Source organism: Streptomyces sp. NPDC040622 (genome assembly GCF_055593965.1).
In genome coordinates, this window is the sequence record NZ_JBVIXD010000004.1 from 463,037 (window position 1) to 520,707 (window position 57,671).

The 57,671-nt window shown below is 72.2% G+C and carries 42 protein-coding genes and 2 pseudogenes (1 of these 44 cut by a window edge); 19 read left to right on the forward strand and 25 right to left on the reverse strand.

Features of this window, described 5'->3' with window-relative positions:
• Positions 1-145: 145 nt before the first annotated feature.
• The 3 genes from ACZ592_RS13755 to ACZ592_RS13765 form a co-directional block, all read right to left on the reverse strand.
• Positions 146-1,177 carry an LURP-one-related family protein gene (locus ACZ592_RS13755; protein ID WP_471581718.1) on the reverse strand — a complete coding sequence of 344 codons (1,032 nt, stop codon included), beginning with the start codon at positions 1,175-1,177 and terminating at the stop codon, positions 146-148.
• Positions 1,178-1,241: 64 nt separating this feature from the next.
• Positions 1,242-3,827: a valine--tRNA ligase gene (gene valS / locus ACZ592_RS13760; protein ID WP_471581719.1), complete on the reverse strand. Its 2,586-nt coding sequence runs from the start codon at positions 3,825-3,827 to the stop codon at positions 1,242-1,244.
• 119 nt (positions 3,828-3,946) lie between these two features.
• Positions 3,947-6,004 (reverse strand): phosphocholine-specific phospholipase C, encoded by a 2,058-nt coding sequence (locus ACZ592_RS13765; protein WP_471581720.1) that lies wholly within the window; start codon positions 6,002-6,004, stop codon positions 3,947-3,949.
• Between the two features lie 538 nt (positions 6,005-6,542).
• Here ACZ592_RS13765 and mgtA point away from each other — a divergent pair.
• From mgtA to ACZ592_RS13780, 3 genes are all read left to right on the forward strand, one after another.
• On the forward strand, positions 6,543-9,302 hold the full coding sequence (mgtA, locus tag ACZ592_RS13770) for a magnesium-translocating P-type ATPase (RefSeq protein ID WP_471581721.1): 2,760 nt from the start codon (positions 6,543-6,545) through the stop codon (positions 9,300-9,302).
• A 111-nt stretch (positions 9,303-9,413) separates the two neighbouring features.
• Positions 9,414-10,622, forward strand: coding sequence for a serine hydrolase domain-containing protein (locus ACZ592_RS13775; protein WP_471581722.1), 1,209 nt, complete (start codon positions 9,414-9,416; stop codon positions 10,620-10,622).
• Between the two features lie 7 nt (positions 10,623-10,629).
• Positions 10,630-11,175 (forward strand): DinB family protein, encoded by a 546-nt coding sequence (locus ACZ592_RS13780; protein ID WP_471581723.1) that lies wholly within the window; start codon positions 10,630-10,632, stop codon positions 11,173-11,175.
• A gap of 1 nt (position 11,176) precedes the next feature.
• On the opposite strand, the gene ppk2 is transcribed toward ACZ592_RS13780, so the two are convergent.
• Positions 11,177-12,139 (reverse strand): polyphosphate kinase 2, encoded by a 963-nt coding sequence (ppk2, locus tag ACZ592_RS13785; protein ID WP_471581724.1) that lies wholly within the window; start codon positions 12,137-12,139, stop codon positions 11,177-11,179.
• Between the two features lie 239 nt (positions 12,140-12,378).
• On the opposite strand from ppk2, the gene ACZ592_RS13790 reads away from it, so the two are divergent.
• Genes ACZ592_RS13790 through ACZ592_RS13800 form a run of 3 tightly spaced genes read left to right on the forward strand, consistent with a single transcriptional unit; the run spans position 12,379 to position 14,638 of the window.
• On the forward strand, positions 12,379-13,293 hold the full coding sequence (locus tag ACZ592_RS13790) for an NADP-dependent oxidoreductase (RefSeq protein WP_471581725.1): 915 nt from the start codon (positions 12,379-12,381) through the stop codon (positions 13,291-13,293).
• Positions 13,290-14,090, forward strand: coding sequence for a GNAT family N-acetyltransferase (locus ACZ592_RS13795; protein ID WP_471581726.1), 801 nt, complete (start codon positions 13,290-13,292; stop codon positions 14,088-14,090). Before ACZ592_RS13790 ends, ACZ592_RS13795 begins: the two co-directional genes overlap by 4 nt.
• A gap of 38 nt (positions 14,091-14,128) precedes the next feature.
• Positions 14,129-14,638 (forward strand): FBP domain-containing protein, encoded by a 510-nt coding sequence (locus ACZ592_RS13800; RefSeq protein WP_471581727.1) that lies wholly within the window; start codon positions 14,129-14,131, stop codon positions 14,636-14,638.
• A gap of 28 nt (positions 14,639-14,666) precedes the next feature.
• On the opposite strand, the gene ACZ592_RS13805 is transcribed toward ACZ592_RS13800, so the two are convergent.
• Both ACZ592_RS13805 and ACZ592_RS13810 read right to left on the reverse strand, forming a co-directional pair.
• The gene (locus ACZ592_RS13805) at positions 14,667-15,056 is read right to left on the reverse strand and encodes a (2Fe-2S) ferredoxin domain-containing protein (RefSeq protein ID WP_471581728.1); all 390 of its coding nucleotides are present in this window, start codon (positions 15,054-15,056) and stop codon (positions 14,667-14,669) included.
• Positions 15,057-15,063: 7 nt separating this feature from the next.
• Positions 15,064-16,404 (reverse strand): 6-phospho-beta-glucosidase, encoded by a 1,341-nt coding sequence (locus tag ACZ592_RS13810; protein ID WP_471581729.1) that lies wholly within the window; start codon positions 16,402-16,404, stop codon positions 15,064-15,066.
• A 142-nt stretch (positions 16,405-16,546) separates the two neighbouring features.
• On the opposite strand from ACZ592_RS13810, the gene ACZ592_RS13815 reads away from it, so the two are divergent.
• Both ACZ592_RS13815 and ACZ592_RS13820 read left to right on the forward strand, forming a co-directional pair.
• Entirely contained in the window at positions 16,547-17,407 is an 861-nt protein-coding gene (locus ACZ592_RS13815; protein WP_471581730.1) for a hypothetical protein, read from the forward strand.
• 67 nt (positions 17,408-17,474) lie between these two features.
• Positions 17,475-18,773 carry an MFS transporter gene (locus ACZ592_RS13820; RefSeq protein ID WP_471581731.1) on the forward strand — a complete coding sequence of 433 codons (1,299 nt, stop codon included), beginning with the start codon at positions 17,475-17,477 and terminating at the stop codon, positions 18,771-18,773.
• Here ACZ592_RS13820 and ACZ592_RS13825 read toward each other — a convergent pair.
• The 6 genes from ACZ592_RS13825 to ACZ592_RS13850 form a co-directional block, all read right to left on the reverse strand.
• Positions 18,770-19,252 carry a thioesterase family protein gene (locus ACZ592_RS13825; protein WP_471581732.1) on the reverse strand — a complete coding sequence of 161 codons (483 nt, stop codon included), beginning with the start codon at positions 19,250-19,252 and terminating at the stop codon, positions 18,770-18,772. The genes ACZ592_RS13820 and ACZ592_RS13825 overlap by 4 nt on opposite strands.
• Complete coding sequence (locus ACZ592_RS13830) at positions 19,249-20,226, reverse strand: 3-hydroxyacyl-CoA dehydrogenase NAD-binding domain-containing protein (RefSeq protein WP_471581733.1); 978 nt, start codon at positions 20,224-20,226, stop codon at positions 19,249-19,251. Before ACZ592_RS13830 ends, ACZ592_RS13825 begins: the two co-directional genes overlap by 4 nt.
• A gap of 47 nt (positions 20,227-20,273) precedes the next feature.
• Entirely contained in the window at positions 20,274-21,170 is an 897-nt protein-coding gene (locus ACZ592_RS13835; protein WP_471581734.1) for a beta-keto acid cleavage family enzyme, read from the reverse strand.
• Positions 21,171-21,235: 65 nt separating this feature from the next.
• Positions 21,236-22,072: a TetR/AcrR family transcriptional regulator gene (locus ACZ592_RS13840; protein ID WP_471581735.1), complete on the reverse strand. Its 837-nt coding sequence runs from the start codon at positions 22,070-22,072 to the stop codon at positions 21,236-21,238.
• Positions 22,073-22,273: 201 nt separating this feature from the next.
• Positions 22,274-22,582: a beta-N-acetylhexosaminidase family protein gene (locus ACZ592_RS13845; RefSeq protein WP_471581736.1), complete on the reverse strand. Its 309-nt coding sequence runs from the start codon at positions 22,580-22,582 to the stop codon at positions 22,274-22,276.
• Between the two features lie 85 nt (positions 22,583-22,667).
• Entirely contained in the window at positions 22,668-23,927 is a 1,260-nt protein-coding gene (locus ACZ592_RS13850; RefSeq protein ID WP_471581929.1) for an alpha-L-fucosidase, read from the reverse strand.
• A 276-nt stretch (positions 23,928-24,203) separates the two neighbouring features.
• Between ACZ592_RS13850 and ACZ592_RS13855 the strand changes: the two genes are divergently transcribed.
• A complete protein-coding gene (locus tag ACZ592_RS13855; protein WP_471581930.1) occupies positions 24,204-26,087 on the forward strand; it encodes a potassium channel family protein in 1,884 nt (627 codons plus the stop codon).
• Positions 26,088-26,099: 12 nt separating this feature from the next.
• Here the strand turns inward: ACZ592_RS13855 and ACZ592_RS13860 are convergent, their stop codons facing one another.
• The 3 genes and pseudogenes from ACZ592_RS13860 to ACZ592_RS13870 all read right to left on the reverse strand — a co-directional run.
• The gene (locus ACZ592_RS13860) at positions 26,100-26,954 is read right to left on the reverse strand and encodes a metallophosphoesterase family protein (RefSeq protein ID WP_471581931.1); all 855 of its coding nucleotides are present in this window, start codon (positions 26,952-26,954) and stop codon (positions 26,100-26,102) included.
• A 21-nt stretch (positions 26,955-26,975) separates the two neighbouring features.
• The gene (qcrB, locus tag ACZ592_RS13865) at positions 26,976-28,622 is read right to left on the reverse strand and encodes a cytochrome bc1 complex cytochrome b subunit (protein WP_471581737.1); all 1,647 of its coding nucleotides are present in this window, start codon (positions 28,620-28,622) and stop codon (positions 26,976-26,978) included.
• A 140-nt stretch (positions 28,623-28,762) separates the two neighbouring features.
• Positions 28,763-29,173, reverse strand: a pseudogene (locus tag ACZ592_RS13870) (MFS transporter); the annotation flags it as partial.
• A 285-nt stretch (positions 29,174-29,458) separates the two neighbouring features.
• Between ACZ592_RS13870 and ACZ592_RS13875 the strand changes: the two are divergent.
• Together ACZ592_RS13875 and ACZ592_RS13880 are read left to right on the forward strand one after the other, a co-directional pair.
• Positions 29,459-32,275, forward strand: a complete 2,817-nt coding sequence (locus ACZ592_RS13875) for a M4 family metallopeptidase (RefSeq protein WP_471581738.1) — start codon at positions 29,459-29,461, stop codon at positions 32,273-32,275.
• 171 nt (positions 32,276-32,446) lie between these two features.
• The gene (locus tag ACZ592_RS13880) at positions 32,447-34,084 is read left to right on the forward strand and encodes a GMC oxidoreductase (RefSeq protein WP_471581739.1); all 1,638 of its coding nucleotides are present in this window, start codon (positions 32,447-32,449) and stop codon (positions 34,082-34,084) included.
• A gap of 55 nt (positions 34,085-34,139) precedes the next feature.
• On the opposite strand, the gene ACZ592_RS13885 is transcribed toward ACZ592_RS13880, so the two are convergent.
• Together ACZ592_RS13885 and ACZ592_RS13890 are read right to left on the reverse strand one after the other, a co-directional pair.
• Positions 34,140-34,631 carry a carboxymuconolactone decarboxylase family protein gene (locus tag ACZ592_RS13885; protein WP_471581740.1) on the reverse strand — a complete coding sequence of 164 codons (492 nt, stop codon included), beginning with the start codon at positions 34,629-34,631 and terminating at the stop codon, positions 34,140-34,142.
• Positions 34,632-34,635: 4 nt separating this feature from the next.
• The gene (locus ACZ592_RS13890) at positions 34,636-35,712 is read right to left on the reverse strand and encodes an NAD(P)H-dependent amine dehydrogenase family protein (RefSeq protein ID WP_471581741.1); all 1,077 of its coding nucleotides are present in this window, start codon (positions 35,710-35,712) and stop codon (positions 34,636-34,638) included.
• Between the two features lie 112 nt (positions 35,713-35,824).
• On the opposite strand from ACZ592_RS13890, the gene ACZ592_RS13895 reads away from it, so the two are divergent.
• A complete protein-coding gene (locus ACZ592_RS13895; RefSeq protein ID WP_471581742.1) occupies positions 35,825-38,614 on the forward strand; it encodes a helix-turn-helix transcriptional regulator in 2,790 nt (929 codons plus the stop codon).
• 139 nt (positions 38,615-38,753) lie between these two features.
• Here the strand turns inward: ACZ592_RS13895 and ACZ592_RS13900 are convergent, their stop codons facing one another.
• The 4 genes and pseudogenes from ACZ592_RS13900 to ACZ592_RS13915 all read right to left on the reverse strand — a co-directional run.
• Entirely contained in the window at positions 38,754-40,034 is a 1,281-nt protein-coding gene (locus tag ACZ592_RS13900) for an ATP-grasp domain-containing protein (protein WP_471581743.1), read from the reverse strand.
• Complete coding sequence (locus ACZ592_RS13905) at positions 40,031-40,273, reverse strand: hypothetical protein (RefSeq protein WP_471581744.1); 243 nt, start codon at positions 40,271-40,273, stop codon at positions 40,031-40,033. Before ACZ592_RS13905 ends, ACZ592_RS13900 begins: the two co-directional genes overlap by 4 nt.
• 56 nt (positions 40,274-40,329) lie before the next feature.
• Positions 40,330-41,358, reverse strand: coding sequence for an ornithine cyclodeaminase family protein (locus ACZ592_RS13910; protein ID WP_471581745.1), 1,029 nt, complete (start codon positions 41,356-41,358; stop codon positions 40,330-40,332).
• A 734-nt stretch (positions 41,359-42,092) separates the two neighbouring features.
• Positions 42,093-42,836: pseudogene (locus tag ACZ592_RS13915) on the reverse strand (SDR family oxidoreductase); the annotation flags it as partial.
• Between the two features lie 462 nt (positions 42,837-43,298).
• Between ACZ592_RS13915 and ACZ592_RS13920 the strand changes: the two are divergent.
• The 5 genes from ACZ592_RS13920 to ACZ592_RS13940 are packed head-to-tail and all read left to right on the forward strand — an operon-like array spanning position 43,299 to position 49,732.
• A complete protein-coding gene (locus ACZ592_RS13920; protein ID WP_471581746.1) occupies positions 43,299-44,369 on the forward strand; it encodes a radical SAM protein in 1,071 nt (356 codons plus the stop codon).
• Positions 44,370-44,376: 7 nt separating this feature from the next.
• Positions 44,377-46,515: a DegT/DnrJ/EryC1/StrS family aminotransferase gene (locus ACZ592_RS13925; protein WP_471581747.1), complete on the forward strand. Its 2,139-nt coding sequence runs from the start codon at positions 44,377-44,379 to the stop codon at positions 46,513-46,515.
• Positions 46,512-47,732 carry a hypothetical protein gene (locus tag ACZ592_RS13930; protein WP_471581748.1) on the forward strand — a complete coding sequence of 407 codons (1,221 nt, stop codon included), beginning with the start codon at positions 46,512-46,514 and terminating at the stop codon, positions 47,730-47,732. Before ACZ592_RS13925 ends, ACZ592_RS13930 begins: the two co-directional genes overlap by 4 nt.
• Positions 47,733-47,739: 7 nt before the next feature.
• Entirely contained in the window at positions 47,740-48,855 is a 1,116-nt protein-coding gene (locus ACZ592_RS13935; protein WP_471581749.1) for an acyl-CoA synthetase family protein, read from the forward strand.
• Between the two features lie 16 nt (positions 48,856-48,871).
• Positions 48,872-49,732 (forward strand): phytanoyl-CoA dioxygenase family protein, encoded by an 861-nt coding sequence (locus tag ACZ592_RS13940; RefSeq protein WP_471581750.1) that lies wholly within the window; start codon positions 48,872-48,874, stop codon positions 49,730-49,732.
• A gap of 18 nt (positions 49,733-49,750) precedes the next feature.
• On the opposite strand, the gene ACZ592_RS13945 is transcribed toward ACZ592_RS13940, so the two are convergent.
• Together ACZ592_RS13945 and ACZ592_RS13950 are read right to left on the reverse strand one after the other, a co-directional pair.
• Positions 49,751-50,710, reverse strand: a complete 960-nt coding sequence (locus tag ACZ592_RS13945) for a Gfo/Idh/MocA family protein (RefSeq protein ID WP_471581751.1) — start codon at positions 50,708-50,710, stop codon at positions 49,751-49,753.
• Between the two features lie 19 nt (positions 50,711-50,729).
• A complete protein-coding gene (locus tag ACZ592_RS13950) occupies positions 50,730-51,731 on the reverse strand; it encodes a zinc-dependent alcohol dehydrogenase (protein ID WP_471581752.1) in 1,002 nt (333 codons plus the stop codon).
• Between the two features lie 243 nt (positions 51,732-51,974).
• Between ACZ592_RS13950 and ACZ592_RS13955 the strand changes: the two genes are divergently transcribed.
• Complete coding sequence (locus tag ACZ592_RS13955) at positions 51,975-53,495, forward strand: glycoside hydrolase family 3 protein (RefSeq protein ID WP_471581753.1); 1,521 nt, start codon at positions 51,975-51,977, stop codon at positions 53,493-53,495.
• Between the two features lie 63 nt (positions 53,496-53,558).
• Here the strand turns inward: ACZ592_RS13955 and ACZ592_RS13960 are convergent, their stop codons facing one another.
• Both ACZ592_RS13960 and ACZ592_RS13965 read right to left on the reverse strand, forming a co-directional pair.
• Positions 53,559-55,955, reverse strand: a complete 2,397-nt coding sequence (locus ACZ592_RS13960; RefSeq protein WP_471581754.1) for a collagenase — start codon at positions 55,953-55,955, stop codon at positions 53,559-53,561.
• Between the two features lie 162 nt (positions 55,956-56,117).
• Positions 56,118-57,260: an MFS transporter gene (locus ACZ592_RS13965; protein WP_471581932.1), complete on the reverse strand. Its 1,143-nt coding sequence runs from the start codon at positions 57,258-57,260 to the stop codon at positions 56,118-56,120.
• A 144-nt stretch (positions 57,261-57,404) separates the two neighbouring features.
• On the opposite strand from ACZ592_RS13965, the gene ACZ592_RS13970 reads away from it, so the two are divergent.
• A protein-coding gene (locus ACZ592_RS13970; RefSeq protein ID WP_471581755.1) for an AraC family transcriptional regulator crosses the window boundary here: on the forward strand, positions 57,405-57,671 show its 5' portion. It continues 555 nt past the right edge of the window; the window shows 267 of its 822 coding nt (coding positions 1-267); the start codon lies at positions 57,405-57,407; its stop codon lies off the right edge, out of view.

Sequence of the window (57,671 nt, forward strand, 5' to 3'; positions counted from 1 at the left end):
ACACCCCCACCCCCCCCACCCCCCCCCCCCCCCCCCCCCCCCTCCCCCCCTCCCCCCCCCCCCCCCCCTCCCCCCTTCCCCCCCCCCCCCCCCCCCCCCCCCCCCCCCCCCGACGCCGTTCACGTGCTGCTCAGCAGCGGTCCGGTCACCCGAAGCCGCGCGCGTCCTGCTTCAGCGCCGTGTCGACCGTCAGGGCCGTCGCCACGACGAGGCTCAGGAGCGGTTCGGGCAGCTGGTAGTGGATCTGCAGGACGTAGTTGTCCGCGGTGGTGAACATGGTCTTGGCGAGGCCTTCCCAGGTCTTCGTGATCCGGGCGACCTCGTTGTCGGCGTGGTCGACGATCGAGAAGTTCCAGGCGCGCCAGTTCTCCGCCTTGATCGCGCCGACCTGCTGGCCGTTCACCATCATCCCGAAGTTGATCTTGCCGATCATGTTCTGCTGGACGATCTCGCCGATCGGCCGGCCGTCCGCGCGCTCGACGATCACCCGCGACTTCATGAACTTCCGCGGGCGGGTCAGCATCAGCTGCGGCTGGCCGTACGCGTCGCGGATCTCCAGCTTGTGCGTCATGAACTGGTCGACGCTGGACACGAAGCGCGCGACCTTCTTCAGCGTGCTCTGACCCACCTGGACCACCGAGCCGAGCGTGTTGCCCGCCTGGTCCATGACGCTGTACTCGTTCGTCAGCTCGATGAGCTTGGCCTTCTGGTTCACGACCAGGACCGGCTCCGTGAACAGCGTCCCGCCGCCCTGCGCGGACGGCGCGACACCGGCCTGCTGCTGGACCTGGCGCTGCACCTTGGCCGGGTCGGCCGTCGGAGCCTGCGGGTGCGCCTGCGGGTAGCCGTACTGACCCTGGGCCTGCGGCTGACCGAACTGGCCCTGCGCCTGGCCCTGCGGCTGACCGAACTGCCCCTGCGCCTGGCCCTGCTGGGCCTGCGGCTGACCGAACTGCCCCTGCTGCTGGGCGGCCGGGGCCTGCGCGGCCGGGGCCTGCGCGGGCTGCTGCTGCGCGGGCTGCGGCTGCTGCGGGACCTGCTGGGCCTGGGCGGTCTGGCCCTGCTGGACCGGGCTGGTGTGCTCCGTCCACTGGGAGCCGTCCCACCAGCGGAGCAGCTGGGCGGCGCCCTGGGGGTCCGGGTACCAACCTGCAGGAGTGTTCGAATGCGTGGTCACCCGGGAGACCCTACCCCCCGGGTACCGGCCGTCCGCCAGCCCTTTGCGGGGTGTGATGTCGAACTCACCCGGCGTCCTGCGCGCACGTGCGGGGCTGCAGCGTGACCTCCACCCGCAACGGGCCCTCCCCCGCGGCCTCCCTCAGTTCCACCGAGCCGATCCGCCCCGCCGCCCGCACATCGCCCTCCGCCGCCGCGAAGCGGTCCAGCGCCGCACGCTCCGCGGTCACCGTCGCCTCGGCGACCTCCGCGCGCATCGAAAGGCGCGCCCGCGACTTGGCCCTGCGGACCGCCGCGATGGCCTCCGAGGCCGTGGTGAGCACCTCCGCGTCGCCCGCGCAGGCCCGCAGTTCGCCGGCGTCCGGCCAGGCGGCGCGGTGCACCGACCCCTCCTGCCACCACGACCGGACCTCCTCCGTGACGAACGGGAGCACCGGCGCGAAGAGTCGCAGCAGGACGTCGAGCGCCGTGCGCAGGGCCGCCCGCGCCGACGTGGTGGCCGCCGCGTCGCCGTGGTCGCCGTACGCGCGGGCCTTGACCAGCTCGACGTAGTCGTCGCAGAAGCGCCAGAAGAGCTGTTCCGTGCGTTCCAGGGCGCGTGCGTAGTCGAAGGCGTCGAAGGCCCGCGTCGCCTCGTCGACCGTCGACGCGAGGTCGGCGAGCAGCGCCCGGTCGAGGGGCTCGGTGACGGGGGCGTCCACGGGGACCTCGCCGATGCCGAGCACGAACTTGCCGACGTTGAGGAGCTTGGTGGCGAGGCGGCGGCCGATCTTCATCTGGCCGACGTCGAACGCCGTGTCCGTGCCGGGGCGGCCGCTCGCCGCCCAGTAGCGGACCGCGTCCGAGCCGTGCTGTGCGAGCAGGTCGTCCGGGGTGACCGTGTTCCCCTTGGACTTCGCCATCTTCTTGCGGTCGGGGTCGAGGATCCAGCCCGAGATCGCCGCGTGCCGCCAGGGCAGCACGTCGTGCTCGGTATGTGCCCGCACGACCGTCGCGAACAGCCAGGTGCGGATGATCTCGTGGGCCTGCGGGCGCAGGTCCATCGGGAAGACCCGCGCGAACAGGTCCGGGTCCGTCAGCCACTTGCCCGCGATCTGCGGGGTGAGCGAGGACGTCGCCCAGGTGTCCATGACGTCGGGGTCACCGGCGAAGCCGTGCGCCGCGCCGCGCTGGTCCGCCGTGTAGCCGGGCGGGGTCTGCGCGCTGGGGTCGACGGGCAGCGCGGCGCGGTCCGGGACGATCGAGCGGTCGTGGTCGGGGTGCCCCTCGGCGTCCAGCGGGTACCAGACGGGGATCGGGACGCCGAAGAACCGCTGGCGGCTGATCAGCCAGTCGCCGTTGAGCCCGCCGACCCAGTTCTCGTAGCGGATCCGCATGTGCGGCGGATGCCACGCCAGCTCGGCACCGCGGGCCAGCAGCCGGTCGCGCAGGGCGGCGTCCCGGCCGCCGTTGCGGACGTACCACTGGCGGGTCGTGACGATCTCCAGGGGCTTGTCGCCCTTCTCGAAGAACTTCACCGTGTGCGTGACGGCGCGCGGCTCGCCCCGCAGCTCGCCGCTCTCGCGCAGCAGGGCGACGACGCGTTCGCGGGCCGTGTGCGCGGTGGCGCCGGCCAGCTCGGCGTAGGCCGCGACGGCGGCGGGCGCCTCGACCCCGCTCGGCGGCCCGGCGCGGAACCGGCCGTCCCAGCCGATCACCGGACGGGTGGCGAGCCGCAGTTCACGCCACCATGTGACGTCGGTGGTGTCGCCGAACGTGCAGACCATCGCGATGCCCGTGCCCTTGTCGGGCGTGGCGAGGCGGTGCGCGACGACGGGCACCTCGACGTCGAAGAGGGGCGTGCGGACCGTCGTGCCGAACAGGTCCCGGTAGCGCTCGTCGTCCGGGTGCGCGACGAGGGCGACGCAGGCGGGGAGCAGCTCGGGGCGGGTCGTCTCGATCAGGACGGTGCGGTCGTCCGCCCCGTGGAAGGCGACCCGGTGGTAGGCGGCGGGCCGCTCCCGGTCCTCCAGTTCGGCCTGGGCGACCGCGGTGCGGAACGTGACGTCCCACAGCGTGGGCGCCTCGGCGACGTACGCCTCACCGCGCGCGAGGTTGTTGAGGAACGCGAGCTGGGACGCGGCGCGGGCGTCGGTGCCGATGGTCTGGTAGGTCCTCGACCAGTCGACGGAGAGTCCGAGCCGCCGCCACAGGTCCTCGAACGCCTTCTCGTCCTCGGCGGTGAGCCGTTCGCACAGCTCGATGAAGTTCCGTCGGGAGATGGGCAGTTGGCGCTTCCCAGGCCGCTCGGGCGGGACGAAGTCCGGGTCGAACGGCAGGGCGGGGTCGCAGCGGACACCGAAGTGGTTCTGGACGCGCCGCTCGGTCGGCAGCCCGTTGTCGTCCCATCCCATGGGATAGAAGACTTCCTTGCCGCGCATGCGCTGGTAGCGGGCGACGGCGTCGGTGTGCGTGTACGAGAAGACATGGCCGACGTGCAGCGAGCCGCTGACCGTGGGCGGCGGGGTGTCGATGGAGAAGATCTCCTCCCGCGTCCTGGAACGGTCGAAGGCGAATACGCCCGACTCGTCCCATCGCCGAGACCACTTCGCTTCGAGCCCGTCGAGGACGGGCTTCTCGGGAACGCCTGCGCGGCGACGGGGGGAAGCCATGCCTCTGGATGCTATCCACCGGTCGCGACGCGGGGCTTCTCCTTTTCCGGCGCGTCTGCGGTCGTACGCCTCGTACGGCTCGCACGACGCCGGAGAAGGAGGAGCCCGCCCCGTACGGATCAGGCGGTGATGATCGCCGGGTCGCTGACGCCCGCCGCGCCGGTCTCCACGTGCCCGGCGAGGCGCCGCAGGAACCCGGCGTCGCCGTCAGACTTCACCGTCAGGTCGTACCAGCGCTTGCTCGCCCGCAGGTCGACGGTGTGCTCCACGGAGGAACCGGCCTTGACCTTGAACGTCTGGCCCGCGCCGCCGTAGGCGTTGGTCACCGTGAGGTTCACATCGGCGCCGCCCCCGTTCTTCAGGGTCAGCTTGATGTTGCCGGTGGTGCCGTCGTGGCGGGCGACGACCTCGGGGCCCGCCTTCTTGCCGGGGCCCTTGAAGGTGCGCAGGAAGCCGTTGGGCCCGAACACCGAGAGGTCGTAGACGTCCTTGGAGTACGCCGAGTTCCAGGTGTCGGAGACGTTCTTGCCCGCCTCGGCGGTGTACGTCCAGGGGCCGTCGGTGCGGTTGGCGGACCGGACGTGGAAGCAGACACCGGCCTTGTCGCCGCCGCTGAGCGTCAGCGTGAACTTCCCCGCGGCGGCGTCCGCGGCGCCGTCCACCACCGGGACGTACGGCAGCGCGCGGGCGGGCCGGGAGCCGCGCTCCTGCTTGGGCAGCGCCGGGTTCGCGGGCGCCTTGGGCACGTAGTCGGGGTGGCGCTCGTGGTCCGGCGGCTCGTAGGCGGCCGTGTCGGGGAGCTTCGCCGGATCCGTGTCCTTGCCGCCGAAGTCGAAGGCGGAGGTGAGGTCGCCGCAGATCGCGCGGCGCCACGGCGAGATGTTGGGCTCCTTGACCCCGAAGCGCTCCTCCATGAACCGGATGATCGACGTGTGGTCGAAGACCTGGGAGTTCACGAAACCTCCGGTGCTCCACGGCGAGACGACGATCATCGGGACGCGCTGGCCGAGGCCGTAGTGCCCGGCCGCGTAGGAGGCGTTGCCCGGGAAGTAGTCCAGCGTGGTGTCCACGGTGGACTTGCCCTGGTTCGCGTCCTTGGGGACGTACGGCGGGACGATGTGGTCGAAGTAGCCGTCGTTCTCGTCGTAGGTGACGAACACCGCGGTCTTGGCCCACACCTCGGGGTTGGAGGTGAGCGCGTCCAGGACCTGCGCGATGTACCAGGCGCCGTAGTTCACCGGCCAGTTGGGGTGCTCGGTGAAGGCCTCGGGGCACGCGATGTAGGAGACCTGCGGGAGCTTGTCCGCCGTGACGTCGGCCTTCAGGATGTCGAAGTAGCCGTCGCCCGCCTTGGCGTTGGTGCCGGTGCGGGCCTTGTCGAAGAGCGGGTCGCCGGCCTTGGCGTTGCGGTACTTGTTGAAGTAGAGCAGCGAGTTGTCGCCGTAGTTCCCGCGGTAGGCGTCGTCGATCCAGCCCCAGTGGCCGCCGGCGTCCAGGCCGTCGCCGATGTCCTGGTACACCTTCCAGGAGACGCCCGCCTGCTCCAGGCGCTCGGCGTACGTCGTCCAGTCGTACCCCGCCTCCTGGTTGCCGAGGACCGGGCCGCCGCCCTTGCCGTCGTTGCCGACGTGGCCCGAGAGCATGTAGTAGCGGTTGGGGTCGGTCGCCCCCATGAACGAACAGTGGTAGTCGTCGCAGACCGTGAAGGCGTCGGCGAGCGCGTAGTGGAACGGAATGTCGTTCCGCTCCAGGTAGGCCATGGTCCGCTCGGACTTCGCGGGAATCCACTGGTCGTACGCGCCGTTGTTGAACGCCTTGTGGCCACCCGCCCAGTCGTGGTCGAGCCCGGCGATGAACTGCATGCCGAGGTTCTCGGCGTCCGGATGGAAGGGCAGCACCTCCTTGGCGCCGCTCGGCTGGTTCCAGACCGGCTTGCCGTTGGGCAGCGTCACCGGGCGCGGGTCACCGAATCCGCGGACACCCTTCATCGTCCCGAAATAGTGGTCGAAGGACCGGTTCTCCTGCATCAGCACCACGACGTGCTCGACGTCCTTGATGGTGCCGCTGCGGCGGCGCGCGGGCAGCGACGCGGCACGGGCGATGCTCTGGTTGAGCATGGCGAACGTCGCGGTACCGCCGGCCAGCTGCATGAAGCGGCGCCGATTGAGTTCAGGCATGTGTATTCCGACCTCGTGTTTTGTGGGGGACGCGAGCGGGGTGAAGTGTGCCAAGGGGAGCAAGCGATACGGAAGGGTCTGTGACGGGAGTGTGAAGAGAAGTCCAACCCCTGACGGGCAGGGCACAAGGCCCGCACATTTAGGACTTAAGTCCCGTATTTGACATATGGGTAGCCGCGTGACTGACTTGGCCCTGCACCGTTCAGTGGTGCGCTCTTCTCCGTCCCGCGACTGCAAGGAGGTGTTCGGGATGAGTCCCGAAGGAAGTCCTTGCGTCAGCGGTGACCTCATCTGAGGCTGCGTTCCGCGCCTTTGAGGTGGCGATCCGCCGCCGTTCCTCTTCCTCCGCCGCGCTGATGCCGCGGAACTGACCCCTGCCCCGCCGACGGCTTTCCGGCGTCTGCATCGCCAGGAATTCCCCGGGACCTCCCGGGACATCGCGGGGCGTCTCCGGGGTTTCTTTCACACCACATTCACACCGTCACGTCCTCGTGCCCGGGCCTGCTTCGTCATGCCCCCGCACGGAGGGAGGTCTGCCATGAACAAGCTGATTCCCCAGGTACGCCTGGCCCCGCCAGGCGAGAACCCCGAGACGCCCAAGAACCACGGGACTCCGCCGAGGTCCCCGCGCCGCGAGCGCAAGGCCGCCGAGCTGGACGCCCGCACCCGCGAAGTCGGTGCCCGGCTCGCCGCGTTCAGCGCGCGGCCCGCCCGCGACGTCCTGCGCGACCTGGGCGCCTCCACCCGCGGCCTGCGCCAGGACCAGGTCCTCGAGCGCGTCGAGCGGTTCGGTACGAACACCGTCGCCCACGAGCGCGCCCCGCACTGGACCGTGCAGCTCGCCACGGCCTTCTGGAACCCCTTCATCGGCGTGCTGGTGGTGCTCGCCGCCGTCATGTACTGGCAGGACCCGGCCGACCCCGGCGTCTACATCCTCACCTCGATGGTGCTGATCAGCGCCCTGCTCCGGTTCTGGCAGGAGTTCCGCTCCACCCGTTCCGCCGAGGCGCTCAAGGCGCTGGTCACCACCTCCTGCGCGGTGCAGCGGCGCTGGAGCGAGACCGCGGGCACCGAGGAGATCCCGATGGAGCAGGTCGTCCCCGGCGACCTGGTGAAGCTGGCGGCCGGCGACATGGTCCCCGCCGACCTGCGGCTGCTCACCGCCAAGGATCTGATGGTCAGCCAGGCCGCGCTGTCCGGCGAGTCGCTGCCCGTCGCCAAGGCCGACACCCGCGCCCACGACCTGGGGCAGCAGGACACCGCTGACCCCGTCGAGGCCGACAACCTCTGCCTGATGGGTACGTCGGTGACCTCCGGTACGGCGACCGGTGTGGTCGTCGCGACCGGCGCGCACACCTACTTCGGCTCGATGGCGAGCGCGCTGACCGGCGACCGCCCGCAGACCGCCTTCGACGTCGGCGTGCGCCGCGTCAGTTTCCTGCTGATCCGCTTCATGCTGGTGATGGTCCCGGTCGTCTTCGCGATCAACGGTTTCACCAAGGGCGACTGGGACCAGGCACTCCTGTTCTCCCTCTCCGTGGCGGTCGGCCTCACCCCCGAGATGCTGCCGATGGTCGTCTCGGCGAACCTGGCCCGCGGCGCCGTGGCGATGTCCCGGCACCAGGTCGTCGTCAAGCAGCTGAACGCGATCCAGAACCTCGGCGCCATGGACGTGCTGTGCACCGACAAGACGGGCACGCTCACCGAGGACCGCATCGTCCTGGACCGCTACCTCGGCACGCGCGGCGAGGAGGACCGCGAGGTCCTCGAGTACGCGTACCTGAACGCCCACTTCCAGACCGGCCTGCGCAACCTCATGGACCAGGCGGTCATCGACCGCGTGGACGAGGCCGAGGCGGTTCTCGTCGACCACCGCTTCACCATGGTCGACGAGATCCCCTTCGACTTCGCCCGCCGCAGGATGTCCGTCGTCCTGCGCCGCAACGGGCTCTCCGGCCCCGCCGCCGAGCACACGCTGGTCACCAAGGGCGCCGTCGAGGAGGTCCTCGACCGGTGCGGGCACCTGCTGGACGGCGGTGAGCGCGTGGAGCTCACCGGGCAGCTGCGCACCCACGTCACCCACCTCGCCGAGCGGCACAACCGGGAAGGGCTGCGGGTCCTCGCGGTCGCGACCCGCGCCTTCCCCGTGGACCCCGACGCCCCGGAGCGCCGGGCCTACTCCGTGGCGGACGAGACGGAACTGACCCTCGTCGGCTTCCTCGCCTTCCTCGACCCGCCGAAGAGGGACGCCGCGGACGCCCTGCGCGCGCTCGCCGAGAACGGCGTCGCCGTCAAGGTCGTCACCGGCGACAACGAACTGGTCGCCTCGCGTGTCTGCGCCGACGTCGGCCTGGCCGCCGACGAGCTGATCACCGGCGCCACCATCGACCTGGTCGACGACGTCGAACTGGTGGAACTGGCCCGTACGACCACGGTGTTCGCGAGGGTCAACCCGGTCCAGAAGGCGCGGATCGTGCGCGCCCTCAAGGCCGACGGGCACACCGTCGGTTTCCTCGGGGACGGCATCAACGACGCGGCGGCGCTGCGCGAGGCGGACGTCGGCGTCTCCGTCGACACGGCCGTGGACATCGCCAAGGAGTCCGCGGACATCATCCTCCTGAAGAAGGACCTGATGGTCCTCGAACAAGGCGTGTTGATGGGGCGTCAGACCTTCGGCAACACCATCAAGTACATCAAGATGACGGCGTCCTCGAACTTCGGCAACGTCTTCTCGGTCCTGGTGGCCTCGGCCTTCATCCCCTTCCAGCCGATGCTCGCCATCCACCTCCTCGTGCAGAACCTCTGCTACGACGTCAGCCAGCTGGCGATCCCGTGGGACCGCATGGACAAGGAGTACCTGAAGAAGCCGCGGACCTGGGACGCGAAGGGCATCGGCCGGTTCATGGTCCGGATCGGCCCGATCAGCTCGGTCTTCGACATCACGACCTTCCTGGTCATGTGGTACGTCTTCCGGGCGAACTCCCCCGAGCAGCAGACCCTGTTCCAGACGGGCTGGTTCGTGGAGGGACTGCTGTCCCAGACCCTCATCGTCCACATGATCCGCACACGGAAGATCCCGTTCGTGCAGTCCCGCGCCTCGCTGCCGGTGCTGCTGATGACGGGAGCGGTGATGGTCCTCGGGCTCTGGCTGCCGTTCTCGCCGCTGGCGTCGGCGCTGTCGATGCAGCCGCTGCCGATGAGCTACTTCCCGTGGCTGGTGGGGACGCTCCTCGCGTACTGCGCACTCACGCAGGTGGTCAAGGGCTGGTACATCCGGCGCTACCACGGCTGGCTGTAGACCCCGTCCAGGCGTGGTGGGCCTCTTGCAACAGTAGGTGCCGTGGGCAACCATGCGGGGGTGGCGGCCCACGGCACCCACTGCCGCTCTTCCCCGCGATCGAGGAGAGTCATGACTGTGCGCGTCCACGGCACCTGCGCCCCCGGATTCGAGGGTGTGCGCGAGGAGTTCGAGCGGAGCTTCGCCGAGCGCGACGAGCTCGGGGCGGCCGTCGCCGCCACCGTCGACGGCGAACCCGTCGTCGACCTGTGGGGCGGCGACGCGGACCGGACGGGCACCCGCCCCTGGGAGCGGGACACGCTGGTCAACGTCTACTCCACGACCAAGGGCATGACCGCGCTGTGCGCCCATCTCCTGGTGGACCGAGGAGAGTTGGACCTCGACGCGCCCGTCGCGCGGTACTGGCCCGAGTTCGCGGGGGCCGGCAAGGCGGACATCCCGGTGCGCTGGCTGCTGAGCCACCGCGCCGGCCTGATCGCGCCCGACGAGCCGATGCCGGTGGGTGCGGCCTGCGACTGGGAGAAGGTCACCGCCGCGCTGGCGGGGTCGCGGCCGTGGTGGACGCCCGGCACCGCGCAGGGGTATCACGCGGTGACTTTCGGCTTCCTGGTCGGCGAGGTGGTGCGGCGCGTCACCGGGACAACCCTCGGGGCGTTCCTGCGCGCCGAGGTGACCGGGCCGCTGGGCGCCGACGTCCATGTCGGCACCCCACCGAGGGAGCACGGGCGGTGCGCGGACATGGCGCCGCCCGTCCGCGCGGCCGGCGCGGGGCCGGCCAGGGGCGCGTTCGGCGACGCCCCGAAGCCCCCGGTCGACGGGCTGACGGCCCACCCGATGGCGCCGGCCACCCTCGCCCTGCAGTACGTGCCGCTCGGCGACGTGAACGGCGCGGCCTACCGCAGCGCGGAGATCCCGGCGGCCAACGGCCACGCCACCGCCCGCGGACTCGCCGCCGTCTACGCGGAGTTGGCGTGCGGCCGGCTCCTCTCCCCCGACGCCCTGGAGCGGCTGCGCACACCGCAGGGCGAGGGCGACGAGCCGGACCTCGTACTGCGGGTGGCCACCCCGCTCGCCGAGACCTGGCCGTGGGGCCTCGGCTACATGCTCAACCAGTACGGGCAGGCGGGCCCCAACCCCCGGGCGTTCGGGCACGGCGGGATGGGCGGGTCGTACGCCTTCGCCGACCCGGAGAACGGCGTCTCGTACGCGTACACGATGAACCGCATGGGCGCCGGGACCTCCGGCGAGGACCTGCGCAGCGTCCACCTGGTCGGGGCGCTGTACAAGGGGCTGCAGGACCAAGGACGTCAGGGCCGATAATGACCGCATGACTTCACGCAGAGCGGTCTTCTTCACCGGCGAGGCCGACGATCCCCGGTACGGCCCGGTCACCACCGGCGACGAACGGGCCATGCTCGTCCACTTCCTGGCGGCCCAGCGCACCACCCTGGAGATCAAGTGCGCAGGCCTGGAAGAGGAGTTGGACCGGCGGTCCGTGGCGCCGTCCGCGCTGTCGCTGCTCGGCCTGGTCCGCCACCTCACCGACGTGGAGCGCCGCTGGTTCCGGCGGGACCTCGCGGGACAGGACCCGGCGCCCCTCTACGCCACGCCCGACAACGCCGACGAGGACTTCGACGGCGCGGTGGCCGAGCCCGGCGCGGTCGCCGCTGCCTGGGCGGCGTGGCGGGCCGAGGTGGCGTTCGCCGAGCGGTTCGTCGAGGAGGCGGCGGATCTCGACGTCGAGGGCCAGGACTCCTGGCTCGGCGCGGTGTCGCTGCGCTGGGTGCTCCTGCACATGATCGAGGAGTACGCGCGCCACAACGGCCACGCCGATCTGCTCCGGGAGCGGATCGACGGGGCGGTGGGGCTCTGACTCACGCGTCGCCGGGGTGCTGCCCGGGGCCCTTGCCGTGGGGGGCGAGCTTGCTGGGCGAGAGGTCGGTGGCGTCCTCCCCCGGCTCCAGCAGGGTGTCGGCCGGGCCGACGATCAGCGGATCGGCCTTCCCCACCGCCTCCGTGTCCTTCGCCTCGTAGTCGACCTGCAGCAAGAGGTGGCGCATGGCCTCCAGGCGGCCGCGCCGCTTGTCGTTGGTCTTGACGACGGTCCAGGGCGCGTGCGGGGTGTCCGTGGCCCGGAACATCTCCACCTTCGCGTACGTGTAGGCGTCCCAGAGGTCCAGGGAGGCGAGGTCGGTGTCGGACAGCTTCCACTGGCGCACCGGGTCGACCTGGCGGATCGCGAAGCGCGTGCGCTGTTCGGCCCGGGAGACGGAGAACCAGAACTTGATGAGGATGATCCCGTCATCAGTGATCATCTTCTCGAAGAGCGGCGCCTGCTGGAGGAAGTGCAGGTGCTCGCGCGGCGTGCAGAACCCCATCACCGGCTCGACGCCCGCGCGGTTGTACCAGGACCGGTCGAAGAAGACGATCTCGCCCGCCGACGGCAGCTGGGCCACGTACCGCTGGAAGTACCACTGGCCCGCCTCGTGCTCGTTCGGCTTGTCCAGCGCCACCGTGCGGGCACCGCGCGGGTTCATGCGCTCGGTGAACCGCTTGATCGTGCCGCCCTTGCCCGCCGCGTCACGCCCCTCGCACACCACGACGACCCGCAGGCCCTGCTCGCGCACCGCCTTCTGCAGCTTCAGCAGCTCGATCTGCAGGATCCGCTTGTGCCGCTCGTACGCCTTGCGGCCCAGCTTCGTCGCGTACGGGTAGTTCTCCTGCCACGTCCGCAGGGGCCGCCCCCGCTCGTCGAGGAGTACCGGGCGCTCCGGACGGGCCTCGTCCACCGTCAGCCCGTCGAGCAGATCGTCGTCGTTCCCCTGGGTCGCCGTCACCGCGTCCGCCTTTCCTTCGATTCCGCCGCATCCGCCGTATCCGCCGTATCCGTCGAAGAATCTCTTTCCGTCTTTACCAAAAGCTTGCCCAACCGGCCGCTACTCTGCCCCGGCCCGGCCGGACGAATCCCCTGTTGCGGCTTCGTGAACGCCGCGCGGCCCCGGGAATAGCCGGCCGATCTTGATGGTCATCCCCTACGGACGTCGACGGACGGTCGACCGAAGGTGAGGGAGTTCCCATGCCCAAGGCGTACGCGTACACGGCACACGGCGGCCCCGAGGTCGAGGCCTTCCTCGACCTCGCGAAGCCGGAACCCGGCCCCGGACAGCTGCTCGTCGCGGTCCGCGCGGCCGGCGTCAATCCGGTCGACTGGAAGCTCCGGGCGGGCAAGCGGCGCCCCGGCCAGGGCCCGCTGGACGGACCCGAGGTCCTGGGCAGCGAGGTCGCCGGGGTCGTGGAGCGGGTCGGCCCCGGCGTCGAGGGGTTCGCGGTCGGCGACGCGGTCTTCGGCAACCCCGTCACCGGCGGGTACGCGCAGTTCACGCTGGTCCCCGCCGACATCGCGGCGCACAAGCCGGACACCCTTTCCTACCGGGACGCGGCCGCGCTGCCGGTCGCGGCGGCGACCGCGTACGACGGGCTGCGCCAGCTCGACCTGCCCGCCGGATCGACGCTGCTGATCACCGGCGCCGGCGGCGGAGTCGGGGTGGCCGCCACACAGGTGGCCCGGCACTTCGGGCTGCGCGTGATCGGCACGGCGAGCGCCGGCAAGAAGGAGTTCGTCGAGTCGCTCGGCGCGGTCCATGTGGCGTCCGGCCCCGGCCTCGTCGAGCGGATACGGGCCGTGGGACCCGTCGACGCGGTCTTCGACCTGGTCGGCGGCGCGGACCTGACGGAGGTCGCGGGGCTCCTGGCCGACCGCAAGAAACTGATCACCGCGGCGGCCAAGGAGACCGTGACGGAGCTGGGCGGCGCCCCGGTGGAGCGGGCCCGCACGGCCGCCGTCCTGGACGAGATCGCACTCCTCGCGGTGGCGGGCGTGCTGCGCCCCCACGTGAGCGCGACGTACCCGCTGGACCGTGCCGACGAGGCGCTGCGCGCCGTCGAGAGCGGCCACGTGCGGGGCAAGGTCGTCATCGAGGTGGCCGCGTGACGGCCGCGGCGTCCGTGGCGGCCACAGGCTCCCCGTCCCCCGCGGCGGACACGCCCCCGCGGGCGGGAGAAGGCGCTGCCCCCGCGAGGAAGGCGGTCGCCCCGCACCCCCTCGACAACCCCGCCCACGCCTCCCTCAGCGGACCCCACGCGCACCTCGCCGAGCGGCGCGGCCGCGTGCTGCGCTACCCGCTGGACGTGTCGCCGTGGCTCGCGCTGCCCGACGACATGGGGGCCGAGGACTGGGCGGACCTGGCGGCCCTCGCGGGGCCGGGGGCGGAGGTGCCGCTGCCCGGGGTGACGGTGGGCCTGCCCGACGGGTGGGAGCCGACCTTCGCGATGCCGGGGGTGCAGCTCGTGGACGACGGGGTCGCCGCGGCGCCGGACCCCGAGGCCGTGCGGCTCGGTCCCGCCGACGTGCCCGAGATGCTGGACCTGGTGGCCCGCACGAAGCCGGGTCCTTTCCTGCCCCGCACCGTCGAACTCGGCACGTATCTCGGCATCCGCAGGGACGGCGCCCTGGTCGCGATGGCCGGGGAGCGCCTGCACCCGCCGGGGTGGACGGAGATCAGCGCGGTCTGCACCGACCCCGCGTACCGGGGCCACGGCCTGGCGACCCGGCTCGTCCTGGCCGTCGCGCACGGCATCAGGGCGCGCGGCGAGACGCCGTTCCTGCACACCTCGGCGCGGAACACCACGGCGATCCGTCTCTACGAGTCACTGGGCTTCCGGCTGCGGCGCACGACCGAGTTCCGGGCCGCGCGGGTGCCGGGGGAGGTGGCCGCCGGGGAAAAATGACAGGACGGTCCTCGCCGGCCGTTGATACCTTCCGGATCATGCACCCCGTCAGTGAGAACGAGATCCGCGCGTCCTTTGTGAACTGTTCGAAGGGCGAGGCCCGCAGGCTCAGTCTCCCGGCGGGCTTCACCTCCACCCCCTGGTCCGACCTGGACTTCCTCGGCTGGCGCGACCCCAAGGCGCCCGACCGCGGCTATGTCGTGACGTGGCGGGACGGCGAAGCCGTGGGCATCGCCCTGCGCGCCTCGTCGGGGGCGCGCAAGAGCCTGCTCAAGTCCAGCATCTGCTCGGTCTGCGTGACCCCGCAGTCCGGCTCGGGCATCACCCTGCTCGTGGCTCCGAAGGCGGGCGCGGCGGGCCGCCAGGGCAACTCGGTGGGCCTGTACATCTGCGCGGACCTGGCCTGTTCCCTCTACGTACGCGGGAAGAAGACCTCCGCGCTGGCCCGCCGCTTCGAGGAGAGCCTGACCCTTGAGGAGCAGAACGCCAGGACCGTGCAGAACCTGAACGGTTTCCTGGACCAGGTCCTCGGGGACTCCGCCGGCTAGGGCCTGTGCCCGAACTCCCCGGGACGGCTCAGACCGCGCGCGGGTCCACCAGCTGGAGCGCGAGCGTCGGCGACGGCTCGGCGAGGCCCGGGCCGCCCGCGTCGGCCCAGGCCAGTATCCCGTCGAGCGATTCGTCGTCCGTGACGAAGCCGACCCAGGCCGCCCTGCCGCCCCGCCTGCGCCCCTCCTGCGAGGGCTGGACGACGACCAGGTTGGCCTGCCCGCACGGCCCGAGGCAGTCGCTCGTGCGCACCCGGAACCGGCCGCGCGAGGCCGCCGCGGCGGACCGCAGCCGCTCCAGCTGCCAGGCGTGGTCGATGCCGGGGTTCTTGCGCGCGTCGCCGCAGCAGCAGCCCCGGCACACGACGAGCGTGCAGGGGCGGCGGGCTGCGGCACCGATGGAGACGACGGGACTCATGTCGTGATCATCTCAGGTACGCGAGGCCGGGATGCACGCCCCGGTAGCCGTCCACGAGCCGCCGCGCCACGGACACGGAGTCGACGAGCGGGTGCAGTGCGAACGCCTTGACGGCAGTGGCCGACGAGCCGCTCTCGGCCGCGGCGAGCACCTCGCGCTCGACGGCCTTGACCGAGCACACGAGCCCGGTGGCGTGACCGGGCAGCGGGGCGACCGACATGGGGTGGGCGCCGTTGGCGTCGACGGAGCACGGCACCTCGATGACGGCGTCCGCGTCCAGCGCGGAAAGGGTCGTGCCGTTGCGGACGTTGAGGATGAGCGTCGCCCGCTCGTCGCGCGCGATGGCCCGCATCAGGGCGAGGGCGACCTTCTCGTACCCGCCGGACTCCAGGTCCTCCTCGGCCCGCTCCCCCACGCCGGCCGCCTCCCTGTTCTCCGCCATGTACGCCGCCTCGCGCTCGGCGAGAGTGTCGTTCCACGCCTTGAGCGCCGGGGTGCCGGGGTGTCGCATGTCGTCGTAGAAACGGGCCTGCTGGTGGTGGAGGAAGGCGCCGCGGGTCCGCTCGGCCTGCTGGTAGGCGTGCACGGTGTCGCGGTTGAAGTAGTAGTAGTGCAGGTATTCGTTGGGGACGGCGCCGAGCGACTGGAGCCAGTCGGCGCCGAAGAGCCTGCCCTGCTCGAAGGCGAGCAGGAGCCCGGGGTCGGCGAGCAGGCGCGGCAGTTCGTCGCGGCCCCCGATGTGCAGGCCGCGCAGCCAGCCGAGGTGGTTGAGGCCCACGTAGTCGATGAAGGCCTCGTCGGGGTTGCCGCCGAGGACCTGTGCGACCCGGCGGCCGAGCCCCACGGGCGAGTCGCAGATGCCGATGACGCGGTCGCCGAGGTGACGGGCCATGGCCTCGGTGACCAGGCCCGCGGGGTTGGTGAAGTTGATGACCCACGCGTCGGGGGCGAGCCGGGCCACGCGCCGGGCGATGTCCACGGCGACGGGCACGGTGCGCAGCCCGTACGCGATGCCGCCCGCGCCGACCGTCTCCTGCCCGAGGACGCCCTCGGCGAGGGCGACGCGTTCGTCGGCGGCCCGCCCCTCCAGGCCGCCGACGCGGATGGCGGAGAACACGAAGTCGGCACCGCGCAGCGCCTCGTCGAGGTCGGTGGTCGCGGTGACGGCCGGGGCGTCGGCGACGTCGTCGGCCTGCTCGGCGAGGACCCGGGCGATGGCGTCGAGCCGGGCCCCGTCCAGGTCGTGCAGGACGACGTCGGTGACGCGGCCCTCCGCGCGGTCACCGAGGAGGGCCCGGTACACGAGGGGCACACGGAACCCGCCACCGCCGAGAATTGCCAGCTTCACGTCTGAACCGCCTTCTGTCGTACCGGTATCGCCGGGGTTCACGTTACGTACCTCGCCGGGCTTCGCGTTGTGTACATGCCCGGGGCCCGTGTTCCGTACGATGACGCCGCAGCGATCCGACCCCCCACGGAGGTAGCGCCCGATGACCGTCTGGAAGACATCGACCGCCCTGTTCGGCGCCGTCACCCTGGCGGTGATGACGGGCGGGGCCGCCTCGGCCGCCCCCGCCGCGCCGGGCGGCTGGCAGGAGTCCGGCACCTCGTACGTCAACTCCCTCACGGGCAGCCAGGGTCTGGCGAGCCGTGCGGACGGCAGCCTTCTGTACCGGGGGCTCGGTTCGGTACCGCTGGATCTGCGCGTCAAGGGCTGGGAGCACATAGGCGACCCGGACATCGCGAACGGCCACACCTTCGACGCCTACCAGGGCGGCGACGGCGCGCGGTCGAAGATGTACGCGGTCACGACGCCGGACGGCAAGCGCCGTCTCTACGAGCACACGCTCGACGCGGGCGAGAAGCTCAACAACTCCTTCGCGGCCGTCTCCCCCGACGACCAGTGGCTGGTGTCCGGCGAGTGGGGCGACCAGAACCGCCTCCAGGTCTTCCCCGCCCCGCTCCTCAACCCCTCGACCCCGCCGGCCGGTGGCGCCCTCCCCCAGGCCGGGCAGATCTCGCTCGACAAGCCGGTGCGCGACATCCAGGGCTGCGACTTCGCCTCCGCCACCCGCCTGGTGTGCGCATCGAACGACGCGTCCAAGGAGCTGTGGCCACAGGACCGCCCGGTCCTCCAGGTCGACCTGGCACGCCCGCTCGACGGGAAGCCGGTGACCGGTCACGTCACGAGCCTCTTCGCGGCGCCGCAGCGCAGCATCTGCTCCGGCACGTTCGAGACGGAGGGCGTCGACTACGACGCCGCGCGCCGCACCCTGCGCGTGGAGGTCGTGCCGCCCGCGCCGTGCCTGGTGACGACGGCGGTGCACGCGTACCGCCCGACGACCGGCTGAGCGCCCGTCCCGTCCGCCTGCCGGACAGGACGTGTGGGGCGCCGCCTGGCAGGGGAAGTGCGTGATCATGACACAGCACGACCAGCAGGTGAGCGCCACCTCCCCCGCCCCCGTGCGGCGCCCGACGCGGCAGTTGCTCGCCGCCTCCGTCGGCAACGCCGTGGAGTGGTACGACTGGTACGCGTACACCTTCCTCGCCACGTACATCGCGGGACAGGTCTTCCCCCAGGGGTCCGGCAACTCCCTCGTCCCGCTGCTCTCCACGTTCGCCGTCTTCGCGGTGGGCTTCTTCATGCGGCCGGTCGGCGGCCTGATCATGGGCACCGTCGCCGACCGGCGCGGCCGGCGCGCCGCGCTGACCGTCACGATCCTGCTCATGGGCGGCAGCAGTCTGCTGGTCGCGCTGACCCCGACGTACGCGTCCGTGGGGGTGTTCTCGCCGGTCGTCCTGGTCCTCGCCCGGCTGCTGCAGGGCCTGTCCGTGGGCGGTGAGTTCGCCGCGTCGACGACGTTCCTTGTCGAGTCGGCGGGCCCCGGGCGGCGCGGCCTCTTCTCCAGTTTCCAGTACGTCTCCACGAGCGCGGGGCAGCTCGCGGCGTCCGGCGTCGCGGCCCTGCTGGTCGCCACGCTCTCCGAGGGGCAGATGGACGGCTGGGGCTGGCGGCTGCCCTTCGTGATCGGCGCGCTGCTCAGCCTGGTCGGCTTCTGGATCAGGCAGGGCGCGCACGAGACGCACCGGGCGCCCGTCGAACCGGGCGACCGGCCGGGCCTGTTCGACGCGCTGCGCCACCACCCCCGCCAGTCCCTGCTGATCTGCGGCATCACGGCGGGCGGCACGCTCGCGTACTACACGTGGACGTCGTACCTGCCGACGTACGCCGAGCTGAACACGGACATCAGCAAGAGCCAGGCACTTCTCGCGGGCACCCTCTCACTCGCGTTCTTCGCCCTGCTCCAGCCGCTCGGCGGGCTGCTCTCGGACCGGCTCGGGCGCAGGCCGCTGCTGCTCTTCTTCGGCATCGGGTTCGCCGTCCTGAGCGTGCCGCTGCTCAAGTCCCTCACCGGGTCGTTCGGTTCACTGCTGCTGGTGCAGTGCGCCGGCATGGTGCTGCTCACCGGCTTCACGTCGATCTCGGCGGCGGTGAACGCGGAGGTCTTCCCGGCGCGCGTCCGGGCGGCCGGGATCGGGTTCCCGTACTCGCTCACGGTCGCGCTGTTCGGCGGCACGGCCCCGTACATGGGGACGCTGTTCAAGGAGATCGGATCTCCCGGTCTCTTCCCCGTGTACGTGGCCGTGCTCTGTGTCGTCTCGTCCGCGGTGTACCTGCGGCTGCCGGAGACCGCGCACGAGCCGCTGGACCGTTAGGAGACCTCGGCGATGGAGCGGCCCGCCCACTGCGGGGCCTCTTCCGTGAGAGCCCTCAGGTGCTCACGGATCGTGTCGGGGAAGGGCGTGGTGCGGCCCGCGTTCTGGTCGACGTGCAGGGCGAGGAGTTCGGTGGTCGCCACGGGGGCGGCGTCCGGTGCCGGCTCGTCGCCGTCCTCGGCCACGACGTACATCTCGTGCGTGAGGCGTGCCTTCTTGGCGTCCGCGCCCAACAGGCGGGTGCGGACCACGAGATGGGCACCCTCGCAGACGTCGTCCAGGTACCGCACGTGCGCCTCGACCGTGTAGAGGGAGCAGCCGGTGGACTCGCGGTACCCGGCGTGCAGACCCGTCTCGATCATCATGGCGTCGGTGGCGTAGCCGAAGACGAGGACGTAGAAGGCCTCGCTCATGTGGCCGTTGTAGTCGATCCACTCGGGGCGGACCTGCCGGCGGAGCAGGGGCAGGGGCACGCTCACTTGGTGTCTCCGTTCAGGCGTCCGGTGGCGCGCAGGACGTCGATGACGCCCTGGTCGCGCTCGGCCACGAGGTCCGCGATGGTGCGGCCGTCCGCCGCCTCGTCGCATCCGGCGACCACCGCGTCGTACAGCTTCCTGTCCAGCTCGGGGGCTTCGAGGCGCGTCCACGGCGACTTCAGGGACGGGCCGAAGTGGTCGAGCATGTGGGCCATGCCGCCCTCGCCGCCCGCGAGCGCGAAGGTGAGCATGGGGCCCATGAACGCCCAGCGCAGCCCCGGGCCCTCGGTGATGGAGTCGTCGATCTCCCGCACGGTGGCCTCGCCGTTGGCGACCATGTGCAGGGCCTCGCGCCACAGGGCTTCCTGGAGGCGGTTGGCGATGAAGCCGGGTACCTCGCTCTTCATCGTGATCACGGACTTGCCCGCGACCTCGTAGAAGCGGGATGCCCAGGTGACCGCGTGGGGCGCCGTGCTGTCGCCGCCGACGACCTCGACGAGCGGGATGAGGTAGGGCGGGTTGAAGGGGTGTCCGACGACGAGACGTCCGGGGTCGGCCGCCTCGGTCTGCATGTCGGTCATCGGGTAGCCGGAGGTGGAGGAGGCGATGACGACGCCGGCGGGCGCCGCCGCGTCGAGCTTGGCGAGCAGGTCCCGCTTGAGCTCCAGCTTCTCGGGGGCGCTCTCCTGCACGAACTCGGCGTCGGCGACGGCCTCTTCGAGGGTCGCGGTGACGGTCAGGCGGTCCTGCGAGGCACCCTCGGCGAGGCCGAGCTGGGTCAGCGCGGGCCAGGCCGCCCCGACCAGGCGGCGCAGCCGCGCCTCGGCGTCGGGGGCGGGGTCCCAGGCGGTGACGTCGTAGCCCCGGGCCAGGAAGTGGGCGACCCAGCCGCCACCGATGACACCGGCGCCCACGCAGGCGACACGGCGTACGTCCTCGGGGGCACGAGGGGCGGGGGGTGTGGTGATGTCGTTCATCGAGGGGTCCTACTCGTCGTGCGAATCGTGGGGGGCGGCGCGAGGCGTCAGGCGCGGGGCTTGAGGCCGAGCTTCTGGCGGGCCTCGTCCGGGGTGGCGACGCGCGAGCCGAGGTTCTCGGTGATCTGCACGGCACGCTCGACGAGCTGTGCGTTGGAGACCTTGTTGCCCTTGCCGAGGTAGAGGTTGTCCTCCAGGCCGACGCGGACCTGCCCGCCGAGCAGGATGGACTGGGCGACCCACGGCATCTGCATGCGGCCGAGCGCGAAGCTGGCCCACTGGGCGCCTTCGGGGAGCATGTTGACCATGGACTGCAGGACGCCCGGGTCGGCGGGTGCGCCCCACGGGATGCCCATGCAGAGCTGGAAGACGGTCGGGTTGTCCAGGAGGCCCTCGGCGAGGAGCTGCTTGGCGAACCACAGCTGCCCGGTGTCGAAGATCTCCAGCTCGGGCCGCACGCCCAGCTCCTGGATGCGCTGGGCGCCCTGGCGGAGCATGTCGGGCGTGGAGATGTAGAGGTTGTCGCCGAAGTTGAGGGAGCCGCAGTCCAGGGTGCAGATGTCGGGGAGCAGGTCCTCGACGTGCGGGAGGCGGTCGAGGCCGCCGACGAGGTCGGTGCCGGGCAGGCCGCCGAGCTCCTTCAGCGGCTGGACCGGGTCGATGACGAGGTCGCCGCCCATGCCCGCGGTGAGGTTGATGACGACGTCGGTGCCGGTCTCCTTGATGCGCTCGACGACCTCGCGGTACAGGCGCGGGTCGCGGGAGGGGTCGCCGGTCTCGGGGTTGCGCACGTGGATGTGCACGACGGCGGCGCCCGCCTCGGCGGCCTCGACCGCCGAGGTGGCTATCTGCTCGGGCGTGACGGGCACGTGCGGGCTCTTGCGGACGGTGTCGCCCGCGCCGGTCAGGGCGGCGGTGATGATCACGTTGTCGTTCACGGGCATGCGGAACTCTCCCTCGGATGCGGTGTGTCGTGCAGGTCCAGCAGCCGTACGCGGGGTACGGGAAGTCAGTGCGCGGTCAGCGTGGCGTCGACGTAGCCGGTGAGCGAGGCGTGCATGTCGTCGGGGCCGGTGCCGGGTCCTTCGGGGGCGGCGAGCACCTGGGTGGCGAGGCCGTCGATCAGCGCGGTCAGCCGCAGGGCCGCCGCGTCGGGGTCGGCGAGGCGGAAGACGCCTTCGGTGATGCCGCGGCGGATGACGTCGGCGACGGTGGTGCGCCACTGCCGGTAGTAGTCGGCGTGCAGACGGCCCATGGCGGTGGAGCGGGCGGCCTCCGCCCACAGGTCGAGCCAGACGCTCCACTGCCAGCGCTGCTGCGGGGTGCGGGGGATCTGCAGCTCGATGAGCTGCCGCAGTTCGTCGGCGGTGTCGGCGGCGTCCGCGAGCCGGGCGGCCCGGCGCGCGGTGTCCTCGTCCATGCACCAGCGCACGGCGGCTTCCAGGAGGTCGTCGCGGCCCGGGAAGTGGTAGTGGATGGCGGCGGTGCTGGTGTCACAGGCCACGGCGATGTCCTGGACGCGCACGGCGTGGAAGCCGCGCTCCGCGATGAGCCGGACGGTCTCGCGGACGATCTGCAGGGGGCGGCCGCCCTCGGGGGCGACGGCGCGCTCGCGCCGCGTCGCGGGCTCCGGAGTGCGGGCGGCGCCGAGCAGCCAGCCCGCGTCGGCCCCGCCCGTGTCCGCGATGCGGGCGAGCTCCCCCGCGGTGAAGCGCCGGGTGCCGCCCAGGGAGCGGGAGAGCTTGGAGGGGTCCATGACGATGCGCCGTGCGAACTCGCGCTGGGTCACACCGGCGTCGGAGATCACCTTGCGGACGCGGTCCGCCACCTCGGGGTCGTGCTGCATGGTCGGCGACCCTACCCGCGCGTTGCGACAAACGCAACGCACGGGAGGCGGCACTCACGCCTTGGCCAGCTACTTATAAGGACTCCAGCAGGGATTGCGGTTCTGACTGACGCATCAGTCACTCGTCTGTCTCAGCGCACCGACGCGTGGCGCCGAGCGCCCCGGCGGTGTCGGGCCGCTCCGCCGGACCCAGGAGGAGGGTCAGCGGGCGTGCCCCGACGCCTTGCCGCGCAGGTCCAGGTCGCGCACGCCGTGGGCGCGCAGCGTGTCGGTGAGCCTGCGCAGGGCCGCCTCGTCGGTGCCCCTGCCGACGACGAGTTCGGCGCGGCGTGCGAGCGGGACGTCGGCGCCCGCGCGGGCCATGTGCTGCGGGGCCGGGGAGACGACGGGGAGCCGGTGGGGCGCCCGCTCGGGGCTCGCGGTCGCGGCCGGGGTGAGGGGCGCGGCGAGAGCGGCCAGGGACAGGAAGGCGACGGTGACCCGGACGCTGGTTCTGGTGACGCGGGGCATGCAACCTCCAGGGGGCGTACGCGCGTTGGTGGTGCCTTTCGGTCGGGCGCGAGGGGAGCCGGGGGCGTGGACGTGGACGTGGCGGTCAGTCGCGGGCGTGTTCCCGGTACAGGTCCAGTGCGCCGTCGAGCTCCAGGGCGAGCACGGTGCACAGCGGGTCGAGGTCGTCGTCGGTGAGGTGGACGTACTCCCAGCCGGGGACGTCGTGGAGGCCTCCGACCCGTTCGTGCCGGGCTTCGGTGTCCCTGCCGAGGACCCGCGCCGAGCGCACCGCGTTGCGGACGCCGCGCAGCACCACGTACTCGTTGGGCCGGTCGAAGAGGAACAGGTAGAGGGTGTGACGGTCGGCGGCGAGGGTGGAGGGGCCGTAGAAGTGGCCGTGCGGCAGGCCCCGCACCGTCCCGTACACGGCCTCGGCGTGCCGCCCGGTCCACTCCCCCAGCGCTTCGAGCCGCTCGGCCTGCTCGGGCAGCAGCGTGCCGTCCTCCTTCGGCCCGACGTCGAGGAGCAGGTTGCCGCCGCCCCCGACGGTCTCGGCGAAGATCCGGACGATCTGGCGCGGTGACTTGTGCCGGGTGTCCAGCGGCCGGTAGCCCCAGGAGTCGTTGACGGTGAGGCACAACTCCCAGGGCCGTGCGGGTGGTTCGATGGGCACGCCCTGTTCCGGCGTCGCGTAGTCCCCGTGCCCGGCGAGGCGGCCGTTGACCACGGTGTGCGGGCTGAGCGCGGCGATCTCCTCGGCGAGCTCCGCCATCCTCCACTGCCCGGGATCGCGCTCCCATTCGCCGTCGAACCACAGCAGATCGGGCTCGAAGCGTTCGAGGAGTTCGCGTACCTGTGCGCGATGGAAAGCGAGGAACTGGGCCCAGCGCTCCGGTGATTCGTCGCCCGACGCGGGCATCGAGTGGCGGTTGCCGCGTTCGGACGGGTCCTGACCGGTGGGGCGGACGGTGGCGTAGTCCGGGTGGGACCAGTCCACGTGCGAGTAGTACAGGCCGACTTTGATGTCCCTGGCGCGCAGGGCCGCGACGTAGGGGGCGATGAGGTCACGACCCGCCGGGGTGCGCCTGACCACCGAGAGGCCGCCTGCCGCGGTGTCCCACAGGGCGACACCGTCGTGGTGCTTGGCGGTCAGGACGGCGTAGCGGGCGCCCGCCCGGACGAACAGGTCGGCCCAGGCGTCGGGTTCGTAGCGCGAGGCGGTGAACCCGTCGAGCTGTGCCATGTAGCGGTCGTAGGGCACCGTGCCGTCGAAGAACGACCAGGACTCGGCCACCCCGTCCACGCTGTAGATGCCCCAGTGCACGAAGATGCCGAGCTTGGCCTCGCCGAACCAGGGCTGGATCACGGGTGGTTCTCCCTCGGTGTGGGGGCTGGGCTCCGGACGTGGCAACGTGGCAACGTGGCCCGCGGGGCGCCAGCAGGCTAAGTCGCCCGAGGTCGCGGGGACAAGAGGTCGGAGGACAAGAGGTCGGAGGTTTCCGCTACGGACGGTGGTGGGGCGGGACGCGCAGAGCACCGCTGCTCCGGGAACCGTCGGCCCCCTTGAGGCACTCTTCTTCCTGTGTCGCACGCATCTTCGCTTCCCCCACAGCGCCCGGCGCCGCCCGCCTCCGGCCACATGGTCGTGTGCGGCGGCGACAACGCCCTGGCCCACCGGCTCGCCGCCGAGCTCCGCGGCGTCTACGGCGAGCAGGTCGTCCTCGTCGTACCGCCCGCGGGACGCGGCGAGCCGAACCCGCTGACCGGGCGCGCACGGACGACCGCGCTGCTGGGACGGATCACCGCCGCCGTCTCGCGCACCACCGGCAACGGCAACGGCGGCGGGAACGGAAACGGCGACGGGAACAGCGCGGCGGAGCTGCCGCGGACCATCGAGGCATCCGACCTCACCGACGACGTGCTGGGCGAAGCGGGCGTCCCGCAGGCCGCCGCACTCGCCCTCATGCACGACGACGACGAGACCAACATCCGCACCGCGCTGGCCGCCCGGCGGCTCAACCCCCGCCTGCGCCTGGTGATCCGGCTCTACAACCGCAAGCTGGGCCAGCATCTGGAGGAGTTGCTCGACCAGGCCGCCGCCGTCGCGGGCCTCGCCACCACCGACGCGAGCGTCACCGTGCTGTCCGACGCGGACACCGCGGCGCCGGCCCTCGCGGCCACCGCCGTGGCGGGGACCAGCAAGGTCGTGCACGCCGACGGGCTGCTGCTGCGTGCGGTGGAACGGACGCCCCCGGCGCCGGGCGAGGTGGCACCGCAAGGCCTCGCCACCCTCGCGCTGCTCTCGGCCACCGCAAGCGACCCCGCCGGGGCCGAGGGCCACGACGACTCGGACACCGGCGCGGGGCCTCGGCTGCTGCCGGACGACGCCACCGTGGCCGCCGCGCCGGGGCGTGAGGCGCTGGTCCTCGAAGCTGTGTCGTACTCGGGGTCCACACCGCCGCCCGGGTTCCTCACGGGCCGGGGCGTGCCGCTGCGCCAGCTGTTCTCGCGGCGGCTGCGCTGGTCGGTGGCCGGGTTCGCGGCGGCCGTCGTCGGCATGGCCATCGCCTCGATCGTCACCACCGACGACACCCCGCTGCACGCCACCTACCTGACGCTCCTCGATCTGTTCTCCCTCAACGACCCGGCTACCGAGGGGCCGATGAGCCGGCAGGTCCTGCAGCTCCTCTCCGGCCTGGTCGGGCTGCTGCTCCTGCCGATCCTCTTCGCCGCCGTCCTGGAGGCCCTCGGCACGTTCCGCACCGCGTCCTCGCTGCGCCGCCCGCCGCGCGGCCTCTCCGGCCACGTCGTCCTGCTCGGCCTCGGCAAGATCGGCACCCGCGTGCTCGCCCGGCTGCGGGAGCTGGACATCCCGGTGGTGTGCGTGGAGGCCGACCCCGAGGCGCGCGGCATCTCCCTGGCGCGGCGCCTGCGGGTGCCCACCGTGGTCGGCGACGTCACGGAGGAGGGTGTCCTGGAGGCGGCCAAGGTGCACCGTGCGCACGCCCTGCTCGCCCTGACCAGCGCGGACACCATCAACCTCGAAGCGGCCCTGTACGCACGGTCGGTGAAGCCCGACCTGCGGGTGGCGCTGCGGCTGTACGACGACGAGTTCGCGACCGCCGTCTACCGCACCCTGCGCGCCGCGCACCCGGGCGCGCTCACCCGCAGCCGCAGCGTGTCCGCGCTGGCCGCGCCCGCGTTCGCCGGGGCGATGATGGGCCGGCAGATCCTCGGCGCACTGCCCGTCGAGCGTTCGGTGCTGCTCTTCGCGGCCCTCGACGTCTCGCTGCAGCCGCAGCTGACGGGCCGCACGGTCGCCGAGGTGTTCCGGCCGGGGGCGTGGCGCGTCGTCGCCCTGGAGCGCGCGGCGGGCCAGGGCGACGGCCCGCCCTCGGGCGGCCTGGAGTGGCGGCTCGACCCGGAGTACGCGCTGCGCCCCGAGGACCGTGTCGTGCTGGCCGCCACCCGTCAGGGCCTGGCCGAGCTCCTGGCCCGCCGCCCGCTGCCCGTGCAGTCGTGACGGGCCCGCCCGTCACTCCGCGGCGGGCGGTACCGGCAAGACCTGGCGCAGGTGCGGGTCGGGGTGGAAGTCCCTGCGCCACTCGCGCGGATAGCCGACGGACGCCTCGATGTGCGGCACCCCGTCGTGCACGGTGGTGCGGGGGATGTGCAGGTGGCCGTAGACGACGGCCGCCGCCTCGTACTTCAGGTGCCAGTCGGCGGACCGCTCGGTGCCGCACCACAGGGCGAACTCGGGGTAGCGCAGGATCCGGGTGGGTTCGCGCAGCAGCGGCCAGTGGTTGATCAGGACGGTGGGCAGGCCCGCGGGCCGCTCGGCGAGCCGTTCCTCGGTGTGCTTGACGCGGGCGCGGGACCAGTCGTCGCGGGTCGCGTACGGGTCGGGGTGCAGGAAGTACTCGTCCGTGCAGACGACGCCCGCCTCGTGGGCGGCCTCCAGGGCCTGCTCCTTGGTGTGCGTGCCCTCGGGGCGGAAGGTGTAGTCGTAGAGCAGGAAGAGCGGGGCGACCACGACCGGGCCGCCCGCTCCCCGCCACACGCGATAGGGGTCCTCGGGGGTGGCCACGCCCAACTCGCGGCAGAGCGCGACGATGTGCCGGTAGCGCTCGTCGCCGCGCAGCTGGACCGGATCGTCCTTGGGCGTCCACAGCTCGTGGTTGCCGGGCGACCACACCACCTTGGCGAAGCGCCCGGCGAGCGTGCGCAGCGCCCACTCGATGTCGGCCATGCGCTCGGCGACGTCGCCGGCCACTATCAGCCAGTCCTCGTCCGTCTCGGGCCGGATGGACTCGACGTACGTCCTGTTCTCCGCGTACGCCACGTGCAGGTCGCTGATCGCGAGCAGCTTGGGAGTCTTCTCGGATGCCATCACGGTGCGAGGCTAACCGAGTCAGTGGTGATCGCCCTCCCCCCGCTGGATCGCCAGGTACTCCTCGGGCGTCGCTTTGGGCACCTGCGCCTTGGGCCCGTACATGGCGCGGGCGAGCCGGGCCCGGACGCGTTCGGAGCGGCGGACCTTGCGGGTCACTCCGTTGGCGTCGACCGTGGGGCCGATCTCGTAGGGCCGGGGCTGTTCGTGGGCGGTGAGCCGGTAGAGCTCGGCCTGCGGCAGCGGTTCGTGGATCTCGACGTACTCGCCGTGCGGGAGGCGTTTGATGGTGCCGGTCTCCCTGCCGTGCAGCACCTTCCCCTGGTCCCGGTGCTGCAGGCCGAGGCAGATGCGGTGCGTGACGACGAACGCGAGGACGGGGACGACGAAGAAGCCGATCCGCACGAGCCAGGTGATGGCGTTGATGGAGAGGTGGAAGTGGGTGGCCCACAGGTCGTTGCCGCCGCCGACCATCAGGACGCCGAAGAGCGCGAGCCAGGCGACACCGAGCCCGGTGCGCACCGGCGCGTTGCGCGGCCGGTCCGCGATGTGGTGCTCGCGCCGGTCGCCCTTGACCCAGGATTCGACGAACGGATAGACGGCGATCGCCATCAGGATCAGTGGGAAGAGCGAGAAGGGGATGAAGACGCCCAGGTTGAGCGTGTGTCCCCAGGCATTGATCTCCCAGCTGGGCATCACCCGGATCAGTCCCTCGGAGAAGCCCAGGTACCAGTCGGGTTGAGCGCCGGTGGAGACGACGTCGGGCCGGTAGGGGCCGATCGCGAAGACCGGGTTGATGGAGGCGACCGCACCCATGATCGCGAGCACCCCGAAGACGAGGAAGAAGAAGCCGCCCGCCTTGGCGATGTAGACGGGCAGGAGCGGCGCCCCGACCACGTTCTTCTCGGTTCTGCCGGGCCCGGCGAACTGGGTGTGCTTGTGGTAGAAGACCAGGATCAGGTGCGCGACGACGAGCCCGAGCATGATGCCGGGGAGCAGCAGCACGTGGATCGGGTAGAGCCGCGGAATGATGTCCTCGCCGGGGAACTCCCCGCCGAACAGGAAGAAGGAGAGGTACGTCCCGATGACGGGGGTGGCGAGGATGGCGCCCTGCGCGAAGCGGATGCCGGTGCCGGAGAGCATGTCGTCGGGGAGCGAGTAGCCGGTCAGGCCGGTGATGATGCCCAGGAACATCAGGGTCCAGCCGAAAAGCCAGTTGAGCTCGCGCGGCTTGCGGAACGCGCCGGTGAAGAACACCCGCATCATGTGCACGAGCATCGCGGCGACGAAGACGAGCGCGGCCCAGTGGTGGATCTGCCGGATCAGCAGGCCGCCGCGCACCTCCATGCTGATGTCCACCGTGGACTCGTACGCCCGGGAGACCAGGACGCCCTTGAGCGGTACGTACGGGCCGTTGTAGGTCACCTCGGACATGCTGGGGTCGAAGAAGAGGGTCAGATAGGTGCCGGTCAGGATCAGGATGATGAAGCTGTAGAGGCAGATCTCCCCGAACATGAACGACCAGTGGTCGGGAAAGATCTTGCGCATCTGGGTTCTGGCGAGGGTGTGGATGCCGAGCCGCCCGTCCGCCCAGTCGGCGACCCGCTCCCCCTTCCCCTGCCGTACAGGTTGTGCATTGGTCCCGGTGCGCTCGATGCGTCCGCTCATGCGACTCCCTCTCAGGCGGTACCAGGGTAGGTCGCGAGGACGACGGATCCAACAGTCACGGACGTGACATCTCACCCCGGTGGCGTCAACCGGTGCAGTCGCAGGGCGAGTTGGATCTCCAGGGTGCGGGCGGGGGTGTTCCAGTCGTCGCCGAGGGCGAAGCCCTGCACCAGGCGCAGCACGGTGAGCAGGACGGGTGCGCCGGCGCCGATGCTCGCGTGGGTGGGGAGGAGGCCCATCGCGAAGGTGGCGCCGCCCATCATCAGCAGGCTGACGACGAGCAGCTTCTTGCGGCCGATCCGGTCGCCGTAGTGGCCGAAGACGACTCCGCCGAGGGGGCATGCCGCGAAGCCCACCGCGTAGGTGAGGAAGGAGAGCAGCGTCCCGACGAGGGGGTCGATCGAGGGGAAGAAGAGGCTGTTGAAGACGAGGGCCGCGGCCGAGCCGTAGAGGAAGAAGTCGTACCACTCGACGGTGGTGCCGACGAGGCTCGCGGCCACGATACGGACAAGGCCGGTGCGGGTGGGCGGAGCGGTTCCTTGCGAGGCCATGTGCACCACTTCCGGGAGTTCTGCGGGGACGCTTCCGTACCGGCACAAGGTGGGAAACCGCAGATCAGTGGCGTATATGGCGGAGCACCATGGTTCGTCGCCCGGCCGTGTGCACGGCCGGCATGCCGGTCGTGGCCGGTACGGGACGGCCGGTCGCGGGATGCCGGTTCCGGCCACTTGTGACACCGCGTTATCACTTGATCCACATTCGTCTGGCACCTTCATGATCAAGAGGGCCGCACGACCTGCGGCCCTGCCACGGAGGGGAATGTGAGCACGTCACCCATGAGCACAACACCCAGACGCAGCACACGCGTTCAGAGATCCGTCAGGTCCGGCGCGGCCGGGGGCGCGGCCCTGCTGGGCGTCGCCGCCCTGTTGGCCGTGTCGGCACCCACCGCCCTGGCCGCGGATCCCGAGCCGGTGCCGGAGCTGATACCCGGCCAACGCACCGCGACGCCCGCCCTGGTGGACGGCATCGAGGAGCACGCCCAGGCCTCGGGCAGCGCGGCGGACGCCGCCAAGAAGCACCTGGCGCAGAAGAAGAGCCGCTACCGCATAGCCGACCCCCGGCGGGACCTGACCGCCGGGCGCACGGTGCACGGACGCGCCGGTGACGCCGTCCGCTTCCAGCAGAAGCACCGGGGCATACCGGTGCTCGGCGGCCAGTACCTGGTGCGCCTGGCGAAGAAGGGCGACGAGCGGGTCGTCACGGGCACGTCCGGCAAGTACTTCACCGGGCTCACGGTGAGGGCCGACGCCAAGGTGTCGGAGCGCACGGCCGTCGAGCGGGCCACCTCGGCCGCGCTCTCCGGGCCGGCCGAGGGCGGGGCGAGCACCTGGACGAAGCTGGGCGGGCCGAAGGCCGAGGACCACCGCGCCGAGGGCAAGGGCACCCGGGGCAAGGGGACTTCCCCGAAGAAGCCCGCCCTCACCGGAACGTCCCACGGCCTCGTCGTCCTGCCGCGGGGCGAGGGCGTCCTGACCTACCACGTCACCGTCACGGGCCAGGACCCGGCGACCGGCGCGCCGGTCAAGCAGGAGATCTACGTCGACGCGGACGCGGGCTTCCCGGTTCTGAGCTACTCCGGCATCCAGGCGTTCGACGACGCGGCCGGCCACCCCGGCCAGGCGGGTTCGGGCGTGAAGCTGGACGGCGGCAAGGTCGCACTCGACGTCACCAAGGACGCGAAGTCCGGGGCGTACGGACTGATCGACCAGCGTCGGCAGTGGAGCGGCAGCAAGAACCCCATCACCACGTACGACGCCAGGGACGTGGACGCGAACGACGCGTCGGGCAAGTGGCCTTCGGGCCTCAAAGACGTCACGTCGCCGACCCCCGCGTTCGGCAAGGACGCCACCGAGTCGGGCGCGGTCGACGCGCACTGGGCGGCTGGGCGGGTCTACGACTACTACAAGGCCGAGCACGGCAGGGACAGCCTGGACGGCAAGGGCATGGCCATCAACTCCCTGGTGGGCGTGACGGATCAGGGCCTGCCGTTCGTCAACGCCTTCTGGGACGGCCAGAAGATGGTCTACGGGGGAGGCGACGAGGAGAACAGGGTCTTCTCCGCCGACCTGGACGTGGTGGGACACGAGATGACGCACGGCGTCGTCGAGCACACCGCGGGCCTCGTCTACACCGGCCAGTCCGGCGCCCTGAACGAAGCGGTCGCCGACTACTTCGGCAACGCCATCGACGTGAACGCGACCGGCAACGCGGGCTCCCCCGAGGCCTCGCTGATCGGCGAGAACCTGTGCCGCACGCAGGGGCCGAAGGACTGCGCGATGCGCGACCTGAACGACGGCCGCACCACCGCCAAGGACTTCCTCGGCGTCACCTACGCCACCGACAGCGGCGGGGTGCACCTCAACTCCACCATCTTCTCCGGGGCGTTGTGGGACATCCGTGAGGACCTCGGCGGCAAGCGCGCCGACCGGATCGTCTACAAGGCGCTCAGCGAGTACCTGACCCCGCTCGACGGCTTCACCGAGGCCCGCAACGCGGTGGTCGCCGCCGCCAAGGACCTCGGCGTCAAGGGCGCCGACCTGCGCTCGGTCACCCGGGCCTTCGACGCGCACGGCATCGTCAAGGGCTGGGAGAAGGCCATCGGCGCCGACTCCGACAAGCTGCTCGGCGACCTGAACACCACGTCGACCGGCGCGGGCGCGGGCGGCGGCTGGTGGGCCACGTCCAAGTCCGACGAGGAGGGCGGCGAGCCGTACTCGGTCTACGCGGGCCGCACGAACGGCAAGGGCGCCCCGAAGCTGATCAGCCCCAACGACGGCCGCTTCCACGTTTACGCGGACACCGACGGCAAGACGGTCGCCTGGGTCGCGTACGGCGCGAACAGCGTGGACGTCCTCTCCCGCCCGCTGGCGGGCGGCCCGGTCAAGAAGCTCTGGTCGGCGGGGACGACCGTCGGCAACGTCCGGGTCTCGGGCGACACGGTCGCCTGGCAGGAGTCGAGCCCCTTCGGCCAGCAGCGCGTCGCGTACATCAAGCCCGGTGAGCGCGAGCCGCACTTCGTGGACGGCGGCCGCTACGAGGTGCTGACCGCGCTGCCCACACTGCGGGGCGACAAGCTGGGGTACGCCAAGGTCTACACCGACGGCGACGGCTACCAGCAGGTCTCGACCGAGATCACGGACGTGCGGACCGGTCGGCAGACGCTGGTCCCCGCCAAGGAGAGCCGCCTCGGCATCTCCACGCCCACGATCAACGGAAAGTACCTGTACTGGCTGGTCGACGACATCGCCGACGACAACCGGCAGGGCCTGCGCCGGGCGAAGCTCGACGGCACGGGGCTGACCGACGTCATCCCCGAGGACAGCGAGGACGCCTACCTCTGGGGCGTGGACGCCTCCGACACGGCACTGACGCTGACGCGGTGGAAGCCCGAGCGCGGCTGGAGCAACGGCAACCTCACCAAGCTCGTCCAAACGGACCTGAACGGCAAGGGCGCCCAGCGGGTCTCCTGCAACCGCGGCGAGCAGAGCCACGGCGCGGCCGACGCCGGCCGGCGCGTGGTGTGGATCGACGGCACCACCGGCCACACCGATCTGGTCACCCGGTCCCGCCCGGCGGGCAACTGCTCGTAGTACGGGCCGAATCCGGCGGAAGAGAACCAATGCACCAGTGCGCCCCGCTTCCTCCAGGCACGGAGGGCGGGGCGCACCCTTGAGCCGGAAATTACCCACAAGTATGCCGTGACTTCGCACACTCCCCGCAGTAGAACTCGTTTCCATTCACTCACAAGTGAGGTAGATCACATGAGTGCATCAGCAGTGCATGGCACTGGATCTGACGGTGTGTCACGTCGGAGATTCATTGCAGGAACAGGTTCTATTCTTGGGGCTGCTGCGCTGGCCGGGCAGGCCACGTCGGCCCGCGCCAGGACCGGCCCCGCCGTCATCGCGGACGGAGCCAACATCCCGGCCCTGGTGATCGGCACCGGCTACGGCGGCTCGGTGGCCGCGCTGCGGCTCGCCGAGGCGGGCGTGGACGTGCAGATGGTCGAGATGGGGATGGCCTGGGACACCCCGGGACCCGACGGCAAGATCTTCGCCAACACCACGGCCCCCGACCAGCGTTCCTTCTGGCTGCGCACCAGGACCAAGCAGCCCATCAGCAACTTCCTCGGCTTCCCGATCGACAAGGACGTCCCCCGCTACACCGGCATCCTGGACGCCGAGGAGTTCGGCGGCATCATCGTCTATCAGGGCCGCGGCGTCGGCGGCGGCTCCCTGGTCAACGGCGGGATGGCGGTCACGCCCAGGCGCGAGAACTTCGGCGCCGTCCTGCCGACGGTCGACGCGGGCGAGATGTACGGCACGTACTACCCGCGCGCCAACGCGGGCCTCGGCGTCAACACCATCGATCCCGCGTGGTTCGAGACCGCAGAGTGCTACCAGTACGCCCGGGTCGGCCGCAAGCACGCCCAGCGCTCCGGCTTCACCTTCACCTTCGTGCCCGACGTGTACGACTGGGAGTACATGAAGAAGGAACAGGCGGGCACCGTCCCCAAGTCGGCGCTCGCGGGCGAGATCCTCTACGGCAACAACTACGGCAAGAAGTCCCTGCAGCAGACCTACCTCGCCCGCATCAAGGCGACCGGCCGGGTCACCATCTCCCCGCTGCACCGGGTCACTTCGGTCACCCCGGCGGCCGGCGGCGGCTACACGGTCACCATGGAGCAGCTGAACACCGGCGGCGGCACGGTCGCCACCAAGTCCGTGACGGCCGACAAGGTCTTCTTCGCCGCGGGCAGCGTCGGCACCAGCAAGCTCCTGGTCAAGCTGAAGGCCACCGGGGCACTGCCCCGTCTCAACGGCGAGATCGGCAAGGGCTGGGGCGACAACGGCAACGTCATGGTCGGCCGCGCCAACCACCTGTGGGACCCCACGGGCAAGCTCCAGTCGTCCATCCCCACGGCCGGCATCGACAACTGGGCCGCGGGCGGCGCCTTCGCCGAGGTCGCGCCGCTGCCGACCGGCATCGAGACGTACGCCTCGTTCTACCTGTCGATCACCAAGACGCCGCACCGCGCCGAGTTCACCTGGAACGCCGCGGCGAACCGGGCCGAACTCAACTGGCAGACCGCCTGGAAGCAGTCGTCGATCGACGCCGCCAAGACGATCTTCGACAAGATCAACTCCAAGGAGGGAACGATCTACCGGACCGACCTCTTCGGCACCTACAAGATCTGGGGCGACCACCTCACGTACCACCCGCTCGGCGGCGCGGTGCTCGGCAAGGCCACCGACAACTACGGGCGCCTGCAGGGCTATCCGGGGCTCTACGTCATCGACGGCGCCCTGATCCCGGGCAACACCAGCGTCAACCCGTTCGTCACGATCACGGCGCTCGCCGAGCGGAACATCGAGAAGGTCATCGCGACCGATCTGTGAGCCGCACCGGCCGCGAGAGCCGCGGCCCTCGCACCACCGAACGGCCCGTCCTCGCTCAGGGCTTGGGCAGCACGCACACCGTGTCGAGGCCCAGCACGTGATTGAGCCTGCCGAAGGCGAGCCAGGAACCGATGCTCATGCTCAGCTCCACGATCTCGGCCTGACTGTAGTGCGCGGTCATCCGCGTCCAGAACTCCTCGTCGAGGTTGTGGTGGTCCAGGGCGTACCGCTCGGCGTACTCCGCGGCCAGCCTCGTGCGGTCGTCGAAGAGGCCGGTGGTGCGCCACTGGGTCACCGCGTCGGCGAAGTCGTCCCCGACCTTCTCGCCGTCCCGCTCGGTGCGCCAGTCCAGGCAGAACACACAGCCGTTGATCTGCGCGACCCGCAGCCTGGCCGCCTCGAACTCGCGCAGACCGAGCGTCGTGTGGGCGTACACCGCCAGCGAGAAATTCGACGCGGCCGTCCCGATCCCGGGGACCATGTCGCCCCACACGTACGGGATCGCGTCCTGCCCCTCGGGGATGTCGATGCGCAGGGAACCGCCCATGGGTTCACTTCCTTCCGAGTCGGCCCGCTGCCGGACGCAACGGGACGTCGAGTGCGTCGTAGAGGCCCGGTTCTGCGTTCACGAGCCAGTCGACGGCGTTCACGAGGCGGCCCACCGCCGTGGCGTTGCCGCCCGCGGAGCGGTTCTCGCCCTCGTCGGTGGCCTCGACCGTCACCTCGATGCGCGGCCGGCCCTCGACGATCACACGGTGGGCGCCGTCGCCGCCGTCGGGCGGGGTCGGCCAGTGCGGCGCGCAGGAGGGGTGGATGCGGGTGACGTGCTCGATGACGATGCGGGGTTCGCCGTCGACGATGCCCTGCACCTCGAAGCGGACCGCGCCCTGCGTGCCCGCGCCGAACTCGCCCATCGTGCGGGTGTGCACGGTGGCCTCCAGCGGATGGCGCGCCATCGTCTCGCGGATCTCGTCGATCCGGACGTCGAGGGCCCTGGCCATCAGGCGTATCTGGCCGCCCCACACCATGGTCGGCACCGAGGGCGCGAGCATCAGCGGCTCGTAGTCCATCGGGTGCCCCATGCCGATCAGATCGCGGACCGCGTCCGCCTGGTCGTACGTCGAGTAGTCGAAGATCTCCTGGCAGCGGATCGCGTCGACCGTGGAGCCGAGGCCGCTGACGAGCAGCGGCAGGACGTCGTTGCCCCAGCCGGGATCGACGCCGGAGACGAACAGCGACCCGCCGCCCTCCGCGACCGCCGCGAGCACCGGATCCCTGAACTCCGGTGGCGCGCTCAGCTGGTCGTAGAGCGGGTACAGCGCGGGCGTGACGACCACCGCGCCGGCGCGCACCGCCCTGACGACGTCGTCGAGCGCCTCGTCGGGACGCAGGTCGCCCGAGGCCGCGTACACCACCGCGCGCGGCCGGGCGGCGAGGACCGCCTCGATGCCGTCGGTCGCCGTGACGCCCAACGTCCGGTCGAGACCGGCCAGTTCGCCCGCGTCGACGCCGACTTTGGCAGGGCTGTGCACCAGCACGGCCGCGAGTGTCAGCTCAGGATGGGCATCGACGGCACGCACGGCCGCACGGCCGACGTTGCCGGTGCCCCAGACCACCGTGGGAATCATGCGCGGAGGGTAGCGAGGGGCGTCGACGGTTGACAGAGGCGCGGCCCGACAAGAAGAGATACGTTCGCTTCCGCGTCTCTCCCAAGTCCCCTACCGCCGGTACGCTTGACGCATGCTCCTGGGGCGTACCGCGGAATGTGCTCGTCTTCTCGCCCTCATCGACAAGGCACGCGGGGGCGAGAGCGGTGCCCTGCTCGTCCGCGGGGAGGCCGGGATCGGCAAGACCAGCCTCGTCGGTCACGTCGCCGAACAGGCCGACGACCTCCTGCGGCTCGGCACCCGCGGCGTGGAAGTCGAGTCCGATCTGCCCTACGTGGGCCTCGCCGATCTGCTCCGGCCCGTCCTGCACTTCCTGGACCGCATCCCCGAGCGGCAGGCCGCCGCGCTCACCGGCGCCCTCGCCCTCGGCCCCGCCGTCGCCCAGGACCGCTTCGCGGTGGCCGCGGGCACCCTCAGCCTGCTCGGCGCGCTCGCCGAGGACGGTCCGGTCCTGGTCGTCGTCGACGACGCGCACTGGCTCGACCCGTACTCCCTGGACGCGCTCGCCTTCGCCACCCGCAGGCTGGGCCGCGAGGGCGTCGTCGTCCTGTTCACCGCCCGGGACGAGCTGGAGGAGGCCGCCTCCCGGCTCGCCTCCGTCGAAACCCTGACCCTCACCGGCCTCGACCCCGAGTCCGCGCACCGGCTGATCGCCGAGGAGGGCACCGCCGAACTCACCGCCCAGGAAGCCGCCCGGCTCCTCACGGAGGCACGCGGCAACCCCCTGGCCCTCATCGAACTGCCCGCCCTGCTGGCCGGCAGCGGCGCGGGCGGCGACGAGGGCGCCGAAGCGCCCCTGCCCATCGGCGAGATGCTGGTCCACACCTTCGGCAGCGCCGTGGCCCGGCTGCCCTCCGAGGCGCAGGACGCGATGCTGCTGCTCGCGGTCCTCGGCACCCGGCCGCTGGCCGGGACCGAGGCGGCGCTGCGGGCGCACGGGCTCAGCTACGAGTCGCTGGAGGCCGCCGAGGCAGCGGGCCTGGTCGTCGAGGAGCGGGACGGCTACGCCTTCCGGCACCCGCTGGTCCGCTCGGCGGTCTACCACGGCGCGACACCCGTGCGCAGGCGGCGGGCCCACCACGCCATCGCCCGCTCCTTGCAGGGCGCGACCGCCCCGGCCCTGGAGCAGTACGCCTGGCATCTGGCCGCCTCGGGCGCCGAACCGGACGAGCACGTGGCGTCCCTCTTGGAGAACGCCGCATCCGGCGCCCCCGAGACCCTCGCCTACCCGCTGGCCTCCCGGCTGTACGAGCGGGCCGCGCGCTTCAGCCCGGCCGGGCAGCGCACGGCGGAGCGGCTGCTGTGCGCGGCCCGCGCCTCGCAGGCCGCGGGCTCCCTGAACGAGGCCGCCGCGATCCTGGACCGCGCCCTGGAGCACGCCGAACAGCTCGGCACCCAGCTCGACATCCGCCAGCTCCGCTGCTACTTGGACGTGCAGCGCGGCCGGCCGACCCGCTCGCGCGAGCTCCTCAGGTCCGCCGTCGACGAGGCGGAGAAGGTCGACCCGGCGCTCGCCGCGGTCATGCTCGGCGGCATCGCGCTCACCGAACTGGCGATCGGCGACCTCACCGCGGCCCGCCACACCTCCGCCTCGGCGATGGAGCTCGCCGACTCGGCGCACGAAACGCTGCTGCCCGTACGGCTGTTGCACACCCTGGTGCTGCTGCTGGGCGGGGACGCGGAGGCGGGCCGCACGCTCCTGGGCGAGCTCGCGGAGCCCCTCGCCTCGCCCGACCCCGCCTTCCCCTACCCGCTCGCCGGGGTGGGTGGCCTGTGCTACCTCGCCGCCGAGGAACTGGACGAGGCGCACGGTCTCCTGGACCGCGCCGCGTACACGGCGCGCGGCTCCAGCGCGGTCGGGCTGCTCTCGCACCTCCTGGGCACCCTGTCCGTCGTCGAGTTCTGGCGGGGCCGCTGGACGCCCTCGCTCGCGCACGCCGACGAGGCGGTGCGGCTCGCCGAGGCCAGCGGGCAGCTGATCGAGGTGTCGCGTGCCTTCGCCGCCCTGGTCAGGACCGAGGCCGCACTCAACCGGGAGGAGGACTGCAGGCGGCACGCCGCGCAGGCCATGGAGTGGGCCGCCTCCACCGAACTGCAGATGGACGCGGCGCGGGCCCTCGGCGGACTCGGCCTCCTGGAGCTCGGTCTCGGCCGGTTCGAGGAGGCGGTGCACCACCTGGAGGAGGTACGGGCCTTCTCCCAGCGGCACGGGCGCGGCGACGGACTGTATCTGACGTGGGCGGCCGACCTCGCGGACGCGTACGTCCATCTGCACCGCACCGACGAGGCCCGTGAGGTCCTCGCCGTCCTGGAGTACGAGGCGGGCCGCGGCCACCGGCCCGTGACCGCGGGCGCGGCGGCCCGCTGCCGCGGGCTGCTCGAACCCGGCGACCCGGAGACCGTCTCGCGCCACATGCGGCGTTCCCTGGCCCTGCTGTCCGAGCGTCCGGTGCCCTTCGAGCGGGGACGTACCGAGTTCGCGTGGGGCGAGCGGTTGCGCAGGCAGGGCAGGCGCAGCGAGGCCCGGCGCCTCCTGGAGCGGGCGCTCGCCACGTTCGAGCGACTCGGCGCCGTGGGATGGGCGGCGCGGGTTGCCGCCGAACTGCACGCGGCGGGCGGCACCGAGGTGCGGCCCGAGCGCGCGCCGCTGGAGCGGCTGACCCCGCAGGAACTGCAGGTCGCACTGGTCGTCGGCCGGGGGCTGACCAACCACGAGGTCGCCGAGCGGCTCTTCCTCAGCGTCAAGACCGTCGAGTTCCACCTGAGCAACGTCTACCGCAAGCTCGACGGCGTGCACCGCAGGGCTCAGCTGGTCCGGCTGCTCGCCCAGGCCTCCGACGTCTCGGAGATCTCCGGGGTCTGATCCGCCAGCGCCCGTCGGCGATCGCGGGGCGGTTGCCGACGCGTCCGGCGAGGGGTGTGCCGAGCAGGGTGCCGAGCACGGAGCTCCCTCCCGCCGTGGCCGGTGAGGGCGAGGTCGCAGGCGGCCGGGGCCGTGGTGGTCACGAGGCGGCCCGCTCCTCGGGCATGTCGTCGGGCACGGGGCCCAACGGCTTCGCTTCGAGGTGTACTCGGTCCACCGCAGCGTCCAGGCGAGCGGCGCACCCGGCCGCGGTGTCGGCCTCGCACAGGACGTACGCGTACCGCTGGAGGTGGTCGAGCGGCGGCAGCCGCAGTGTGTCACCGGGCGCGGCCAGGGCGACGGACCTCAGCAGCCCCTGCCCCGCGTCGGCCTCGGGCACCGTCACGTGCTCCACCCGGCAGGGCTCCGACGGGTGGAGGAACCGGATGCCCGCGCTGCCCGCCCGGTCGGGCGTGAGGTCGGGCGGGGTGCGCACGGCGACGTCCACGGCGACCGGTCCGGGGTCGATGCCCGTGGCGAGGAAGCCGAGGTGCGGGATGAGGTCGCCGCCGAGCCGGCCGTTCACCTCGACGACCACGAATCCCCGTGTGGTCAGGCGCAGTTCGGTGTGGGTGAGAGCGTCGCCGATACGGAGTCCCCGGTGGGTCTCGGCGAGCACCCAGCGCAGCGTCGGGTCGTCGAGGAGCGGATCGTCGCCGCTGACCAGGTGGCCGGTCTCCTCGAAGTACGGGGAGGGGCCGACTTCCTTGCGGGCGAGGAACATCGGGGTGTAGCGGCCGTCGTGGACGACGCCGTCGACGCTGATCCCGGGACCGTCCAGGTACTCCTCGACGAGGATGCCCGCACGGTGGGCCGGGACGCCCGGGCAGTGGGCCGCCCGCGCGGTGGCGAACAGGCCCCGCAGGTCGCCCGCCGTGCGCACCAGGGCGACGCCGCGGCTCGCGTCGGGCCCGCGGGGCCTGACCACCACGGGGTAGCCGATCCACTCGGCCGCGGCGGCCGCCGCCGCGAGGTCGGCGACCAGGGCGTGGCGGGGCTGCGGCAGTCCGGCGTCACGCAGCAGTGCGCGGGTGCGGTGCTTGTCGCGGCAGTTGCGGACGGCGGTGAGGGACGGGCCCGGCAGGTCGAGGGCCTCGGCGACCTGGGCGGTGGGCAGGACCAGTGCCTCGTCGTAGCACAGGACGCCGCGCACCTTCCTGATTCCGGCGACCTCACGGGCCGCGCGGATCAGGGCGTTGACGTCGGTGGGGTCGACCGTGGCCGCCCCGGTGAGGTGCGGGGCCTGCCAGGTGGGAGCCGCCGCGTCGAGCAGCCAGAGGTCGGCGCGGAGCGCGGCGGAGCGCAGCAGGTAGGCGTGGTACTCCTCGGTGCCGCTGCCGATCACCAGGACGGTTCCCGCGGTGGTGCCGACGGATGTCATCGGGTCTCCTTCGCCGGGGCCTCGCGCCGGGGCCGGGCCACGCACTCGGGCGCGGACTCGAAGCCCTGCTCGCGGTAGAAGTCCCCGGTGTGGCCGCCGGGGTGGACGGGGTGGACGGGGTGGACGGGGTGGACGGGCGAGAGGATCACGGCGTGCACGTCCACGACCGCCGCGAGCCGCGGCAGGGCGAGGTCGAGGGAGGGGCCGCTGCGGCCCGCGACGAACAGCAGTCGTTTCACAGTCTTCTTCTCCGTGGGTACGGGATGCGCGCAGGTCTGGTGCGGGACGGGCGGGCTCAACGCGGGAGCGCGGTGCCAAGGCCCCGGTGGCGGGCGATGCGGTACACGCGGTGGGCCAGCGCGATGTCCTCGACGGCGAGGCCGAAGGGGTTGACGACGATCAGCTCGTCGTCGGACTCCCGTCCGGGGCACGCGCCGGAGAGCAGGTCGCCGATCGTGCCGGCGTCCTCTTCGCGTACGCGTCCCTCGCGCAGGAGCCGGCCGAGCAGCCGGTGCGGGTCGTCGCGGATGAGCGCCCAGTCGTCGACGTAGAGCTTGTCCGCGGTCAGGAGCACGTCCGCGGTGAGGTCGTCGAGCGAGACGTTCACCGCGAGGGCGCCGGGGGTCAGCCAGTCGCGTTCGACGTAGCCGCGCCGGGTGCTGGTGCAGGCGATCACCACGTCGGCGCCGTGCGCGGCCGTGCGGGCGTCCTCCGCGGCGAGGATCTTCACGCCGTAGGTGGCGAGGACCGCGCCGGTGTCCTGCTCGAACTGCGCGACGCGGCCCGGCACGCGGTCGTACACCCTGATCTCCTCAAGCCCCGGCAGCCTGCGGGCGAGCATCAGGGCGTGCTCGCGGGCGATGACGCCCGCGCCGTAGAGTGCCGCGACCCGCGCGCCGGGACGGGCCAGGCGGCGGACGGCGAGCACGGAGACGGCGGCGGTGCGCAGGGCACTGATGTACGCGCCCTCCATGACGCACAGCGGCCGTGCGGTCCTCGGGTCGAAGAGCACGGTCAGGCCGCCTGCGCGGGGCAGGCCCTGGGCGGCGTTCCCGGATTGGGCGTTGATGATCTTCGTCCCGGCGGCGGTGAGACCGCCGTGCACCAGAGCGGGCATGGCGCTGCTGCGAGCCGCGCCGCCGCCGGGCGGCTCCCAGCCGAGGCAGGACCCCGGCGGCAGGATCGTCCTGCCCTCGGCGTGCGCGACGAGCGTCTCGCGCATGCAGGCCAGCGGGTCGATCTCGGCGCAGGCCTGGCGCACCTCGTCGCCGCAGAGATAGGTGAGCGTGTCGGATCGTTGGGTGATGGTGCCGTGAGCGGGCATGGCGATGGGTCCCCCGTTGTGGCGCGCGGTGCGGTGGTACGCGGTGCTCCCCCGGTCGGGCGGGGAGCGTGGTGCACTTGGGTCAGGCGGGGAGCGGGGCGTCGAAGACGGCCGCCGCAGGGGGCGAGGGCCGCGCCGGGGTTCCCGGACGTCGACTCGACCGCGGTGCGCCCCTGGCCGGGCGGCCCGCGGTCCGCCAGGCCCTCGACAAGGGGCGTGGGCAGTCCGGCCCCCGACCGAACCGCCCAGGTCGAACTCCTCGCGTTTCAGACCCACTTCACGCCACCGCTTGGCCGCCTTCAGCCGTGCGGGCAGCAGTGGGGTGCGCCCGATCCCGCAGACGTCCCGCACCCGAGCGGGGGTGCCGTCGGGCACCCCCGTCCCCCGCCCTCGTGACGGTCGCTCCCCCGATCCTTGGCCGACCCGCCGTGCGTACACCCCCGTAGTACGTCCGGTCACCGGTCCTTCTCCCCCGTATCGGTGTTTCCAGGTCCGCCGCGACTCCGCGACCGTGGGTCCACCTTGGCCCTGCACACGGGCGGTCGCGACCGTGAAAACCCTGGGGTCCGGGGGCGGGGGCCGGGGTGGCCTGCCCTGCGCCGCGGGCCGGGCGTGACGGGTGGGGCGTGGGGCCTCGTACGCGGGGACGGCGAGCCGGTGGTTCCACCGTTCGGCCTCGGGTCACCGCGGCCGAACCCAGGGTTTTCCTCGGGCGGTTCGGGGTGGTCAGCTCGCCCCCAGCCGCCGTCGACAGGGATCGACGCGCCGGTGAGGTACCCGGTGTCAGGACCGCAGAGCCAGCGGGCGACGGCGGCGACCTCCGCCGGTTCGATCAGGCGCTTGATCGCCGAGCGGTCCAGGAGGACGTCCCTGACGACGTCCCGCGGAGCGATGCCGTGCACGGCGGCCTGGTCGGCGATCTGCCCCTCGACCAGGGGCGTACGGACGTAGCCGGGGCTGACGCAGTTGCTCGTGACGCCGCGCGGGGCGCCTTCGAGGGCGGCGACCTTGCTGAGCCCCTCCAGACCGTGCTTGGCGGCGACGTAGGCGGACTTGAACGGGCTGGCCCGCAGCCCGTGCACGCTGGAGATGTGCACCGCCCGGCCCCATCCCCGCCGGTACATGTGGGGCAGGCAGTGCCGCAAGAGCAGGAAGGGTGCAGTGACCATCAGGCGCTGGATCCGCTCGAAGACGGCGGGGTCGAACTCCTCGACGGGGGCGACGTGTTGGGTGCCCGCACTGTTGACCAGGATGTCGACTCCGGCGGGCAGTGCGGCGATCGCGGCCGCGTCGGTGAGGTCGGCGACGTGCGGCACGCCGCCGACTGTATCGGCCACGGACTTGGCCGACTCCGCGTCGATGTCTACGACGTGGACCAGACCACCCGAGGCGGCGAACGCCTCGGCGCAGGCCCGCCCGATGCCGCTCCCGGCGCCGGTCACCAGGACGGTGCGGCCGGTGAAGTGTGCGCTCGTCATGTGCGGAACGCCAAGGAGGCGGGAGCGGGTCCTCCCATGGTCGCGGGCACCACAGTGCGGAGGTCCGGGGCGTGGGCGGACACCGCCCCGAAGACGGAATATCCCCTGGCCAGGCGGCTGTTGGCCGCCCGCCCCGGCCGCCGGGCGGCGGCGCGCCACCTACCACGTCAAGGTGTCCACGAACAGACCGGCAGCCTTGATTCCGCCATCAACTACCGGGTTGTCTAGACCCATTGACAGCACTTCGCGGCCTCCATAGTGTCCCCAATACCGCTCGAATCAGCGCTCGAACAACATCACCGCACATCAACTATGCGTGGGGGGTTCGTGAACAGCACACCTGGTGCCGGCGACATTGGATTGGCAGCCCCCCAGAATCGAGAAGGCCTGCCAATCGTCAGCCTCGATCAGGCACACTCGCCGCAGAAAGTACTCGCCCACGGAGATCTGCTGCGCCGTTTCGTGGCGGGCCAGGAGATCAAGCCGGTCCACATGCGCATCGGCATCATGGGCGCCTGCAACATGCGTTGCAATTTCTGCAACTTCCACTCTCCCAACGAAGAGCAGTTCTACGACCTGTTCTCGTTCAAGGACTCGATCGCCACCGACAAGGCGGTCACGCTGCTGCGCGAATTCGCCGCCAACGACGGCCGCGCCGTGACCTTCTGCGGCAGCGGCGAGTGCACCATCCACCCCGGGTACGCCGAGATCTGCCGGGCCGGGCACACGGCCGGACTGCGGATCGGCCTGATCACCAACGGCTCACGCCTGGGCCGCCCGAAGGTCGCCGACTGCGTCGCCGAGACGCACACCTGGGTCCGCATCGGCCTGAACGCCGGCACGGAGACCACCTTCGACGACATCACGCGGGACCGCGAGCAGACGTTCTCGAAGTTCATCGGCTCGGTCGGCAAGCTCAGGGAGAAGGCCGTCGACCCGGACTTCCGCATCGGCTTCAACTACGTCATCACCCTGCAGAACTATCGGGAGATCATCGAGGCGGCTCGTATCGCCCGCGATTCCGGGGCGCATTACGTGCGCTTCGAGCCCGAGTTCTACAGCGCGATGGGGCACGAGACCATCGAATCGGTGATGTCGGAGATCGCCGAATCCCTCACCCGCGCCGCCGAGTTCTCCACGGACGCCTTCGAGGTGTCGGTGCCGAAACTCGACCGCGGCCCGATGGACCAGGTGGAAGAGGTCGAGGGCGATTTCGACCGCTGCCACTACAGCCGCTTCGTCACGGCGGTCGGCGCCGACGGAAATCTCTACCCGTGCCCGCAGGTGCACCTCAACAGCCGCTACCTGATCGGCAACGTCGTCGAGCAGGGCTACGCGGAGGTACTCGACGGCGGCCCGCGCGCCGAGTGGGAGGAGTCCAACCCGCGCAGGACCGACCTGTGCAAGTCGTGCTTCTACCGCCCGCAGAACGAGCTCCTCGAGCTCCTCAAGCGCGGCCAGATCAAGCTCGACGAGGCCCTGCACGACTACGCGCTGGAAGTGCCGAGCACTCTGCACGGCGACTTCGTCTGAGCCGCGGATGCAGCTACGTCACGTGCGCGGGCTCCTCTCCGCCGAGCCGAGCCTGCGCCACGCCAAGTCCACCGAGGAGCACGCGACGCGGGCCCGCCGGGTGCGGGCCCTCGTCGAGCGCCTCGCCCGCGTCGAGCGGGTCCCGCTCGACACCGCGGAAGCCGCCGTGGCGGTCCGCGACGGCCTGCACCGCGAGCGGCTCCTGCTCGCATCCCCCGTCCGCGGCACGTTCCACGGCACCCTCCTCGCACCGGCCGACGCCCCGCCGGGGCCCGCCGTGCTGGTCCTCGGCGGCAAGAACGCGCGCCTGGACCAGCTCACCGGGGACGTGCCGCCCGACCACCCCGACCGCAACGTCGCCGAGCAGCTGGCCAGGGCCGGCTTCGTGACGCTCTCCTTCGACCACGGCATCGGCGGTTCGATGGACGCCGACCGCCGGGCCGGGCGGGACGAAGGGACCCTGCTGGCCCACGCGTTCGCGCTGACCGGCCGCTCCCTGCTCGGCGCCCTCACCGGCGACGCGCTGGGCGCGCTCGACCTCCTCGCCGCCCACCCCCTAGTCGACCCCGACCGCGTCGGCCTGTTCGGCCACAGCCTGGGTGCGGCGGTCGCCCTGCACACCGCGCTGCTCACCGAGCGCAGAGGCCTCCCCCTGTGCGCGGCCAGCCATCTGGGCAGCTACCCGGCCCTGTACGAACGGCTGTTGACCGGCCACGAGGGCGCGGTGCTCCCGGGCATCCTGGAGTACGCCGATCTGCCCGACCTATACGGCACGCTCGCCCCCGCCCCGCTCCAGCTCCAGTACGGCACGGCCGACGCCTACCTGGAACCGGCCGACGCACGCGCGGCCGCGGACACCGTCCGGGACGCGTACGCGGGCGCCGGAGCCGACGCGGAGGTCCACGCACTCCCCATGGGCCACGGCACCCACGTCGGCCACGCGGCGGACTTCTTCGCCCGCACCCTGGCCGACAGGACCGTCCCGGACGCCGGGCCGTCCCGCGCGGAAACCGATGTGCCCGCCCAGCGCATCCGCTTCGAGGTCGCCGAACGGCGGGCCGTGCTCGACCGCGTCGACGCCGCGCTCTCCACCGGCATCCTCACGCAGGGCCCGCAGGTGGCCCGCTTCGAGGAGCTGGCCCGCCCCTGGACCGGCACGGACACCGCGGCGGTCGCCTCCGGCACGGCGGCCCTGGAGATCGCGCTGCGCATCATCGGCGTGGCGGGCCGCACGGTGCTCGTACCGGTCAACACGTTCTTCGCCACGGCGGCCGCCGCCGTGCGCGCCGGTGCGGCCGTGCGCTTCGTCGACATCGAGCTCGACGGCCTCGGCATGGCACCCGAGGCCCTGGGCGCCGCCCTGGACCGCCACCCCGACACCGCCGCCGTGCTGCCGGTGCACATCGGCGGCATCGTCTCGCCGGCGCTCGACCCGGTCCTCTCGCTCTGCCACGAGCGGGGCATCCCCGTGGTCGAGGACGCCGCACACGCCTTCGGCGCGACGCTCGACGGCCGCCCTGCCGGCAGCTTCGGCCGGTTCGGCGCCTTCTCCTTCTTCCCCACGAAGGTCGCGATCAGCGGCGAGGGCGGCCTGCTGTCCGCCGGCTCGGCGGACGATCTGGAACAGGTGCGGCGCTGGCGCGACCACGGCAAGAGCGCGCAGGGCTCCACCCTGCACGACCGGCCCGGCGGCAACTGGCGGCTGAGCGAACTGCACGCCGCCGTCGGCACCGTCGACCTGGAGCGCTTCACCGTCACCCTCGCCGCACGGCGTGCGCTCGCCGCCCGGTACGACGCGCTGCTCGCCGACGTGCCGGGGATCCGGCCGCACACCGTGCCCGCGGCGTCACACAGCAACATCTACAAGTACCTCGCCTACCTGGGCCCCGACGCCCCGCTGGACCGTGCGCTCCTGAAGAAGCGGCTGCGGGAGCGGCACGGCGTGTCCCTGGCCGGTGAGGTCTACGACCATCTGCTGTGCGACCACCCGCAGTTCGCGGCGCAGCGCGCGCAGGACGCCGAGGGCGGCGCTTTCGAGCGGGCCCGCTGGTTCGCGCGACACCATGTCGCGCTGCCCCTGTACCCGTCCCTGACGGAGGCCGAACAGCTACGGGTGGTCGCCGCGCTCCGCAGCGAGCTGCCGTGACGAGCGTGCTCTCGGCGTTCCGCAGGGGCGAGTGGCGGACGTCGCTGGACACCGCCCCGCTGCCCGGCAGCCGGGAGTCGGAGTACGGCCTCGCCCTGGTGCCGGAGATCGTCGCGCACGCCGACCGTCGCTGGTGGGACGGGACCGGACGCCACACCCCGTTCGCGCCCACCACGCTCGAGCCGGGCAGCCGCCGTGAACTCCTGCGCTTCGCCCTCGACCTGTTCGAACACGGCACGGTGACCGTCGGCGGCCTCGGGGCGCAGAGCGCGGGCGACTTCCGCGCGGCACTCTGGGAGACCGCGGGCGTGCCGGCCCCGCTGACCGACCGGTGGGGCGGCATGCTGCGGGCAGGCCTGCTGCGGCGCGACCCGGCGCGCCCGGACGACGCGTTGGCCTTGGTGGCGCTGCCCGGCAACACCTTCACGTGCCTTGACTCCGTCCTCGACCAGGCCGAGCGCTCGGCGGGCGTCTGGGTGCGCCCCAGCCGCCGCGAACCGCTCTCCGCCGCACGGCTCGTGGCCTCGATGCTCGCGGCGGGCTGGCCCCAGGACCGCATCGGCCTCTACCCCACCGCGCAGCACACCCTGCACGGTCTGGTGCGGCTGACCGACCGGCAGGTCGTGTACGGCGGCGCGGGGCTCGCCGCGTCGGTGCGCGACTCCGCCGCGCTCACCCTGCACGGCCCGGGGCGCGGCTGTGCCCTCGTCCCCGCGGGCATGCCGGTCGCCGACGCCGTGGAGTGGCTGGTGCCGCTGATCGCCTCGGACTCCGGGCGCTTCTGCAGCAACGTCCGCACGGTGGTGTGCACGGACGCCCCCGACGGCACGCGCCAGGATCCGGAGCCCCTGGCCACCGCGCTGGCCGCCGCCCTCGACGCGATCCACCCCCGGCCGGGCGTGCACCAGGACTGGCCGTTCGTCGCGTTCCGCGAGTTCGGCTCGGCCGACGCCCTGAAAGGAGTCATCCGCGACCGCCTGGGCCCGGGCGACCGCATCCTCACCCGTCGCCCCGCCGTCGTGCTCGGCGCCGCGGGCGAGGTGTACGCCAGACCCCAACTCGCCCTCCTCGACGGGCATGTCACCTCGCACGCCGACCCGCACCCGCTGATCGGCCACGAGGCCCCCTTCCCCTTCTCCGCCGTCCTGAGCGCGTCCCCCGACGCCGTACGGGCCATCACCGCCGAGTCCCTGTTCGTGTACCGCCCAGCGAAGTGAGGCCCGCATGACCACCGCCTTCGACGCGCTGCCCGCCACCCTGCGCGAGCGCGTCCCCGAGCTGGGCATCGACCTCGACACGTGGACGCGCCGCATGATGCGCTGGCACTTCGACCCGGAGACGGGCAGCCCCTTCTGGGTCACCCGGCGCGAGAAGCTCGGCTTCGACCCGGTCCGGGACATCGAAGGCTTCGCCGACCTCGACCGCTTCGGCCTCTTCGACAAGGCGGAGCTGCGCGCCGCGAACGCCCGCGACCTGCGACCGCGCGGCTACCGGGACCGGCCCTTCCGCGTCTTCGAGACCGGCGGCAGCACGGGTGCGCCCTGCCGCATCGTCAACGTCACGCGTCTCGCGTACGACGTGGAGATCTACCGCACCGTCCTGGAGGCGCGCGGCGTGGCCGGCGGCGACGTGCTCGCCATGACGCCGAGCGGGCCGCACGCGTACGGGCACTTCGTCGAGGGCCTCGCGGACAGCTGGCGCGGCGCCGTGCACTCCATCGACTTCGACCCGCGCTGGGTGAAGGCCGCGCTGCGCTCGGGCGGCGAGGCCCACACGTACACCGCGCACCTGATCGACCAGACCCTCGCGCTGCTGGCCGCCGAGCGCCCCTCGCTGCTCTTCACGACGTCGCGGCTGCTCGTGGAGCTCGCGATGCGGCTGCCGCGTCCGCTGCACACGTACGGCATCGACGCGGTCTGCACGGGCGGCACCTCGTGCACCGCCGCCGAGGCCGAGTTCCTGCGCGAGGAGCATCTGCCGGGCGTGCAGTGGATCGACACCTACGGCAACACCCTGGTCGGGCACGCCCTGCAGGCCGACGCGGTGGCGGGCTCGCCCGCCGTGCCCGCCGGCACCGGCCACTCCTATCATCTGCCGCCGCCCTTCGCGGTGTTGAAGGTCGTCGACCCGGTCGACCCGTGGTGCGAGGTCGCGATCGGGGAGCGGGGCCGCGTGCGGACCACGACGCTCCTCGAAGACCTCTTCCTGCCCCATCTCCTGGAGCGGGACAGCGCGGTCAGGACCGGGCCGCATCCGTGGTTCCCCTGGGACGGGGTCGCCGCCGTGCGCCCCTTCCTGGAGTCCGCGGACGCCGAGGAGGCGGTGGAAGGCGTCTACTGACCTAAGGACTCACATCGTGAACCTGTCGTCGAACGGCCTGCCGATCCCTTTCACGCCGGAGCTCTTCGGCCGTCTGCGCCCCAGCGCGGACCTGCTGACGCCGAGAGACCCCGGCGCGCTGCGGGAACGGCTGCACACGGACGGATATCTGTATCTGCCGGGCCTGCTGGACCGCGCGGACGTGCTGAGGCTGCGCGGCCGGTACTTCTCGCTGTTCCCGCCGGGCCTCCTCGCGGCCGGGAGCAGACCCGAGGACGGCGTCTTCTCCGGCCGCGTGCCCACGGACGTCCCTGAGTACGGAGTGGCCGGGCACCCCGCGTACACCTTCGTGCGCTCCGATCCCTTCGACCGCTTCGTCGGCAACCCGGTCCTCGCCGAGCTCGCCGCCCAACTCCTGGACTCCAAGGCCGAGATGCTGCCCCGGCGCATCCTGCGCCACTTCCACCGGGGCACCCGGCGTGCCTCCCGCGCCCACGTCGACCTCGACTACATGGACAAGGGCTCGCCGCGCGTCGTGACCTTGTGGATACCCGTCGGCGACTGCCCGCCGCCCACCGGTGCCCTGGTGTACCTGGAGGGCTCCCACCGGCTCTCCCCCGAGGAGTACGCCCCGCTGCGCGACGTCACCGACCGCCCCGGCGACCGGCGGCAGATCTCCCACGACCTGGCGGGGACGGCCCGCGCGCTCGGCCGCCGCTGGCTGTGCGCGGACTTCGCGGCCGGCGACGTGATGGTGCATCTGCCGCGCATCATCCACGCGTCCCTGGACACGACGACGGATGCCATGCGGCTCTCCGTCGACGCCCGTTTCGTACGTTCGGACGACACTCCGGACCCGCGCTGGCTGAAGCCCTGGTCGGCGGACGACGGCGCCTGATCCGCCGCCCCGACCGGCTCAGCCCCAGGGCCTGACCGGCCGCCCGCCCGCCGCGTCCGAGCGCTCCGCCGCGACGATCACGTCGTCGACCAGGCGGGCCTCGGACAGCGGGCACGCCGGGGCGGTGCCGGACGCGACCGCGGCCGTGAAGTCGGCGAGCAGCGGCTGGTGCGGATTGGCCGCCGGGGGCAGCAGGACCCCCGCCGGCGAACCGGCGAGGCCCAGGACGTGCCCCGAGTCGAGCGGGTCGAGCGTCACGGTGCGGCCGCCGCCGGTGAGCCGGATCCGGTCCACGGGCGGCCCTTCGCCCCACTCCACGAGGCAGTGTGCCCGCAGTCCCGACGGCCAGCGCAGGACCAGTTCGGCCTGCCGCTCGGCTCCGCGGGGGAAGCGCCCACCGAGCCTGGCCGTCATCTCGTGCGGCCGTCCGAAGAGGTGGAGGAGCAGGTCGACGCGGTGGCTGCCGGCGTCGGCGAGGACCCCGCCGCCGGACACGGCGGGGTCGGTGCGCCAGCCCATCGGGTCGTCCGGCCCCGGCGCGAAGGCGCAGCGGAACCGCACCTCCACCCGGTCGGGCGTCCACCCGGCGAGCTCCTGGCGCAGCCGGCGTACGGCGGGCGCGAGCCGCCGGTAGTAGGCGACGCCCGCGCATGGCCCCGTCGCGTCCGCGCTCCCGCCCGTGCCGAGGCCGCCGGCGAGCGGCTTCTCGACGAGGACGGGCAGTCCGGCCGCCATCACGGCACGGGCGAACGGCACATGGTGGACCACGGGGGTGGCGACGTAGACGGCGTCGGCGCCGGACGTCAGCAGTACGTCGGGGTCGTCATCGGACGTCGCGACGCCGTGCCGTTCGGCGATGCGGGCGGCACGGCGCGGGTCGCGGCCCCACAGGGCCACCGGTTCCTCGCCCAGTGCGTGCAGGGCGGGCAGCACCCGGCGCGTCACGATGTCCCCGTATCCGGCGATGCCCCATCTCACGCGGCCTCCCCCTGCCCGCTCAGGGGACGATCGCCACCTTCAGCGTCTCGGGCGGCGGCCCCTCGTAGGGAGCGTGTTCGGCGTCCGGGTACAGGGAACGGCTGGCGGAGAGCTGCTCCATGGCCTTCGGGAGCTCGTCCAGGGGGTAGGTGTGGGTGTGCAGGGCGGGCAGGCGCAGGGCGTCGGTGCGCCGGTGGGCGAGGCGTTCGGCGACGGCGAGCGCCTCGGCGCGAGCGGTGTCCAAGGGCTCCGCGGAGCTGTGCACCCGCAGGCCCTTGCGCTCCCAGGTGACCAGGTCGACGGTGACGTGCGTGTCGACGTGGTGCGTGCCGAGGAGGACGATCAGGCCGTTCTGACGTACGAGCCCGACACAGGCGTTGACGGTCGTGGGGGTGCCGACGGCGTCGACGGCGACGTCGAAGTCGGCCCCGACCGCGGTGAGTTGCTCCGCGCTGCCGTCCACGCGGCGCACCGCGTCGGCGCCCGCCTCCGCGGACCGCTCAAGGCGCCAGTCGTCGAGGTCGACGGCGACGACCTCGGCGGCGCCGCGTGCCACCGCGACCCGCAGCGCCATCTGCCCGACGGGCCCCTGGCCGACGATCGCGACGCGGTCGCCGAGCCGGATCCCTCGGGTGGCGTGCACGGCCAGCGGCAGGAGTTGCAGGAGCGCGCCCTGCTCGAAGGGCACGCTGTCCGGCAGCGCGCCCACGGATATCTCGCGGGCCAGCGCGAAGTCCGCGTAGCCCGTGGTGAGCGGGGTGCGCACGAAGACCCGCTGGCCCGGGACGACTCGGCGCACGCCCGCGCCGGTCGCCTCGACGACGCCGGCGATCTCGTGGCCGAAACACCCCTGGGAGCAGTGGTCGCGCAGCCCGTAGTAGTGGAAGTAGGCGAGATCGCTGCGATTGCAGACCGTGCACGCACGGACGCGGACGAGCACCTCCAACGGTCCCGGCTCCGGGACCGCGACGTCGGTGACCAGCCTGATGTCGCGCCTGCCGACGAGTTCGTACCTGCGCATGACCCTCTCCCCACAGCGGATGCGACCAGCGGAAGTCTCAAGGATTCCCCAACTCTCGCCCAGTGAGGGTGGTTTCACCCGGCTCGACCGGTTCCGACTCCTTGACAGCCCTGTTTGGTACGAGCCAATATCCACTATCCGATTGGCCTGGACCAATATGCAACAGCCTCGATTCACCCACAGTGCATCACACGCCCCACGCACCCGCATCAGCCACGTACCCGCAACTTCGGAGGTCGCGCCATGGCATCGAGCAGTGACCCGACTCTGGAGCACCTCGCCAACTCCGTGCTGCAGCCCGGGTTCGAGGGCACCACGGCCCCTGACTGGCTGCGCCGCAGGATCGGCGAGGGTCTGGGCTCCGTCGTGCTGTTCGCACGGAACATCGAGACGCCCGAGCAGGTCGCCCTGCTCACCTCCGACCTGCGCGCGGAGAACCCCGACCTGATCGTCGCCATCGACGAGGAGGCGGGCGACGTGACCCGCCTGGAGGCCTGGACCGGCTCGTCCCGCCCCGGAAATCTCGCCCTCGGCGCCGTCGACGACATCGACCTGACCGAGCGGGTGGCCCACGACATCGGCCGGGACCTGCACGCGGCGGGCGTCTCCCTCAACTTCGCGCCCAGCGCCGACGTGAACTCCAACCCCCTCAACCCGGTCATCGGCGTGCGCTCCTTCGGCTCCCGCACCGATGTCGTCTCGCGGCACACGGCCGCCTGGGTCCGTGGCCTGCAGGAGGCGGGCGTCGCCGCCTGCGCCAAGCACTTCCCCGGCCACGGCGACACGGTCGTCGACTCGCACTACGGCCTGCCCCAGGTGCAGGGCTCCGCGGAGGAGATCGCGCTCACCGCGCTGCCGCCGTTCATCGCCGCGATGGAGGCGGGCGTCCGCGCGGTGATGACCGCGCACCTGCTCGCCCCCGCCTACGACCCGGACCTGCCGGCGACCCTCAGCCACCGCATCCTGGTGGAACTGCTGCGCGGGGACCTGAACTTCGACGGGCTGCTCGTCACCGACGGCATCGAGATGGGCGCGGTCACCGACCGGTACGGCATCGACGGGGCGACCGTGAAGGCGGTGGCCGGTGGTGTGGACGCGGTGTGCGTGGGCGGCGAGAGCGCCGACGAGGCGACGTTCGACCTGCTCTCCACGGCGCTGGTGAAGGCGGTCCTCGAAGGTACGCTGCCCGAGGCCCGGCTCGTCGAGGCGAGCACCCGGGTACGGGAGTTCGCGACCTGGTCCGGGGAGCGGTCGCGGGCCGTGGCGCGCGCCGCGGAGCCCTCCGACATCGGTCTGGTCGCGGCCCGCCGCGCGGTCCGGGTGCACCACCGCTCCGGCACGGCGAACGCCGCGATCCCGCTCGCCGGGGTCCCGCACGTCGTGGAGCTCTCCCCCACGATGAACCTCGCCGTCGACGGCCACACCCCGTGGGGCGTCGCCTCGCCCCTGCGCGACCTGCGCCCCGGCACGACGTCCGTGCGCCTGACGGAGACCGACCTCGCCCACACCGACGACCTGCTGGGCAGCGAGGCGCTGACCCCGGCCACGGGCCGCGCGCTGGTGGTCGTGGTCCGTGACGCGGCACGCCACCGCTGGATGACCGAGACGCTCAACCGCATCCTGCGCTGCCGCCCCGACGCCCTGGTCGTCGAGATGGGCGTCCCTACGGGCGACACGCTCGGCGCCGCCCACCTGGTCACCCACGGCGCGACCCGGGTGTCCGGGATCGCGGCGGCGGAACTCCTCGCGGGCGCGGGGCGCTGAGCGCCCGGCCACCGGTCTCCGGGACCGCCGCCGTCGCGGCCGGGGTCCCGGAGACCGCCCGTCTCACCCCTTCAGCGGGCCCTCGCAGCTGAAGTCCGCGCTGCCCGCGCGGCCGTCGGACCAGATGTCCACCTCGCCGAACGAGCAGTTCATGTCGGCCAGGTTGTTGTCACCTGCCGCGGACCGGTCGAGCAGGAAGTAGTCCACCGTCTCAGACATGTCCTCGAAGACGGTGTCGGGGTCGTCGGCCGCGGCGAGGTTGGCGGTGATCCGGCCCGTGCAGGCGTACCGCGGGCGCTCCGGTGCCCCGTTCGAACGGCACTCCGGCGTGACGCCCGTCGTCGCCGCGAAGGAGGCCCTGACCTGGTCGGCCGAGGAGTCGGCAAGGTCCGCCACCGGCACGTACGTCGTGTCCGGCACGAAGAGGTCGTCGACCTGGGCGATCTGCTTGTCGAGGAAGGCGTCGTACCGGCTCTGGAGGCCGCCGTCCTTGCCGAGCCGGTCGCGCCAGCCGTCGAAGCCCGCCGGGTCGTCGGCCCGCAGGTAGCCGTACATCTCCTGGAGCAGCGCCGGACGTTCGGTCCACAGGAACTCGAAGAACGTGCCGGCGTAGTCGTAGAAGCGGAAGCCGTCCCCGTCGTACGTGGCGTGCAGGAGCTGGTCCACGCTCATCCGCGGCCCGCCGTTCGCCGTGTCCGCGATGATCCCCTGGACCAGCGACTTGCGGACCTTGATGCCGTCGTCGCGGGTGGCGCCGTCGAAGAACTCGGCGGTCCCCTCGTCCATCGCAGTGGTGCGGTCACCCTCGTACCACGGACCCTCGCCGAAGAAGCCGGGCACCGCCCAGCGGCCGTTGAGGTAGTGGGTGTACTCGTGGCGGAAGAGCTCTTCCAGCGTCAGCGTGGAGTCCTGCGGGACACGGCGCTGGTAGGTGTAGAAGGTCGCGCCGCGCTCGATGTAGACGCCGCCGTTGTTCGTGTCCATCCCGGTGAGCAGGGGATGGTAGTTCTCGTAGTCGGCGCGCGAGGCGTAGAGGACCGTCGTCAGGCCGGTGTTGGGGTCGCCTGCGAGCGGCTCCTCGGTGCCGACGACCCGGTGGAAGTGCGACTTGACCTGCTTGCTCGCGTAATAGAGCTGGTCGACGGTGTTCCGGCCGAGCGCCGTGCGGACCTTCATGCCGCCCTTGTCGTACGTGTAGGTCTGCGGGAAGAGGCGGCGCTCGATGTCCGCCTTGCACACCTTGTACGGCGCGCAGGCGTCGAACTCGTTGAGCCAGGTGGCGACCTTCGCCCACGGCGCGCTGCCTTCGCCGAAGTTGCGGACGGTGACGTCGACGAGCCCGCCGAGGCCGGAGACGATCTCCGCGGTGAGCCCGTCGATCTGGCCGAACCTGCCGTACTCGCTCAGCGCGTCCCGCACCACCCAGTCGTTGCCGGTCCCCTTGAGGTGGGTGTATCCGCCGAAGGCCTTGAAGGCGGCGCGGTAGGAGGCATCGGCCTTCACCGCACGGTGGAAGGCGGCGTCCTGGTTGCCTGGGTACACGCCGAGGTAGCTGAGGGAGAGCGCGGCGAGCGCGGAACCGGCCCAGTTCGCGTCCTTCGCCGTGGCGGGATGTGCGGCGTCCATGGTGGCCAGGACCCGCTTGATCACCGGGAGTTGGTGCTGGCGCAGCCCCGGCGCGCTCCCCGCGTACAGCGCCTCGCGCAGCGACTCGGCGTTGGTGCGGGTGACGTCGAAGGTGCGGGGTGCCGTGCCGAAGGCGTCGACGGCACGACGCATCGCGTCGACGGTCGGGCCGTCGGTGACGTCGATCTCGTCGTGCGAGAAGTCCTGGTAGGCGACGGCGTGGAGATACGTGAACATCTCCAGGAGGTTGCTGCCGTTCTTGCCGTCGTGCGCGGCGGCGAGCCGGGTGATGCGGCCGGAGACGGCCTGGACGTGGGCGTCCGACATGACGGGGGCGAGGCGGCCGTCCCAGGTCCAGATGAGCGTGCGCAGACAGCCGTCCGCGGTGACGGCCGGGTCGGCGAGGAAGTCGGCGAACCGCTCGGGCGGGAGGCCGGTGACACCGTCGAGGGTGCAGGGCACGGCACCGGCCTTCGCCGCACCCTGCCCCTTCCGCGCCTCCCGCTCCTTCGGCTCCTTCTTCGGCTCCTTCGGCTCCTTCGGCTCCTTCGGCTCCTCCGGCTTCGGTGTGCGGGCGCCCGGCACGCGGCCGTCCTTGAGCCCGCCGGGCGCGGGGATCTCGTAGGCGCTCGGCTTGGGCGCCCTCGCCCTGCGGTCGACCACGTCCAGCGGGTCGGGCCGGGCCGGCGCGGAGGCCGCGGCGGTGCGCGTCCTGTCCTGCGTGAGGGCGGGCTCGGCCGCGTGCCCGTACTGGGCGGCCGAGAGGCAGAGGGTCGCCGCTGTCGCGGCGGCGAGCACGGATCTGCGCAGGGTTGGTAGCCGTAACTGGGACACCGAGGGCTCCTGTGTGGGGTGGGGAGGCGCTGGATCGATCAACTGACGTGCGCGCAGAGCCACTTGAGAGGCTGTCGCCGCGTCATGTGATGCGTAACGTAGTAATGTGAAATTGCACTGACAACCCCTCAGGGCACAGGAACCGCCCCGGAATCCCCGGCCTCAGGGGCGAGGCAATGCCTCCGCCCCCGGTTCGCGCAGTGTGCGCAGCAGGAGCCAGCCGAGGGCGGGCAGCGCGATCAGCGGCGCGAGCGCCGTCCGCAGGGAGGCCGCGTCGGCGACGGCTCCGATCAGCGGGCTCGCGAGGCCGCCGATGCTCACGGTCAGCCCCAGCGTGACGCCGCTCGCGGTGCCCATGCGCCGGGGCAGGTAGTCCTGGCCGAGGGTGATGTGCAGGGAGAACGGCACGTACAGGCCGGCCGAGGCCAGCACGACGAAGACGTACAGCGGCGGCCCGGGGACGAGGACGACCCCCGCCACCGCGAGGATCGTCGCGGCGTACGACCACCGGACGACCGGGAGCCTGCCGTGCCGCGCGGCGAGCCGTCCGCCCGCGACCGTGCCGACCGCACCGCCGAGGTAGAGCACGAACAGCGCGGCGGTACCGGCGACTTCGCCGCCGCCGGTGCGCTCGCGCACGTACAGCGCGATGAACGTGCTCAGTCCCGTGAAGACGATCGAGCGGCACACGATGGCGCCGGACAGCCTGAGGAAGGACGGCCAGTCGTCCTCGGCGACCGGCCCCGGGACTCCGCCCCGGGGCGCGGCCGCCTCCCCGGCCCGCACACCCCGCATCGCGGCCACACACAGCACGGCCCCCGCGAGCGCGGGGACGACCAGGAGCGGAGAGGCGCGCAGGCCGCCCGTGGCGACGACGGCGGCGACCAGCAGGGGCGCGGTCGCGAACCCGACGTTGCCGCCGAGCGAGAACCAGCTCATGGCGGTGTGGCTGCCCCGGCTCGCCTGCCGGGCCACGCGCGCGGCCTCCGGATGGTAGGCGGCGACGCCGATGCCGGACACGGCGACGACGAGCAGCGTCAGCACGTAGTTCTCACCGATCCCGGCGAGCGCGACGCCCGCGCCGCCCACCAGCGTGCTCACCGGCAGCAGCCACGGCATGGCCCACTTGTCGGTGAGCGCGCCGAACAGCGGCTGCACCACCGACGACAGCAACGAGGCGGCGAGCACGATGCCGGACGCGGCGGCGTAGCTGTAGGCGCGCTCGGAGACGAAGAACGGGACGAGGGCCGCGACCGACCCCTGGTAGACGTCCACGCAGGCGTGACCGAGCGCGAGGAGGGTGATGGGGCGGCGGGTGCGGGCGGCGTGACCGGCCCCGGCCGCCTCCGTTCGGGGGACGCTCCGTCGCGGGGACGGGTCGCCACCGACGGAGGAAGGCCGGCTCGCGGCTCGGGGAGTCTGGTTAGTCGACACCACCTCATCGTGGCCATGCCCCACCCTGGCGCGCTTCCGATAAAATGCCACCTCGTGTCGAAGACCCGCCACTCCGCCCGCCACGCCGGCCGCCACGCCATCCGCCACACCCCCGAGGCCCCCACCACCGTCCGGGACCTGGCGCCCGGGGAGCACATCGACCCGCACCGCCACGACGACCACCAGATCATCTACGCGGTCTCCGGCGTCGTGGCCGTCACCACCGACGCGGGCACCTGGTTCGCGCCGGGCAACCGGGCCATCTGGGTTCCCGCGGGCTGC

Coding starts and splice junctions, on each gene's coding strand:
- ACZ592_RS13855 (WP_471581930.1), top strand. CDS start 24,204: ATGGTCGTGTGCGGCGGCGACAACGCCCTGGCCCACCGGCTCGCCGCC.
- ACZ592_RS13775 (WP_471581722.1), top strand. CDS start 9,414: ATGACTGTGCGCGTCCACGGCACCTGCGCCCCCGGATTCGAGGGTGTG.
- ACZ592_RS13860 (WP_471581931.1), bottom strand. CDS start 26,954: ATGGCATCCGAGAAGACTCCCAAGCTGCTCGCGATCAGCGACCTGCAC.
- mgtA (WP_471581721.1), top strand. CDS start 6,543: ATGAACAAGCTGATTCCCCAGGTACGCCTGGCCCCGCCAGGCGAGAAC.
- ACZ592_RS13895 (WP_471581742.1), top strand. CDS start 35,825: ATGCTCCTGGGGCGTACCGCGGAATGTGCTCGTCTTCTCGCCCTCATC.
- ACZ592_RS13845 (WP_471581736.1), bottom strand. CDS start 22,582: ATGCCCCGCGTCACCAGAACCAGCGTCCGGGTCACCGTCGCCTTCCTG.
- ACZ592_RS13780 (WP_471581723.1), top strand. CDS start 10,630: ATGACTTCACGCAGAGCGGTCTTCTTCACCGGCGAGGCCGACGATCCC.
- ACZ592_RS13935 (WP_471581749.1), top strand. CDS start 47,740: ATGACCACCGCCTTCGACGCGCTGCCCGCCACCCTGCGCGAGCGCGTC.
- ACZ592_RS13820 (WP_471581731.1), top strand. CDS start 17,475: ATGACACAGCACGACCAGCAGGTGAGCGCCACCTCCCCCGCCCCCGTG.
- ACZ592_RS13835 (WP_471581734.1), bottom strand. CDS start 21,170: ATGCCCGTGAACGACAACGTGATCATCACCGCCGCCCTGACCGGCGCG.
- ACZ592_RS13910 (WP_471581745.1), bottom strand. CDS start 41,358: ATGCCCGCTCACGGCACCATCACCCAACGATCCGACACGCTCACCTAT.
- ACZ592_RS13815 (WP_471581730.1), top strand. CDS start 16,547: ATGACCGTCTGGAAGACATCGACCGCCCTGTTCGGCGCCGTCACCCTG.
- ACZ592_RS13880 (WP_471581739.1), top strand. CDS start 32,447: ATGAGTGCATCAGCAGTGCATGGCACTGGATCTGACGGTGTGTCACGT.
- ACZ592_RS13890 (WP_471581741.1), bottom strand. CDS start 35,712: ATGATTCCCACGGTGGTCTGGGGCACCGGCAACGTCGGCCGTGCGGCC.
- ACZ592_RS13765 (WP_471581720.1), bottom strand. CDS start 6,004: ATGCCTGAACTCAATCGGCGCCGCTTCATGCAGCTGGCCGGCGGTACC.
- ACZ592_RS13950 (WP_471581752.1), bottom strand. CDS start 51,731: ATGCGCAGGTACGAACTCGTCGGCAGGCGCGACATCAGGCTGGTCACC.
- ACZ592_RS13925 (WP_471581747.1), top strand. CDS start 44,377: ATGCAGCTACGTCACGTGCGCGGGCTCCTCTCCGCCGAGCCGAGCCTG.
- ACZ592_RS13875 (WP_471581738.1), top strand. CDS start 29,459: ATGAGCACAACACCCAGACGCAGCACACGCGTTCAGAGATCCGTCAGG.
- ACZ592_RS13790 (WP_471581725.1), top strand. CDS start 12,379: ATGCCCAAGGCGTACGCGTACACGGCACACGGCGGCCCCGAGGTCGAG.
- ACZ592_RS13840 (WP_471581735.1), bottom strand. CDS start 22,072: ATGCAGCACGACCCCGAGGTGGCGGACCGCGTCCGCAAGGTGATCTCC.
- ACZ592_RS13900 (WP_471581743.1), bottom strand. CDS start 40,034: ATGACATCCGTCGGCACCACCGCGGGAACCGTCCTGGTGATCGGCAGC.
- ACZ592_RS13955 (WP_471581753.1), top strand. CDS start 51,975: ATGGCATCGAGCAGTGACCCGACTCTGGAGCACCTCGCCAACTCCGTG.
- ACZ592_RS13885 (WP_471581740.1), bottom strand. CDS start 34,631: ATGGGCGGTTCCCTGCGCATCGACATCCCCGAGGGGCAGGACGCGATC.
- qcrB (WP_471581737.1), bottom strand. CDS start 28,622: ATGAGCGGACGCATCGAGCGCACCGGGACCAATGCACAACCTGTACGG.
- ACZ592_RS13830 (WP_471581733.1), bottom strand. CDS start 20,226: ATGAACGACATCACCACACCCCCCGCCCCTCGTGCCCCCGAGGACGTA.
- ACZ592_RS13800 (WP_471581727.1), top strand. CDS start 14,129: ATGCACCCCGTCAGTGAGAACGAGATCCGCGCGTCCTTTGTGAACTGT.
- ACZ592_RS13805 (WP_471581728.1), bottom strand. CDS start 15,056: ATGAGTCCCGTCGTCTCCATCGGTGCCGCAGCCCGCCGCCCCTGCACG.
- valS (WP_471581719.1), bottom strand. CDS start 3,827: ATGGCTTCCCCCCGTCGCCGCGCAGGCGTTCCCGAGAAGCCCGTCCTC.